Source organism: Desulfuromonas soudanensis, from assembly GCF_001278055.1.
GTDB classification, from domain to species: domain Bacteria; phylum Desulfobacterota; class Desulfuromonadia; order Desulfuromonadales; family WTL; genus Deferrimonas; species Deferrimonas soudanensis.
Genome location: NZ_CP010802.1, coordinates 2,975,001 through 3,032,671, shown reverse-complemented (window position 1 = coordinate 3,032,671; position 57,671 = coordinate 2,975,001). Strand labels below are relative to the sequence as shown.

Genomic DNA, 57,671 nt, shown 5'->3' with positions numbered 1-57,671 from the left:
TGCCCACACTTCTTGCAGATCTCGATATCGACAGCGACAACAACGCAGGGTGGAAGCCTGATGGCACCCACAACCTGCCGAAGCGGGATACTCTGGAGGACCAGATTGAAGATCAGGTTGGGCGGCCGGGCAAGGTCCTGAAGGCCAATCTGGTCGATACCGATGGCGACAAGGTGCCGGGGTATGCCGACGGTATCGATAGGAATGGTCAGGAAGGCGATGGAGCCAGTGAACCCTTTTATCCATTGGTGTTTGAGCTCGGCGGGAGCGTGTTTGATCCGGCCCGGGCAACGGTGAGCTTTCAATACGCCGGCAGTAATCCGGCCGGGGTCGAGAAGGTTGTCTCGGCGGATGAAACGGTCAGTTACACCCTTGCACCCGGGGCATTGAGGCTCTGGATCAAGGACGGACAGTTCAGCCGCAAGGTGGCCGATATCGCCCAAGGTGGGGATTATGTTGTTCCCGACAAAGCCTATCCCCTGAGCTGGTTTGAACCGGTTGCCGGGCCAAAGGGCTGGACATTGTTTGTTGAAGGGGTCAGGGGGGTCACCGGCGCAGAGGAGAAGAAGATCACCCTCACCGTTGACCCTGACGGCGAAGGGCCGTTGGCCGCAGTTGAAGGGGATCTGGTATTGGTGACTTCGATCTTTGCCGGATTGGTGCCGGATTACAACCATGACCGAATTATCGATGAGGAAGATCGGGCGCGCGCTGCACAGGGGGATATTTATTACTTCTGGATCAATGATGATGACGATGAGGGGGAGACTGGGGGGGATGATATTCCGTTGCCGGCGATGAGCAGCCAGGAAAGTCGGCGCGACTGCGATAACTTCAGGATCGACGGCGTGCGCGACCTGATTGACTTCTTCCCGGTGGCACTCGACATCAAGACATTGCTCGGAATCTTTCAGCCCAATGTATATGAGTATCGCCTCAAGGCAGCTACAGAGAACCTTAAGGTGGTCTTTCCCGAACTGACGACGGAGACGGTCGAAAACTACCTGATCGACGTCGAAACTGCGCGAACTGTGGCGCTCAAGCAGACCTTCCCCGTGCCGCAGGACAAATGGCCAACCAACGGGGCGTACAACATTGCGGCCCGACAGGGTCTGAGCACCATGCTCACGACAGCCTCAACGCAAGACGCCTCTTCGGTGGTTCTGCTCGAAGGGGTCAAATCTGGGCAGGCATCGCTGGTGCTGGAAGTTTTCGACCCGTCCGGAAATAAGGTCTTTTCGAATAGTCTTAATCTCAGTCTGGATGGGGTTGAACAGATGTTTCGACATAAAAACCTCATTCAATTTGCTTTGCCAGATCTTAGTCCGCAACCACCTGAACCTGGAACAGAATGGGGCGAGTTGGATCGCTTGGATGTGCCCTTAAATTGCCCTGACAAGGAATGTTTAGATGTATTGGATGAAGATTTTATTTTTGTCCATGGTTACAATGTTGATGGCCAACAGGCTCGGGGTTGGCAAAGTGAAATGTTCAAAAGGCTTTTTAGGTCAGGCCTCCGATCAAGATTCTGGGGTGTCACGTGGTATGGTTCCAAAACACAACAATTGAACATGTTTACGATAAACTTTCGTATTAATGCACGTAACGCATTACACACAGCACCAAATTTCAGGAATTTTCTAAATGACAACATGCAGGGGAAAAGCTCAATTGCATCACATAGCTTAGGAAATATGCTCACCGCATCTGCGCTTCTTGATCCTGGGGAGCCATTAACGGCATCTATAGGCAACGTTTTCATGATTGATACTGCCGTAGCACTTGAGGCTTTTACTGGTGAAATTGAGGGTGGCGGAGATCCCGATTGTCCTGGGGGACCGCGGTGTCCGGGAACTGATGTTATTTATGCGGGGGAGGACGCATCATCCGTGTCCTCTGCAGCTAATCCTATGATCAATCCTAAGTGGTACGATTACGAGAAAAAATTAGGTTCGAGCGAGTGGTACAAGCATTTCGACGCTGAACTTTCCATTGGCGGTAAACCGGACGCTAGAAGGTCTTTGACTCTTCGAGGCCGCTATGCCGATCTGAATAAGATTGGGGCAACTTTTTACAATTTTTATTCTTCAGGGGAAGAAGTCCTTGGAACTCATTACGGGGACCTTGCTGCCTTTGAAAATGGATCAGAATTCGTTGTCGACGGAGGGCGTAACGCTTGGACTCTGCAGGAAAAGCTTAAAGGAAGAATGTGGTTTGGCCTGGGCAGCAGCAACTATGGGGGATGGTCATTTGCTAGTCCGTATGTTGTCGTGACATCGACAGGAACAATATCTTATTTAAATAATGCGATGCCGTTAGCAATTGCCAATCAGCTAACACCAACGCAATTGAGAACCCAGCCTTTCTTCGGTTTGGGCCAAGCATCGCCGCTGACTGAACCGGGCGGTAGCGATTGGGCGGAAATTCACCGCGATCAATTGTTGGCAGAGGCAATCCCAGCAATAACCTTACCAAGCGGGGGACCAGGCGGAAAAGATATGGATATTAAGCTTTTTGATAAAAATGTCTTTAATATGCAAGATACTTTCACCAGCGGATGGCCACAGGTGAGGATTGATAAAGGTGATACGAGGTGGAAACACAGCGACTTGAGAAATGTTGCATATCTGTATGTCTACAAGATTTTTAAGAAAATGGCCAATTCTATGGGAGTGACACAATGAATAAATATCTCATGTTTGCTGTGTTGATTAATTTTGTTCTGAGTAGTTATGCTGAGGTAAGTTGAAAAAATCGGACACCAATGTTAAGAAATCTATCTTACGGAGGTGTCAACATGACAAGAGGTTCTAATGGCCGCTATTCGAAGGAATTTCGCATTGAGGCCGTAAAAATGGTGGTTGAAGGAGGTGTCGCTGTCTATGAGGCATCGCGCCAGTTATCCCTGCCGAAATCCACCCTTGAGAATTGGGTAAGGGCGTTCAAGGCCGGAAAGCTCAGTAATATCGGTGGCAAAGGCCAACAGCGCCCGCTGACCGAAGTCGAGCTGGAACTTGACAGGGTTAAACGAGAACTGGCCCAGGTCAAGCAGGAGCGCGACATCCTAAAAAAAGCCGCCGCGTACTTTGCCAAGGAGTCGCTGCCCGGTACGCGGTAATAAATCAACTTCGACCTGAGTACTCTGTCCCTCTGCTCTGCCAGAGCCTGGAGGTTTCACCCAGTGGCTATTACACCTGGCTGAAGCGCCCGGACTCACCTCGGCAGAAGGAGGAGGCACGGCTCGCAATCGAAATCAAGGCGGCTCACAAAAGAAACCGGGAAACCTACGGTCCCGAACGATTACAAACCGATCTCGCCGAGCATGGCGTTCAGGTCGGGGTCCATCGGATCAAGCGAATCCGCAAGAAACACGGGATTCGTTGCAAGCAGGTGAAGAAGTTCAAGGCGACAACAAACTCCAACCATTCACTGCCTGTCGCCGAGAACCTTCTGGACCAAAACTTTGCTGTCGAAGCTCCCAACCAGGTCTGGGTAACTGACATTACTTACATCCCCACCGCCGAAGGCTGGCTGTATCTGGCCGGGCATAAAGACCTCTTCACCGGAGAGATCGTGGGATATGCGATGGGCGAAAGAATGACGAAGAATCTGGTGAGTCAATCCCTATTCCGTGCCGTGTCAGTCAAGCGCCCGGCGACCGGGTTGATCCATCATTCGGATCGGGGCAGCCAGTATTGCGCCTTGGAGTTTCAGAAACTACTGAAGCAGTTCAATATGCAGACTTCGATGAGCCGCCGAGGTAACTGCTACGACAACGCCCCCATTGAGAGTTTCTGGGGGACACTGAAAAACGAATTGGTCCACCATCGTCGTTACGCCACCCGGTGGGAAGCGATGCGAGAAATCACGGAGTACATCGAAATCTTCTACAATCGTCAAAGGCGCCAGAAGCGGCTGGGCTACCTGTCGCCTGCTGCCTACGAACAGGAATATTACAAAGAGCTAAGCGCAGCATAAGAACTTTGGTGTCCGCTATTGACGACCGACCTCATGCTGTTGATTCATTTGCTGCCTTTAAATCGACCAAGTTTACTGTAGTTGTGGTGAGTGAAGAAGAGAAACCGATTGCTGGCGTCAAGGTCGGTGTCGGCTTTGAGAGGAATACTGGCTCGGGTACCGAAAGTTCCGGTCAGCAAGGTATAACTGACTTAGATGGCAAACTAACATTTTCAGGTGAGAGCAACGGGCATATAACTTATAGTGGGAGTAAATACGGCTATTATCCTAGCTATTATGACTATGACTTTGAAACTCTTAGCACATTTGGTTGGAAACCATGGAACCCTGAATTTAAGCTTGTCATGCGTAAGATTGAAAAGCCGGTGCCGATGTATGCGCGCCAAGCGGCATTGAAAATTCCAGTAATTGGTAAGGATGTTGGTTTTGATCTTATCGAGTTCGATTGGGTCCCGCCTTACGGAAAAGGGATTAACTCAGATTTCATTTTTAACTTGGAAAATAAAATCTTGGATAGAGAGAATTTTGTGGCAAGGCTTTCTATTAAATTTTCAAACAATTTTGACGGCTTACTTAAAGTTGAAGATAATTTTAGGAATGGGAGTGTATTCAAACTTCCAAGAACAGCACCGTTGGAAGGATATAGAGATATGTTTTCGTTTGAAAGATCCCAATCTTCCGATGGAAAACGTGTTAGAGATTATAAAAGTACTGACAGTTATTTGTTTAGAATAAGATCTATAAAAGAAGATGGTGAATTTGTTAAGGCTATTTATGGAAAAATTCATGGACCAATTTCATTTGATCCAAGGCTAAAATCACCTGAAATATATTTCACGTATTATCTTAATCCAGATCTGACACCCAATCTCGAGTTTGATCCAAAACGTAATTTGTTCGAAAATCTAGGTGATTTTCAGAGTGTTTCTGAACCATAGCTGGGGGTCGCAAAGGGGTCAACCCTTGACGGTTTGTTGCTCAAACCGATCTAGGTTTTGCCACGAGAACCTCTGAGGGGGACAGGCTGAAAGCCCCGGTAAAAGCCGGCATGGATCGGGAAGTGTAAGTCCTCCACATGGTAAAGGCTAGCTGAACGATTCCAGCTCCGCGGAGTCCTGAGAACCAGGGCATGTACGCAAGCTCCATGCACGGAAACCTGGAGATCCGGGGATCGACCGACCACCATCCAACGGACGGTCCGGTCGGGGAGGCGACGATGACCGTCCCCGAGGTCTATTTCGACAGCCGAACTCTCGATTCCATCCGCACCGGCTACAGGTCGGACACCCTGCCGACGCGGACCGTCACCGTCAAGACGGGACAAAAAGCACTCTTTGACAAGAAGACCGGGGAAATCCTCGGCAATATTCCCCAGAAGATTTTCTACAACGTCTATGGCGTGGACGTGCCGACGGAGATATCGCCACCTGTGGTCTCTCTCGGCGAGGGGGGGATGGCCCGCCAAAATGTCGTCGTCACCTATACCATTTTGCCGGAGGGGGCCAGTCCCGCCGGGTACGTTGCCGCCAGTGCGCATATCGATCTTTTTTCCGTTGATTCCACGGGAGAGGACAGTTGGGAAGACTTCCTGGTCGGAAATGCCACCACGGGACGCGGCACCGCCCAATGGACAAAAGGGAAAGTATTTGATCCGAAAAAGAAGTATTTCGTGCAGACGGTGCTCAATCGTGGTTCCGATGCAGAGATTCGGGGGGAGCGCGTCCCCTTGCCCACACTTCTTGCAGATCTCGATATCGACAGCGACAACAACGCAGGGTGGAAGCCTGATGGCACCCACAACCTGCCGAAGCGGGATACTCTGGAGGACCAGATTGAAGATCAGGTTGGGCGGCCGGGCAAGGTCCTGAAAGCCAATCTGGTCGATACCGATGGCGACAAAGTGCCGGGGTATGCCGACGGCATCGACATCAATGGCCAGGAAGGCGATGGTGCCAGTGAACCCTTTTATCCGTTGATGTTTGAGCTCGGCGGGAGCGTGTTTGATCCGGCCCAGGCAACGGTGCGTTTCCAATACGCCGGCAGTAATCCGGCCGGGGTAGAAAAGGTTGTCTCGGCGGATGAAACGGTCAGTTACACCCTTGCACCCGGGGCATTGAGGCTCTGGATCAAGGACGGACAGTTCAGTCGCAAGGTGGCCGATATCGCCCAAGGTGGGGATTACGTTGTTCCCGAGAAGGCCTATCCCCTGAGCTGGTTCGAACCGGTTGCCGGGCCAAAGGGCTGGACATTGTTTGTTGAAGGGGTCAGGGGGGTCACCGGCGCCGAGGAGAAGAGGATCACCCTCACCGTTGACCCTGACGGCGAAGGGCCGTTGGCCGCAGTTGAAGGGGATCTGGTCTTGGTGACTTCGATCTTTGCCGGATTGGTGCCGGATTACAACCATGACCGAGTTATCGATGAGGAGGATCGGGCGCGCGCTGCACAGGGGGACACCTTCTACTTCTGGATCAATGATGATGACGATGAGGGGGAGACCGGTGGGGATGATATTCCGTTGTCGGTCGTGAGCAGCCAGGAAAGTCGGCGCGACTGCGATAACTTCAGGATCGACGGCGTGCGCGACCTGATTGACTTCTTCCCGGTGGCACTCGACATCAAGACATTGCTCGGAATCTTTCAGCCCAATGTATATGAGTATCGCCTCAAGGCAGCTACAGAGAACCTTAAGGTGGTCTTTCCCGAACTGACGACGGAGACGGTCGAAAACTACCTGATCGACGTCGAAACTGCGCGAACTGTGGCGCTCAAGCAGACCTTCCCCGTGCCGCAGGACAAATGGCCAACCAACGGGGCGTACAACATCGCAGCCCGACAGGGTCTGAGCACCATGCTGGCTACAGCCTCAACGCAAGACGCCCCTTCGGTGGTTCTGCTCGAAGGGGTCAAATCGGGGCTGGCATCGCTGGTGCTGGAAGTTTTCGACCCGGACGGAAATAAGGTCTTCACCACTAGCCTCAACTTGAGCCTCGGCAATGTCGAGCGAATGTTTCGGCATGTGAATCTGATCAATGTCGCAACCAACGAAGATACCCCGCCCCAACATTTGTCTGAATGGGGTGAACCGGACAGGTTAGGTGAGCCCTTAAACTGTCCAGATGACAAATGCCTCAATACTGATGGGAAGGAATTTGTCTTTGTTCACGGCTACAACGTAGATGGTCAACAGGCCCGAGGCTGGCAAGCCGAAATGTTCAAGAGGTTATTCTTGTCAGGCCTTAAATCGAGGTTCTGGGGTGTGACTTGGTATGGCTCGGAAACCCAGCGTGAAACCCCGCTAGGTTCATTGACGTTCAATTTTCACATCAATGTTCGTAACGCGTTGCATTCAGCCCCAGCCCTCAGGGCGTTTCTTAACGAGAACATGGAAGGGCCGACGAGCATAGCCGCCCACAGCCTTGGGAATTTGCTGGTCTCTTCGGCGCTCATCGACCCGGAGAAGGATTCTCTTACAGCGCCAATCAGCAACGTATTCATGATCGATGCCGCTGTGCCACTGGAAGCGTTTACTGGAGAGTTGGAAGGCGGCGGCGACCCGAATTACAGTGGTGGTGATGCACTCTACACTGGAGGAGATGATCCGGCGGTCTATACCGCAGCCAACCCCATGGCCCATCCCGACTGGTACGGTTATGCCAAAAAGCTTGGAGCCAACGAATGGTACAAGCACTTCATAGAAGATGTTGCCGTTGGTGGAGATAAAGACCAGCGACAGTTTCTGACCTTCAAAAACCGTTTTGCCAACCTTATCGGAGCGAATTTTTACAATTTCTTCTCCTCCGGTGAGGAAGTGCTCGATACGCATATCGGAAATCCGGGTCTTTTTGACATTGCAACAAACGGCCCCGGTCGATATGCGTGGGCATTGCAGGAAAAGCTCAAAGGAAGAATGGTAAATGGCATGGTACTTGGCAGCCCATACGGAGGCTGGGAATTCGTCGATGACTACACTATAACAACTTCAAGCGGGACAATAACATACTTAAACAAGAGTATGCCTAAGGACAAAGCCAATCAATTGATGCCGTATGACTTGAAGATCCGACCCTTCTTCAATCTCGGTTGGGCATCTCCTCTTCCCGAACCAGGGGGCAGTGACTGGGCAGAAGCGAAACACGATCAACTGCTTGCTGAGGCAATTCCAGCTATGACCCTGCCGGTGGGAGGACCAGGTGGCAAGAGGATGAATGACGCTATTTTTGACACTAATGTCATTGACATGCAAGCTAGGTTTACCAATACAAATGGGTGGCCTGAGGAGCGAGGTGGCATTTCGAAAATTAAATGGCTACATTCGGATTTGCGAGAAGTGTCATATTTGTATATTTTCGATTTGTTCAATCAATTATCAAAATAAAAGGATTAAATTATGCCTCCCCTTAGAATGATGCTAGTTGTTTTTATAGGTCTATTTGCCTCATTTAGTATTTTCCAGAACGCCTATGGTTTTACGATAATAGCTAAGGCATCTATACTTGTTGTAGACGAGGACGGGTCACCAATTGAAGGCGCAAAGGCCGGATTTGCATTTGAAGAAAATAAGATAGTAGGCGTTGGCGTTAATATTTCACCAATTGATGGATTTACTGATATCAACGGTAAATACACAGCCTCTCACAGAAATGACAATAATATATTGACTTACGGAGTCGAGAAAGAAGGTTACTATTTTAGTAAAGGTAAGTTTGTTTTTACAGGTAAGAATTTCCGAGGTTGGGAACCATGGAACCCTGAAATCATAATTGTGATGCGTAAGATCATAAATCCAGTACCTATGTATGCTCGCGATTCGAAGATGGCCAATATTAAAATCAAAATTCCAGTCATTGGTAAGGATATTGGTTTTGATCTCATGGCTTACGACTGGGTTTATCCATATGGTAAAGGAAGACAATCCGATTTTATTTTTTATTTAGAAAAATCTTACAGTGGGTTTAATAATTATGAAGCAACATTGACTATTAAATTTTATGACAAAAAAAATGGTATTGTTAAGATAAAAGAAAACAAAACGAATGAAAGTCAATTTAAATTGCCTAGATTTGCACCAGAAGAAGGGTATGCAACTAATTTGAAGATAATAAGGAGTAAAAGTTTAAGTGGTAAAAAATATATGAATTATAACTCAAATGATAACTACGTGTTCAGGGTGAGATCAGAGTTAGATGATGACAAACTTATTAGGGCCATGTATGGAAAAATCATCGGACCAATTGAAATAGATCCGAGGAGAGAACCAACAGAAGTTTATTTCAAATACTATCTTAACCCCGACTATACCCGTAATCTCGAATTCGATCCGAAACGCAACCTCTTCGGCAATCTGCCTTCGTTAGAGCAGGTGAAAGAGCCGTAACACAGACCGAAAACCATGACCGTACTCGCCGGTCATATCGGTGCGATTGTTTACACCATTCTTGGCAACACGGTGAATACTCAATACAAGGTTCAAGTTTCGGCTCCGAACCTTTCGATGGAGGAATTCACCCTTTCCACTTATGGATTCATGGCGCCGGATGCCTACATCCCCCCCCAGGTGTTTTCTTCCCGGCTTGCTACGGTCACTCAAAAGGGTGAAAGCATCAGTGCCGCCAAGGCCGGCGAAGCCCTCAAAGCCCCCCTTGGCGCCGCCTTGTTCATGCTGTACGCCGACTACACCATGGAGGGGCCATCTCAGTGCACAGAAGAGGGTGCCACCTTCGACTGCTGGACCATCAAGGGGACCGGCCTCAGCCATACCCGCAGGGTTGACGATGGCACCATGACTTTTACAACGATCAAAGGCGGAGGAGCCGCAGGGGATACGGAAAACCTCGGCGAAGGGAAATACCAGGCCAGCTTCACGACCGGGGCGCAGGCCGCGCTGAATGTGATCGAAGCGGTCGGGGAGGCGACGATGACCGTCCCCGAGGTCTTTTTCGACAGCCGAACTCTCGATTCCATCCGCACCGGCTACAGGTCGGACACCCTGCCGACGCGGACCGTCACCGTCAAGACGGGACAAAAAGCCCTCTTTGACAAGAAGACCGGGGAAATCCTCGGCAATATTCCCCAGAAGATTTTCTACGACGTCTATGGCGTGGAAGTTCCGACTAAGATATCGCCTACTCTGGTCTCCCTCGGTGAGGGGGGGATGGCCCGCGAAAATGTCGTCGTCACCTATACCCTTTTGCCGGAGGGAGCCAGTCCCGCCGGGTACGTTGCCGCCAGTGCGCATATCGATCTTTTTTCCGTTGATTCCACGGGAGAGGACAGTTGGGAAGACTTCCTGGTCGGTCAGGCAACCACCGGACGCGGCACCGCCCAATGGGCAAAAGGGAAAGTATTTGATCCGAACAGGAAGTATTTCGTGCAGACGGTGCTCAATCGCGGTTCTGATGCAGAGATCCGGGGGGAGCGCGTCCCCTTGCCCACACTTCTTGCAGATCTCGATATCGACAGTGACAACAATGCCGGTTGGAAAGCGGACGGGACTCACAACCTGCCGAAGCGGGATGCTCTGGAGGACCAGGTTGAAGATCAGGTTGGGCGGCCGGGCAAGGTCCTGAAGGCCAATCTGGTCGATACCGATGGCGACAAGGTGCCGGGGTATGCCGACGGTATCGATAGGAATGGTCAGGAAGGCGACGGTGCCAGTGAACCCTTTTGTCCATTGGTATTTGAGCTCGGCGGGAGCGTCTTTGATCCGGCCCGGGCAACGGTCAGCTTTCAATACGCCGGCAGTGATCCGGCCGGGGTCGAGAAGGTTGTCTCGGCGGATGAAACGGTCAGTTACACCCTTGCACCCGGGGCGTTGAGGCTCTGGATCAAGGACGGACAGTTCAGTCGCAAGGTGGCCGATATTGCACAAGGTGGGGATTATGTTGTTCCCGACAAGGCCTATCCCCTGAACTGGTTCGAACCGGTTGCCGGGCCAAAGGGCTGGACATTGTTTGTTGAAGGGGTCAGGGGGGTCACAAGCGCTGAGGAGAAGAAGATCACCCTCACCGTTGACCCTGACGGCGAAGGGCCGTTGGCCGCAGTTGAAGGGGATCTGGTACTGGTGACTTCGATCTTTGCCGGATTGGTGCCGGATTACAACCATGACCGAGTTATCGATGAGGAGGATCGGGCGCGCGCTGCACAGGGGGATATCTTCTACTTCTGGATCAATGATGATGACGACAGCGGCGAGACCGGCGGGGATGACATCCCCGGTGAGCACAGCCTTGGGGGTGAGTTGGATTGTGCAAACTACAAGGTTGACGGCGTGCGCGATTTGATCGATTTTTTCCCGGTAGCGCTCGATGTCAAGCCGCTGGTTGGCATCTTCCCACCCAATACCTACACCTATCGCCTCAAGTCGGCCGCAGAGAACCTGAAAATCGTCTTCCCCGAACTGACTACGGCGACGGTTGCGAACTATCTAGTCGATGTCGATACGGCCAGGGCGATTGCGTTCAGGCCGTCTTTCCCCGTCCCCATGAACAAATGGCCAACTGACGGCGCCTACAACATCGAAGCTCGCAGAAATCTGGCTGCCCTGCTGGCGAGTGTCGGCGTACAAGACGCTCCGCCGGTGGTCCTGCTCGAAGGGGTCAAGCCGGGGACGGCTCCGCTGGTGCTGGAGATTAAAGACCAAACCGGAAATCAGGTCTTCACCACCAGCCTTAACCTTAGTCTCGACGGGGTGGAGCAGATGTTCAGGCAAAAAAACTTGATCAAGGTCTTATCTAGTTTGGAAGAGATGGGTGAGCAAGAATTTGAGCAATATTATATTCCTTCCGTTCCCCCGGTAGGGCCAGAAGATCGTCTGATTTCAAACGATTTTATAAATTCTGAGCATTTTGAAGGATTTGATGCGGACAACGATGATAATGATTTCATTCATGTGCATGGATACAATGTCAACGACCAGGATGCGCGTGGTGAGCAATCCGAGACCTTCAAGCGACTCTATTGGTCTGGCTCGCAGGCCCGATTCTGGGGAATCACTTGGTATGGTTGGGATACGCAACTGACGGTCCCGGTTGCTGGTGTCGGTACGCGTACCCCGAACTACCACCTCAACGTCCGCCGTGCCTTCGAGACTGGGCGGCTGTTGAAGGATTTTGTCGTTATTTCTGAACTTTCCAATGCGACTATTTTTGCCCACAGCCTCGGCAACATGGTCGTTTCCAGTGCCATAGCGGAAGGGATGGATATCGGGCGATATCTGATGGTTAATGCGGCCGTGGCGGAGGAAGCCTTTACGCCGCAAAGCGCGTATGCCGAGGGTGGCACCGCTGACGGTACAGGGGCCTATGCCTACGGAACTCCTTGGCGCACAGCGACAAGTGCGTGGATGTATCATCCTGCCTGGCGTTATCCCGATGGCGTCGAAGTCGATTTCGAAGAGGGGTATTTGCCAAAACTTTGGGCGTCCGAATGGTACAAACTCTTCGGTACAGACGATGGTCGGTCGACCCTGACTTGGCGTGACCGTTTTGCCCGGGTGCGTAACAGTGACAGTGACAGTGACAGTGAAACCTATGTCTATTACGCGCCGACCGACGAAGCTTTCCGTCCCTTCAACTATTCGGTCGAGATGGCGGCTACCGATCCGGACGGCAACCATTATCAGCCGAATGTTGCCGATTTGCCGGGCACGGAAGATGTAGTTTTTAACTGGAGGCCATGGGATCGTTCACATCTCGGATATTATGCCTTTGCGTTGCAGGAACTCTTCAAGGGGCAAACATCGGCCATTATTGGTGATGATAGCGATACGGGGGGATGGGAGTTCAACCTGAACCCACAGGATGGCTATGTCTTCATGGGGGTGAAGATACCGGTTTCTTTGGCAAATTCATACGGTAAGGAGCAATTTCGGACGAAACCGTTCTTCTCGAAAAATCCAGACCGCGACGGGCTCTATTCACCGCAGGCTGTATCGATCCCCAGTCTCTTGAAAGAAGAGATGCTCGCCAACGAGATTCCGGCGCTAACCAATGCGGCGGGGCACCGGGGGGTGGGAGAAATTAGAGTTGACCACCCGGATCGAGATATCGATATTCGTCTGGCGTATGCTGTCAACAAACCGTGGCCACAGGATCGATTGAACGGGTTTGAATGGAAACACAGCGATATTTATGTCGTCGCCTACCCCTATCTATCCGGCCTCTATGATGAATGGGCGAAGAGGATCAAAGGAGAGTAACCGTGAATACATTTGTCATTACATCGATAATGATTTTGCTCTTGGCAATAAACTCCACAGTCTTTGCCTTTGGCATGGTGAAAATTAACGTCAAAGTCGTCGATGAGACCGGCATCCCTCTCGCTGATACTAAATTGAGTGTGAGATTTTCTGGTGGCGAAATGCCAGTGATGAAAAATGCTGACGATCAAGGCATTTGCAGCATTACGTCAAGTTCAGGTGATGGTGTAGTTGTCGGAACAGCCATGAAGGAAGGTTTCTACAACAGTACCTTTCACCACGACTTCTATGTCACCCGCTTCGGCATGTGGCAGCCGTGGGGGAAGGAGCTTGCCGTCGTTATGCGCCCCATTGTCAACCCTGTGCCGATGTATGTGCGTAACCACTCCTTTAAGGTTCCCGTAAAAGGCGAGGAGGTTGGCTTCGATCTGGAGAAGGCCGACTGGGTGATCCCGTATGGGCTGGGGACGAAGGCGGATTTCATCTTCAAGCTGGATCAACGTTACGACAATGGCGACAATTATGATGCGACGATGACTCTGACCTTTGTCAACCCTTTTGATGGCATCCAGGTCGTCAAGGATGACGGTGGCGGGGATTTCAATGTCGGGAGTTGGTTCCGGTTGCCGCGCACGGCACCCGATACAGGATATTTGCCAAAAATGCAAAAGCGTATTTCAAGGGGTTCTTATGGAAGGCATTCCGACATTGAAGATGACAATAACTACCTCTTTCGTGTCCGCTCTGAAGTTGACGAATATGGCAAGTTGGAACGAGCCATGTACGGAAAGATTCGCGGCGAGCTGAGGCACTTTGTAGGTGATGGTGGTGGAATCAAAATGCACTACTACCTCAACCCGGACTACACGCCAAACCTCGAATTTGACCCAAAACGGAATCTTTTTATCATCCTGTCGGGCAGTGAAAACGTGACGCATCCGTAAGCACAGTAGTTCAACCTTCACTTGCTGGTCAAACCGCAGCGAAGTGGGGCAGGCAACTTTTTGGACTGCAAACGTAGCCTGTCCCTGGTCAGCCGTGGGATGTTAGGGACAGGCACCTGCGGAGCCAGTCCCACTCCCTGAGATGTCCCACTTGAGAAAGCCTCCGATAACAGCTTGAGCCGTGTGGATTCGATTCAATCCGCGGCCCTAAAATTGATGTTTCAACAAAGGAACCCATCATGCCGATGAAAAAATCCCAGCTCCTTTTGATCGCCTTGTTTTTCGTGCTGCTGGCCAGCCAGGGCCTGGCCGCTGGGCTGGAAAAGGTGCAGTTCCTCAAAATCTCCCCCCAGGACCAGAAGGGGGTCATAAAAACCCCTGCAGGGGCCCTGCAGCTGGTGGGGGTCGGGGATGTCATTGCCGGTGACGCCAGAATCATCGAAATCGCCGAAGGGCGTGTGGTCCTCGAACAACTCGGCGAAGGCGGCCCGGAGACGGTGATCATCCGTCTCGACGGCAAGCATCAGCGCATCGAGCGGATACGCAAGCAAGGGGACGAGCAGCCCCTGCTTCTCGCGCCGGGACCAATGGAAGCCGTAGGGCAGGGTGGCATGCCGGGTTACAGGTAGTCTGCCGATCTGAGAATAGCCAAACTTTCACGACGGATGGCGGGTCGACCGGCGCGCCGTTTCGGAGTTTTTGTACTGTTGTTTTTTGCGGTTTCTGGGAGGAAATGTATGTGTGCGTATGCCTTGCCTAAAAGGGTATTGCGGTCCGGCGTTCTGATTGCAGCCATAAGGCCCCTTTTCTCGACGGCGCTGTTGACCCTTTTATTGTTCTGCACCCCCTCCCTGGCCGCAGCATTTACCGCTCAACAACTCGGCGATTACGGGAATGTTTCGGTCATGGAGGTGACCGGCAACTTCGACGCTCACTTGCCTGACGGTACCACGAATGCCGAGCCTCGACGGGTAATTGCCAAAGAGTTTTACAAGACCCACAAGGACGAATACGACTTTCTCGTCATTTTCACCGATTTCGACTTCCTGATGCCGGATGCCGAGACCGTGGCCTTTTATGTCGGCATCAAAAATGATGTGCAGGGGATCGGCTCGGCACTTTTTGATTACTCTTCCTCCTATGGTAGCGCCGGCCGGCTTCAGGGGACGGTCGACATGGGGACTTTGGCCGACAATGCTTCTGATCCCGCGGCCCCCCAATTTGAGAACACGCTTGACACCCTTAACCATGAGCTCCTGCATCGCTGGGGGGCTCGGGTAAAATATCAGGACACGACGGGTGAAATGAGCACCGCCCTGATTGGAAAGGACGGCTCCCATTGGAGCTTCCTCCTCGATACCAAGGGATCGCTGGAGTACGGCAATCGCTGGCAGGATAATGGGGACGGCACATTCACCTCCATCGAAGCCCGCAAGTATTTCAGCCCTCTCGATCTGTACCTGATGGGGATGGTCGATGCCGGTGCCGTACCGCCCATGCTCCTCATCGAAAATCCGCAGATCGATCCGACCAAGATTTCGGAAGTCGGCGCAATCATCAGCGGGGTTGCGCGCACGGTCACCATCGAGGACATCATCGCCGCCGAAGGACCACGCATCCCCTCGGCGGCCGATGCTCAGAAGAGCTTCAAGGCTGCATTCATCTATGCAACCTCCCCCGGGACATTTAATGGCAAGGACCTTCGTGCCATTGAGAACATCCGCAATGGCTTTCTGACGCGCTACTCCATCCTCACGGACGGCGAGAGCCTGGTCCAGGTAGCGGTCGCTCCCAGGGATGACCTGCCAACCAACCCCGGCATTACCCCCCCCTTTTACATGCCCCGTTCGCAGTCACCCTCAGTGGATGATGGGATCGCCTGGCTTTTGGCCAACCAGAAGCAAGACGGCAGCTGGGTTGACGCACCGGAGACGATGCCGCGCGACACCGCCGAAGCGGTCACCGCCCTTAATGCTCTCGGCTCTGTTGGCCCTCAACTCGATCTGGGAATGACCTGGCTCGGTGGCAGCTCTACCTTCAACAGTGACTTTTTGGCCAGGAAGATCGAGGCATTGCTGCGGGCGGGAAGGGACGCTGCTCCTGAGATCGCCGAACTGGCATCGCGACAAAATCCCGATGGGGGCTGGGGACTTTCGGGCAGCTATGTCAGCGATCCGACCGATACCGCCCTGGTTCTGAGAGTCTTAGGACAGGCCGGCTATTCCAACACGACGGTGGTCGCTCAGGGGATCGATTATCTGACGACTCATCAAAATGCCGATGGCGGATGGAGCAGCGATAGATTTTCCAGTCTGATTCAACCTACCGCCAATGCCCTTGTCGCTTTGAACAATCACCAAACGCTTTACCCCTTAGGGGACTCTATCGCGCAAGGTGTGGCATTTCTGAAGTCGAAACAAAATCCCGATGGAGGGTTCGGCAACAGCCCGAGTACCGTTTACGATAGCGCCGTGGCCCTCCTGGCCATGAACGAAGTCGGCTTGGGTGCGGGAGCGACCGGTGGGGGAGTGAGCTTTTTGCTGGGGCAGCAGGCTGAAAACGGCAGCTGGTACGACAGCCCCTACCAGACGGCCGTTGCCGTGCAGGCGATTTCCCTGGCGGGCGACGAGCCGGATCTGTCCATCGAGGCGGCGGATATCACCTTCACGCCCGAGAGAATCGTGAAGGTGCCGAGCAACGCCGTGGTCAATGTCAGGGTCTGGAACCAGGGCCGGTCGGAGGTCCCCCAGGCAAAGGTCATCCTCTACAAGGGGGACGTTGCCGAGGCCAACAAGATTGGCGAGCAGACCCTGGCTTTTCCCGGGCTTTCTTCGGTGGTCGTAACCTTTGCGGCTTCGGTGGCCGATTGGCGTGAACAGACCTTTTCCGTCGTGGTGGACCCGGACGATTTCGCTGCGGAATCGAACGAAGATAACAACCGCGCCGAACAGGTCCTGTTGCTGGATGACTCGGCCGATTTCGAAATTCGTCCCGGAGACATTTCCTTCTCTCCGGAGACCGCCATTTCTTCCGAGGCGGTCGCGGTCTCCATCGCCAACCTTGGTCTAACCGACGGCTCGCAGGTGAAGGTCGTCATTTATGATGGAACGACCAAGGTCGGTGAGCAATGGGTTGATCTCCCGGCGCTGTCCTCTGCGTCGGTCAACTTCCCTATCCACCTCGGCGACGGAAAGGGACATCCTTTTACCGTTATCGTGGATCCGGATAACCGGATCAAAGAATCGAATGAATCCAACAACAAGGCGGAGACTGTGCTCAGCTCCGTCGTGGTTTACGATTTTGAAATATCGCCTGCTGATATTTCCGTGGAGCCGAATCCTGCCGATTTCAGAGACGATTTGAGGATTTCTGCCCGGATTTTCAATCGGGGGAGTCGCGATGCCTTCAACGTCCAGGTCCGATTTTCCGTCGAACAGGAGGGCGGGGTCTTCGACCTGAGTACCTTGACGCTCGATATCCCCGCCGGCACTGCGGCTACCGGTGAGTTTGTCTGGTCCGCCGACAGGGTGGGGGTCGATCTCCCGCTGTCGGTGCAGGTCGATCCGTTCAATGCCTTTCAGGAACTCTCCGAGACGAACAACCGCGCTTCGGTTCCCCTGACGGTCAATCCCCCTACCCAGCCCAATCTGACCGTTTCCCACAACGACCTTGTCATTACTCCCGACCCCGCAAATGAGAGGGGTTCGGCCACGATCTCAGCACTTGTGAAAAACATCGGTTTTTCAACGGCTCAGGATGTCAGGGTGGCTTTCTACCTGGGCGTTGTCGGCAACGGTGCCGTAATGCTGGGAAGTCAAACAATCCCGACCCTGGGGGCGGGAGAAAACGCCCCGGTAAGCCTTGATTGGCCGGAGATCAGCGAGCCCGGCGGCGGAAAAGTAATTTCTGTTGTCGTCGACCCGGAAAACCTGATTGGCGAGATTGCCGAGGACGACAACGAAGCCTTCAGAACCCTTCAGATTCTCAGTTTGCCGGACCTGGTGGTGGAACCCGGTTCGATTGACCTCGCTCCGGCCATTCCGAAGGAGGGGGATGCGGTTGAGGTCATGGTTACGGTGCTGAATCGTGGTGACCAGATCGCAGAGAACGTGATCGTGAATCTCCTTGAAGGGGAAATCGTTATCGGATCGCGGCTAATTGCCCAGATCGGGGGGAATTCCCAGTCTGAAGCCACCTTTGTCTACGATGCGACCGGTCAATCGGGGAGCCATGTTTTGAAGGTCGTGGTCGACCCGGACAGCCTGATTCTTGAGCAGAGTGAGGACAACAACCTGGCTGTTAAGACGTTCATCATTCAAAATTCCGACAACTGGGTTTCCGAGCCCTACATTTCACCCAACGGCGATGAGGTTCAGGACACGACAACCTTCGGTTTTCGCCTGGAAATCCCCGTCACGGTCGTCGTGGCCGTATTAAATGATGAAAATCAAATTGTGCGACTCTTCCGGGGCGAGGAGTTTGAAAACACGACCGGCGGCAGCGTCCTCTGGGATGGCCTTAACGACCGGGGAACGGTCGTCGATGACGGTGTGTACCAACTGCAGTTACTGGATGAAAAGGGGAGTGTCCTCGGTCAGGCGGCGGTGGTGGTCGACAACAACCGGTCCCTCTTCGCCGAGGCGATTGGGACGCCTTATCTGTTGCATAACAACCTGACCTGCGCTTTGCCGCAAACCCAATTTGGTGAAAACTTCAAATGGCTGCCTGATGAGAGCGGACTGCTGTTCGAGATAAGTAAGTACTCCTCCTCTGCGGAATTTGTGTTCGGGGTCGGACCTAGCTAAGAGTCTGAAATTAAGACGAAAAGTGTCAATTTTGCCCCCAAAAAGAGGCTTATGGGTCGATTTTCAGGGGCAAAAATAGGTCTATAACCCAAACACAGGTCGTTATTCATTCTGGAGGGGGGATTCCGTGCCAAGAGCCAATCGCTATTTTATGCCGGGCTACGTTTGGCATATCACGCATCGGTGTCACAAACAGGAGTTTTTGCTGAAGTTCGCCCAAACCCGACAGCGTTATATCCATTGGCTGTACCAGGCACGCAAAAGGTTTGGCGTAGAGATTTTAAATTACGCGATCACTTCGAACCATATCCACCTCGTTGTCAGGGATGGCAGAGGAGGGAACAATATCCCCGCCATGATCCAGTTGGTCGCCGGGCGAACAGGCCAGGAATACAACGCAAGAAAGAACCGAAAAGGCGCGTTTTGGGAAGATCGCTACCACGCGACTGCCATAGAGACAGGAAAGCATCTGCAGCGCTGTCTCCTCTACGTCGACCTGAATATGGTTCGAGCCGGGGTGGTAAATCATCCCGAAGATTGGGCTCATGGCGGTTACCACGAGATCCAGGGAAACAGGCGGCGAAATACGATTGTTGATCAGAATGCTCTCGCGGACGCACTGGAGCTAAGTAGTGTGGAGGCGCTGAGAACGGCTCACGGGGGGTGGATTGAAGAGGCCCTTCAAGGCCCTCATAAGCGGGAAGAGGCCTGGTCGCAGAGTGTGGCTGTCGGGAGCGCCGAGTTTATTCTGAGAACTCAGGCAGCTCTTGGGCTCCGAGGACGCAATCGGGATACTGCTGAAAGCGATGATGCCTACATGTTGCGGGAGACAGAAGAAAATTATGGCCTTGTTTTTGGGGTCGAAAATGGGGCCATAGGGCCAAAAAACGCACATTTTTGGGATGTTTTCTGTTGAAAAACGGTGACTTGGCTTGGTCCGACCCCGGGACCCCCTGATTTTCAGTCTCATCCCTCGACAGTTTAGTTCCTTGAACTGGATTCTACCCGGCGAGATTCCGCAGAACGTAGTGCAGGATGCCGCCGTTCCGGTAGTAATCCATCTCGTCCTCGGTATCGATCCGGACCGCCACCGGCACCTCCTTGGTGCCGCCATCCTCGTAATGGACGGTCAGGGTCAGGTCGTCCCGCGGGGAGATATCATTCATCCCCTGGATGTCGAAAGTCTCTTTGCCCGTCAGGTCGAGGCTGGTGCGGGTGGTGCCGTCCCGGAACTGCAGCGGCAAAACCCCCATGCCGATCAGGTTGGAGCGGTGGATGCGCTCGTAGCTTTCGGCCACCACCGCCTTGACGCCCAAAAGTATCGTCCCCTTGGCCGCCCAGTCGCGGGAGGAGCCGGTGCCGTATTCCTTGCCGGCAATCACCACCAGGTCCTGCCCGTCCTTCTGATATTTCATCGCCGCGTCGAAAATCGCCATCTGCTCGCCGCTGGGCACGTGGAGGGTGTAACCGCCCTCGACATTGTCGAGCATCTCGTTCCTGATGCGGATATTGCCGAAGGTGCCGCGCATCATCACTTCGTGATTGCCGCGGCGCGAACCGAAGGAATTGAAATGGGGAATGTCCACTCCATTTTCCTGCAGATAGCGGCCGGCGGGCGAATCCGCCTTGATCGCCCCGGCCGGGGAGATATGGTCGGTGGTGGTCGAATCACCCAGCAGGGCGAGGCAATACGCCCCCTTCAAATCCTTCACCGGTTCGGGCTCGATCTTCATGTCGTCGAAGAACGGCGGGTTCTTCACATAGGTTGAATCCGGGTTCCAGTCATAGGTCGTGCCGCCGCCCCCGTCGATGGCCTGCCATTCCTCGGTGCCGTCAAAGACATTGGCATAACGTTCGCGGAACATCTCCGGCGTCACCGCCTTGCCGATGAATTCGGCGATCTCCCGGTTGGAGGGCCAGATGTCTTGCAGATAGACATCCTTGCCATCCTGGTCCTGGCCGAGCGGGTCTTTCAGCAGATCCACTTTCAGGCTTCCGGCCAGGGCATAGGCCACCACCAGGGGGGGGCTGGCCAGATAGTTGGCGCGGACATGGGGGTTGATGCGCCCTTCGAAATTGCGGTTGCCGGAAAGCACGCCGCAGACGGTCATGTCGTGTTTTTCGATGGCCTTGCGGATGGGGTCGGGGAGCGGCCCGGAGTTGCCGATGCAGGTCGTGCAGCCATAGCCCACCAGGTTGAAGCCGAGGGCGTTCAGGTCCTCCTGCAGGCCGGCTTTTTCAAGATAGTCGGTCACCACCTGGGATCCCGGCGCCAGCGAGGTCTTGACCCACGGCTTGACGCGCAACCCCTTTTCCAGGGCGTTGCGGGCCAGCAGCCCCGCCCCCAGCATCACCGAGGGATTGGAGGTGTTGGTGCAGCTGGTAATGGCGGCAATCACCACATCGCCCTCGCCCAGGTCGTAATCGACGCCCTCAAGGGCATAGCGTCGGGCATTGGCCTTTTTGCTCTCTTCACCGGAGAGCATGCCGCCCTCTTCCAGCATTTCGCTTTCCGGCCCCTTGGGCGTCAGGCCCCTGTTTTTGGCCAGATGGGCCTTGAACGCCACGGCCGCATCCTTCAGCAGGATTTTATCCTGGGGCCGTTTCGGGCCGGCGATGGCCGGCTCGACCTCGGCCAGGTCGAGCGAAAGGGTCTCGGTAAAGACCGGCTCATGGCCTTTTTCCCGCCACATCCCCTGCTCTTTGGCATAGGCTTCGACAAGCCTGATGCGCTCGGGCGACCGGCCGGTAAATTCGAGATAGGCCAGGGTCTCCTGGTCGATGGGGAAAAACCCGCAGGTCGCGCCATATTCAGGGGACATGTTCGAGATGGTCGCCCGGTCGGCCAGGCTGAGGTTTTCCAGCCCGTCCCCGTAGAATTCGACAAATTTGCCGACCACCCCTTTTTCACGGAGCATCTGGGTGACGGTCAGAACGAGATCCGTCGCGGTCGCGCCTTCCTTGAGCCTGCCGTTCATCTTGAAGCCGACGACTTCCGGGATCATCATCGAGATCGGCTGACCGAGCATGGCGGCCTCGGCCTCGATGCCGCCGACCCCCCAGCCCAGGACGGCGAGTCCGTTGATCATGGTGGTGTGCGAATCGGTGCCGACCAGGGTATCGGGATAGGCCACGGTGCTGCCGGATTCCTCGTCTTCTTCGCTCCAGATCGTCTGCCCCAGATATTCGAGATTGACCTGGTGACAGATGCCCGTGCCCGGCGGCACCACGCGGAAATTGTGGAAGGCCTGCTGCCCCCATTTCAGAAATTCATAGCGTTCGCCGTTCCTTTCAAACTCCCGCTTCACATTGGCCTTGAACGCCTCGGGCGTCCCGAACTCGTCGACCATCACCGAATGGTCGATAATCAAATCGACAGCCGCCATCGGGTTGATCTTGTCCGGGTCTCCGGAGAGGTTTTTCATCGCTTCGCGCATGGCGGCCAGGTCGACCACCGCCGGCACCCCGGTAAAGTCCTGCAACAGGATCCGCGCCGGGCGAAAAGCGATTTCCTCATCGGAGGTCTTGTTATCCAGCCATTTCTTTACCGCCCTGATGTCCTCAACGGTGACCGAGCGGCCGTCTTCGTGGCGCAGCAGATTCTCCAACAGCACTTTCAGGGAAAAGGGCAGTCGGGAAATATCGCCGATTTCATTGGCGGCAGCCTTCAGGCTGAAATAATCATAGTCTTTTCCGTCAACCGTCAGGGTTTTGCGCGTGCCGAGTGAGTCTTTGCCGGTCCGTGTCATGGATTTACCTTTCCTTTTTATATGGTTACGTCTTGAAAGAGGTGTTTGCTCCACTTTGGCGGGTGAAAACCGCTTGTCATGATTGAGACGGATATTCACGGAGCCAGAACTAAAAAATAACAGGACTTTGGCCAATGTGTACCCCTCCCTGCTTTCTTTCTCGGAACACCCCATTCCGCGCCTTACCCGACCGCTCGTGACCTGGCGGCCGGCGGGGTTAATGATCTTGGTCGAACCGCCCTCCTTTGCGCCTGGATCTGCAAAGGGGCCTGGACCGGGAACAACATTGATTAAATCCTGGCTCATCCCCCTGCCATGATTTAATCTGGCCGAAAATAATTCCCACTCTCTTGACGGACACCGAAACCACCATGCAGCAGATCATCGACTTCATCCGCGAACTGGACAAACTCAAGGGGATCACCCGCAAGAACCGACCGCTGGGCATGGACCGCTTCGAAAACGCTGCCGAGCACAGCTGGCAGGTTGCTGTGCTGGCCCTTTCCCTGGCCGAATTCGCCGACCCGGGGGTCGATATCAACCGGGTGGTGCGCATGCTGCTGATCCACGATGTCGGGGAAATCGACACCGGTGACCGGATCGTCTACGCCGAAGGCGGTTGGGAAGAGCACAAGGAAGCCGAAATGGTTGCGGCAAGACGCATTTTCAGATTCTTGCCGGAGCCCAAGCGCTCGGAGATGATGGAGCTCTGGGAGGAATTCGAGGCCGGCGAGACTCCGGAAGCCCGCTTCGCCCATGCCGCCGACCGCGCCATTCCCGCTATCCTCAACCTGGCCTTCAACGGGCAGAGCTGGGTTGAGAACGGCATCACCTTCGAGCGGGTTGTCGCCCGCATCGGCGCTCCCATCAAAGCCGGCTGTCCGGTGCTCTGGTCCTACCTGGAAGTCAGACTCGAAGGGGAGGGAGCCTTTCTTCCGTAGCAATTATTGACCGGAACCTGAAAAAAGGCCCGAATCCGCAAGGATTCGGGCCTTTTTTGTTGTGCGCCCGGCAGGGCGCGCGGCGCGCAAGCGCCATCGATTCAGCTATGCGGCATCAGATCCGCTCGATCGTCAACCCTTCGCTTCCCAACTCCCCGTTGGCCTGAGTGAGCATCTCTTCCCCGGCGATGACCGAGACGGCGCTCTCGGAACGGCCGGCGCCGAGGTAGGTTTTGGCGGTCTCCATCAGCCGGGCGCGGTCGGTGGCCAGCACCCCCCGGCGGAGGTGGCGGCGCATCTCGAGGGTGAGGCCCTGGCGGGTGTTGGCGAACTCGCGGTTGCCGCGCCCTCCGGGGGAGAGGGGGCGATCGAGGTCGGCGAAGACCGCCAGGATCGCTTCGTCGATCTCGTCGTCGGTGAAGGTGCCGGCCGCCGCCCAGTCCACCGCCTGGTCAAAGACGCGCAGGGTGCGGGCGAGCTGGGGGTCGCGGTAGGAGAGGAGGGAGAAGAGCCCCCCTTCGGTATCGTAACCGGCGAGGCCGCCGTAGGCCCCCCCCTTTTCGCGGATCTCCCGGTGGAGGAAGCCGGCCCGCAGGAGTTTGGCCAGCACCATCAGGGGGGCGCTGTCGTCGTGGGTGTAGGGGACGGTGCGGAAGACCCGGGTGACGTAGGCCACCGGCACCGAGGTCGCGTAGCCGAGGCGGGCGGGAGCCGGGGAGAAGGGGGGAGCTTCACTCGGCCTCGACTCGCCGCTCCCCGGCGGCAGGGCGCCGAAAAAGGCGCTCAGGCCGCCGCGCACCGCGGCAAAGGACGCTTCTTCGCCGCTGATGCCGCAGGAGAAGTTCGGCCCCTGGAACAAGGTGGCGGCGATGGCCTGCAGCCGCTCGGCCACCGGGGCGAGCTCCTCCGTGGAGCGCGTCGAGAGTTCCTTGATCAGGCGGAACTGGCTGAGGCCCGACCAGGTCTCCCGCAGGGCGGCGGCGGCGGTGAGGCGGCTGGCCGCGGCCCGTGCCGCGTAGCTGTGGCCGGAAGCGGGGATGGAATTCTCCATGGACGTCTTGATCTGGCCGATCACCGTCTGCAGACGTTTGACGTCGGAGAAATCCGGCGCCCGGCAGAGATCGGCGAGGATGGCAAAGAGCTGCTTCTGGTTGCGCTGCAGCGCCTTCCCCTTGAGTTCGACCACCCCTTCAAAGGCACTCAGCGTCCCGGGGTCGTCGAGGATTCCCGCCCCGGCCTGGATCCCCCCGGTGTGAGCCTCCATGCGCTCGGCCATCTCCAGGTAGCTGCAATCCGCGGCGCCGATCTGGGTGAGCATGGTGCAGAAGAGGGGGACGTAGGGGAGGAGCTCCTCCGGGAGTCCGGCGGTGGGAAGGTGGGCGATGAAGTAGTCGATGCCGTTGGTCGGCTGGGGGAACCACTGGACCTCATGGAAGCCTTCCCGGTTGAGGCTGGACGAGACCGGAAGCTCTTCGGCGGGGATGTCCTCCCGGGTCAGGGTCGGCAGACAGGAGATGTCCTCCTCGGCTTCCTGGGCGGCGGCCAACTCCCGGGCCTGATCGATGAGCTGCTGGCGCTGTTCGGCGTCGAGCCGGCCGGCCACTTTCGCCAGGCGCTCTGCGGCGGCCGCGTCCTCCCGCTCTTTCTGCGTCGGATCGGGGCGCAGGGTGAGGGTGACCCGATGGCGATTGTCGAGGAAATGGCGGCGGATCAGATCCTGGAAGAAGGGGCCGGCCGCCATCTCCTGGCGCAGGCGCCTGAGGTTGTCGCCGAGTTGCAGGGGCGAGACGGGATCGTCGTTGTGCAGCCAGGGTCCCATGAGGCGCATCAGCAGGGCCAGCGGGTAAGGGTAGTGGTCGCCGGAGACCTCCCGGTGGGCGAATTCCAGGCGGTGGATGACCCCCTCGATGCGTTCGGGGGAGAAGCCGCTGCGGGCCGCCTCCTCGAGGGTGGAGAGGATCAGCGCCTCGACGGCTGCGGCCTGGTCCGGGTCGGTTCCCTGCAGGCCGGCGGCGAAATAGGTGGTGCGGTTGTCGTCGTTGTAGCCGGTGCCGGGGGCCAGGTTATCCCCGAGCCCCGAGTCGAGGAGGGCCTTGTACAGGGGCGCCGCCGGGTTGCCGACGAGAAGGGAGGAGAGGATGGTCAGGGCCAGGCGTTCGAAGCTGTCGGAGATGTCGCAGGTCAGCCAGCCGACCTGGACCAGGGACCGCCGCGCAGTCTCCTCGCCGGGGGCCAGCGGGAAGGTTTCCGTTTCTTGCCGGGGGGCATCGAAGCGGATCTCCGGCGGGACTTCGCTCTGCACCTCGCGGCGCTCGAACTGGCTTAAAACCCTCTCCTCGATGACGGCCAGGTGCTTTTCGAGGGGGAGATTGCCGCAGGTGTAGAACCAGGCGTTGGAGGGGTGATAGTAGCTGGCGTGAAAGGCGCGCAGCGCCTCCCAGGTGAGGTCGGGAATCTCTGCCGGTTCTCCCCCGGAGTTGTGGCCGTAGGTCGTCGTCGGATAGAGGGCCTTGGCCAGGCGCCGGCCGAGGAGGGAGGGGGGGGAGGCCATGGCCCCCTTCATTTCGTTATAGACAACCCCCTTGAATTCCAGCGGCGACTGCGGGTCGTCCGGCCGGGCGAATTCGATGCGGTGCCCCTCCTGGCGAAAATCCCTCTCCCGCAGCAGGGGGAAGAAGGCGGCATCGAGATAGATGTCGAGGAGATTGTAGAAGTCCTTGGTGTTCTGGCTGGAGAAGGGGTAGAGGGTCCAGTCGCTGGCCGTCATGGCGTTCATGAAGGTGTTGAGGCTGCGCTTGAGCATGGTGAAGAAGGGGTCCCGCACCGGGTAGCGCCGTGAGCCGCAGAGGACCGTATGCTCGAGAATGTGGGCGACCCCCGTCGAGTCGGCGGGGGGGGTGCGGAAGCCGACGGCAAAGAGGTTGTTGGGATCCTCCGTGGCCAGGTGCACCATGCGTGCCCCGGTCTTTTCGTGGCGCAGCCGGAACAGGGTGGCGTTGAGTTCGGCGATGGGGATGATGTCGGTGATTTTGAAGCCGTGGAGCGTCTGGCCGGTGTGCAGGGCGGTGGCGGGCATGAATGATTTCCTCCGGGCAATGGACCTGTCTGCGATGAGCCTGTCAGTTTAGATGACTCCCCGGTAAACATATAGCAAAAACGTTGCGCGCGTCCCGGGAGATCCGCGGATAAAAGGGCACCGCGGACAAAAAAAAGCCCCACGGCGCGCCGTGGAGCTTTTTGGGGAGGGCTGAGAGTCTGTAATCTAGATTTTCTGGACGTTGGAGGCCTGGGGGCCTTTTTGACCCTGGGTGACGTCGAACTGAACGCGATCCCCTTCGGCCAGGGATTTGAATCCCTCGGACTGGATGGAGGAGAAGTGGACGAAGACATCGGTACCGTTGTCCTGCTCGATGAAACCAAAACCCTTCGCATCGTTAAACCATTTCACACTGCCTTCTGCCATTTTCTGCTCCTTTTGCTCTTTGGTGGTCACGCGGGGCGATGTGCAGTCATTTCGGCGCCGGATAAAAAAAAACCGTGAAGCCCTCAGGGGCTGCACGGTTTGCTTTCCCCGGATAACCTGCTGATAACGCTGCACAACCTAGGTAATGGAGAATTTTCTAGCATGACCTCGCAGGGAATGCAAGCATTTTTAATGTCTCCCGAAAAAAAAGGTCCGCCCCTGGCGCTGTCCCGCTCCCCCTCATCTTGTTATGGCCGGAGGGGGTGATAGACTGATTCCCAGTCACGGAGGTCCCCCATGTTTTGCCGCACCTGTCCCGATGATTTCGGCGATCGACTGTTGCAGGCCCTCGCCGTCGACCACCAGGTCCTCGGAGCCCAGCAGGGGAGCGACGGGGTCTGTCGCATTGCCCCCCTGCACCGCTGGGGGGATTTGAGCCGGGAGAACCTGCCGCTCCTTCCCGCCAAAAAGGTGGTCCTCCCCCCGCAGGAAACCCTGTGGACCCTGGAGGGGGAAGACTATCATCCCCCCGAAACGCCCGGACCCCTTGCCCTTCTGGGCGTCTTTTCCTGCGACCTCTTCGCCCTGGATTACCTCGATCGGGCCTTTGCCGAAGATTCCCTCTATCGCTCTCGGCGACAGCCCCTCTTTCTCGTCGGAACGCCCTGCCTCCCCGGCGAAGGCTGTTTCTGCCCGACGTCCTCCGCCCCCCCTCCCTTCGACCTCTTCGTCGACCACAATCGGGTATGGGCCGGCAGCACCCGGGGCAGGGAGCTTCTCGAGGTCTTTGGCGGCGTCCTCGGCACGGCCGAAGAGGCCGAACCGCCCAAGCCTTCCCAGGAGGAACGCCCCTTTCCTCCCGCCGCTTCCCTGGCGCGGCTGCACCGGGAAAGCGCCGCCGATCCCCTGTGGTTCGAGACGGCCAGGCGCTGTCTTTCCTGCGGCGCCTGCAGCGCCGTCTGCCCGACCTGCGCCTGCTTCGACGTCGTCGATACCGTTGCCGGGGGGAAGGTGCACCGCCGTCGTCAGTGGGACAACTGTTTTTTCACCAGCCACGCCCTGGTCGCCGGCGGGCACAACTTCCGGCCGACGCGAAAGGAGCGGCTGCGCTTTCGCTTCGAGCACAAATTCCTCGGCTTCGGCCCTCTCCGGGGTGTCGTCTCCTGCGTCGGCTGCGGACGCTGCGGAAGGAACTGCCCGGTCGACATCGACATCTCGAAGGTCCTCCAGGCCCTGGTGGAGAGGGAGGGATTATGAGGAGCGGATTTCTCCCCCAAACGGCGCGTCTCGAAACGGTGGACGAGCGGATGCGGGACAATCATCTCTTCACCTTCAGGGTCGAAAAGGAGCTCGGCGTCGCGCCGGGTCAGTTCGTCGAACTCTCCCTGCCGGGAATCGGCGCTTTCCCCGTGTCCTCCTGCGCCTATCGAACCGGCACGGCGCTGGTCTGCTGCATCCGCCGCGCCGGCCGGGTCACCGATGCCCTCTACCGGCTGGCGCCGGGAGCGCGTCTCGGGGTGCGCGGACCCTTCGGCGCCGGCTTTCCCCTCGATGCCTTCTACGGCAGGGACGCCCTGCTGGTCGCCGGGGGGCTGGGGATGGCTCCATTGCGCGCCCTCCTCCAGGCCCTGCTCTCCGAGCGAGAGCGGTTCGGGGAGATCATCCTCCTCTACGGCTCCCGCGACCCGGAGTCCCTTCTTTTTCGCGATGAGCTCGAAACGCTCGGTCGCAGCGGCGCCGTGCAGGTGCGCTTTTCCGTCGACTTTGCCACCGAGCTCCCCTGGGCGGCAAAGAGCTTTTTCTGCCGCGTCGGACTGGTCACCAGCCTGCTCGAGAAGCTCGCCCTCACTCCCGGCCGGACGACCGCCGCGGTCTGCGGTCCTCCCGCCCTGTACGGCTGCGTTCTCGAGGAGCTCGCCCGCCTGGGGATCCCCGCCGAGGCCATTTTCGCCACCCTCGAACGGCGCATGCGGTGCGGCGTCGGGGAGTGCTGTCACTGCGTCACCTCCGGGGTCTTCGTCTGTTGCGAAGGACCGGTCTTTTCCCTGGCGCGTCTCCGGCAGCTGCCGGAAGCCATTTAGGAGGAGAAGGTTGAAGCGTCTTCGGGTTGCCTATGAGCGTTTTACCTCCTGCAGCGGCTGCCAGCTGACCCTTCTCAATTGCGAAGGGGAACTGGCCCGGCTCTCTGCCACCTGCGAATTTGTCTCATTTTCCATGGCTTCCTCCCGCGCCGATGACGGCGGACCCCTCGACCTCGCTCTCGTCGAGGGATCGATTTCCCGGCCCGAGGAACTCGGCCGGCTGCTGGAGTTGCGGCGACGGGCCGGCCTCCTGGCCGCCGTCGGGGCCTGCGCCCTGAGCGGCGGGGTCAATGTGCTCGACGACCGGGACCGGTCGCTGGCCTGCACCCGGGTGTACGGCGACGGCGCCAGACAGATGAATACCTTTCCGCCGCAGCCGCTCAAACATTTCGTCAAGGTCGATCTGGAGATAGCCGGCTGCCCGCCGGAAGAGGAGGAATACCTGACGGCCCTCGGGGCCCTGGCCCGCGGGGGGGTCGCCGATCTCCCCCCCTATGCCGTGTGCATGGAATGCCGCTGGCGGGAAAATCTCTGTCTCCTCATCGAAAAAAAACTCCCCTGTCTCGGGCCGGTCACCCGGGCCGGCTGCCGGGCCAAGTGTCCGTCCTTCGGGGTCGTTTGCGAGGGGTGCCGGGGATTGACGGCGGAGGCCAATCTTGAGGAGGGTTTCCGGTTGCTTTTGGAGTCGGGGCTTTCGGAACGGGAGGTGCGGGCGCTGATCGGCCGCTTTGCCGGGAGGATTCTTGAAAACCATTGGTCTTGAACCGCTGACCCGGGTGGAAGGGCATGGGCGGGTCGAACTCGATCTCGACCGCGGCAGGCTCTCTGCGGTCCGGGTCGCCCTGATCGAATCACCCCGGCTCTTCGAGTCGCTGGTGATCGGACGCTCCTGGCAGGAGATTCCGGCCCTGGTCTGCCGCATCTGCGCCATCTGTTCTTCGGTTCACCGGGTCGCCTCAGCCGCCGCCCTGGAGAGGGCGCTGGGGGTGTCCGTACCCCCCGCCGCCCGCCTGGTGCGGGAACTTCTGGTGCTCGGGGGGCACATCGAAAGTCACGCCCTGCATCTCTTTTGCCTGGTGCTGCCGGATATCCTCGGGGTGGAGAGCGTCCTGGCCCTGGTGGCCGGAGGGAGCGCCCAGGCCCGGGAGGGGCTCGAGCTCAAGAGGTTGGGGAACCGGATTCAGGAGATCTCGGGGGGACGGGTCATTCACCCGGTCAATATCGAAGTCGGTGGGATTCTGCGCCTTCCGGACCGGTCCCGTCTGCAGGGACTGGCCGAGGAGCTGGAAGCCTGGGAGGGGCGCCTCGTCGACCTGCTGGCCGTTTTCGCCTCGCCGCAGAGCTATCCCCCGTCTTCAGGGGCAATCGGTCTTCCCCTCTCGGTCTCCGGGGGGGAGGGTCTCCACCTCTTCGGCCGGGGGCTGTCGCTTTCGGGACGGACGATGGCGCCCGAGAGGTACCGGGAGCTTCTCGGCGAGGAGGCCCTCCCCGGGTCCCACGCCAAGTCGTCCCGGGGTGCGGCAGGGCCCTTCCTGACCGGCGCCCTCGCCCGCCTGCGCAATAGCGGAGGGGAGGAGAGGGGGCTTCCTTCCGGCATTTTTGCCAACAACGCCGCCCAGGCCATGGAGCTGGTGGACGCCTTGCGGCGGGCCCGGGTCCTGACCCGGGAGATCCTTGCGCTCGGGGAGGATGAAGCGCTGCGGGGGGAGGTGCGGGTGGGGGCGGGCGTCGGGACGGAAGTGATCGAGGCGCCGCGGGGACTGCTGGTCCATTCCTATGTTCTCGATGATGGCGGCCGGGTGGCCCGGGCCGATATCGTCACCCCCACCGCCATCAATCAGGAGGCGATGGCGGCGCAGATCCTCGCCGACCTGCAGGAGGTGACCGATGAGGCGCTGCTGGCCTCAGGAGCGGAGCAGATCGTGCGCGCCTTCGATCCCTGCATCTCCTGCGCCGTGCATCTGGTCCGGATCCGCTGAGTTAAAAGGGGGTGCGGGCGAAATGGCGCTTGGTGGCGTCCTGCAGCTTGCTTACGGCGTGGAACGATTCTTTGAGCAGATCCTGTTCGGTCTTGGTGAGGGCATAGGGATCGAGAAAGTGACTCGGCCTCTTTCCCTGATCGGTGAGGGCGATTTCGTTGCGCAGCCGCAGAAACGTCAGGGCTTCGAAGGCGGCGCGGATGTGTTCGGCGGTCTCCATGGCGAAGACGTTGAGGCTCACCAACTCCTTGAGCCGTGCCTGGGTGGTAATGGCCTGCAGCCCCCGCTCGAGGGCGAACATGCGGATGCAGTCGACGATGTAGATGCTCCCCCCCTGCTTCAGGGAGAGCTCCCCCCTGTGCTCGCCGTCCTTGTCGACAACGAAGCGGCCGAGAAAGCCGACGGGGACCTTGTAGCGCAGGTCCAGGGACATCATGTGGTAGAGAAAAGCCTGAAACTCACGGATTTCCCGGTGGACGATGTCGCGCAGGTCGTGGGCCAGCTGCACATCGCCGGCAAGCGGAGCAAAGTCGAAGAAGATGGATGAGTAGCGCACCTTCTGCGGCTCCGGGTCGTTGACCCAGTCCTTGATCCGCGCCTGCCAGTCCTTCAGCCGTCCCCGCCAGGAGGGGTTGTCGGCCATCACCTTCCCCTTGCACAGGGGGTAGCCGACCCGGCTCAGCGCCTGGACGATCTTATCCGCGAAGGGGATGAAGAAGGCCTCGACCTCCGGGAGTCTCTCGTCGGGGACGTTTTCGTAGATGAAGCCGTTGTCCTGGTCGGGGGCGAGGAGCATTTCCCGGCGGCCGCCGCTCCCCATGATCAGGAAGCAGTAGCGGATGGCGGGGGGCTCCTTCCCCTCGGCCTTCATCTCCTCCAGGCAGAGCTCGTAGACCCGCTTGATGATGCCGTGATGGATGTAGGAGAGGATCTCCATCACCTCCGGAGTGCTGCGCGTTTCGGAGAGGAGGGTGCGGGCGACGGTGACGATTTCCTGGTGGATCGCCTTCAGCCCTTCCAGGGTCTGCTCCTCGCGGATGTTGCCGATGAGCAGCATCGCCTTCTGGCTGCGGTATTTCATCAGGTCGCGCAGGGAAACGATTCCGACCAGTTCGCCCCGGTCGACCACCGGCAGGTGTTTGAGGTGGTGGCTGGTCATGTAGGCCATCGCCTCGTACATGTAGGTTCCGGGGGGCATGGTCTGGGGATTGCGGCTCATGACATCGAGGGCCTGCATCGTCGAAGGGTCCGTTCCGTCGGTGGCCAGAACCTTGGAGACGAGATCCCTTTCCGTAATGATCCCGAGGAGGGTGCCGTCGGTGCCGACGACCGGCATGGCGCCGATTTTTTTGTCGGTCAGCCGCCGCGCCACCCGCCGGACCGGCTCGTCGGGGGGGCAGGTCTCCACCGGCGACTCCATGATTTCGGAGAGGCGCTTCTTGAAGGGGTAGGCCTCCATCTGGGTGACGGCGTGGCGGTTGTGATCGGCGACGATTTCCGAATAGAGCTGGCGGACGCGGGAGAGGACGATGCGGGTGAAATAGTCGCGGAGCTCGGGGGACTCCTCCTCCGCCTTCATCAGAATGCTCTCGGGAATCAGGTAGCATTCCGTCGCTTTGACCGTGCGTGCGCCGCCGGTGTAGGGATCGCCGGTGAAGATGGGGGTGCCGCCGAAAAAGGATCCTTCCTTGCGGTAGTCGACCACCATGTCGATCCCCCCCGGAGTCATGACCGTGATCTCCACCAGCCCTTCCTTGATGACGTAGAGGTACCCCGTCGGCGGGTCATTCTGCTGAAAGATGAAGGTCCCTTGGGGAAACTTCTGCAGCCTGGCGCCGGTGCGGATTTCCTGATAGACGTGGTCGGGGAGGTGGTTGAACGGCTCGGTGTCCTTGAGGTGCTTGATGAGGCTCATTGATCACCCGGAATTGAGGGAGGGGCGGCGATGGTGAGGCCGTTGCAAAAGCCCCCCGTTGAAAGGGGCCCGGATCGACAACTGCATATCGGCGTTTACTCTAGCATTAATCCCTTAAATGGCAACCGATTTCACCGTCCGGGTCCGGTCTGCTCGAGCGGTCCCGGAGGGGCCGTGGTCCCTTTCGGTTTGCGGTCGAGGACCAGGGCGAGGACGAAGCAGGCAAGGCTTGCGACCATCAGTTCGCCGACATGAATGAAGACGTTGCGGGTCAAAAGGATGTCCGCCCCCATCAGGGCGATGCCGATGACGGCCAGGGGCATGGCCAGACGCCGGCGGGTGAAAAAGCGTTTCATGGCTGGGACCGTTCATTCATGAGGGTGCCAGGGAGTTTTTCCCGGAGGGAGCTTCATCCACCTGGCCGGGGAGGTTGTGGAGTTTGCGCAGGATGTTGTCGCTTCTGTCCGCCGACTCCTCGGAGATCCTGTCCGCCATGAGGTTGGAGACGAGGATATTGAGGAGAAAGGCAATCGGGCAGACGAGAAGGGCCGAGGAGGTCGCCGGAAGGAGGCCTTCGGCGCCGAACATGGGGATTCCGGCGATCCATCCGGCCATGGCGATCAGGGTCATGCCGAACCCCCAGATCATCCCGGCCAGGGCCCCGTATTTATTGGATCCCGAGTACCAGATGCCGAGGACGACCACGGGGAAAATGGTGTTGCCGGCGATGGCGAAGGCCATGGCGACGATCTGGGCGATCAGCGCCGGGGGGTTGAGGGCGGTGAAGACGACCAGGGCGCAGAGGGCCGCGGTGAAGATCCGGCCGACGAAGAGTTGCTGCCGGTCGGTGGCAGCGGGGTTGAAGACGGTGGCGTACCAGTCGTGAGCGATGGCCGAGGCCCCGGCGATGAGGAGGCCTGCGACGGTGGAAAGTCCGGCCGCCATGGCGCCGGCGGCCAGATAACCGATGTAGGCGATCCCCATTCCGGCTCTTTCCGGAGCCGAAAGGATGATGACGTCGGCGACCTGCTGGTTTCCGAGGGGATTCCAGAACTTGCCTAAAACGGCATAGACCGGGGAGGACCAGTAGAGGAGGCCGATGAAGAAGAGTCCCCAGAGGACCGACTTGCGGGCGACTTCTTCGCTCTTGACCGTGTAGAAGCGGATCATGATGTGGGGAAGGCCGGCCGTTCCCACCATGAGGGTAAAGACCAGGGCGATGAACTGGTAGAAGCTGCCGGCTCCCCAGGGGAGATAGGTCCGGCGGACCTTTTCGATTTCGGCGGCTCCGAGGGTGCCGCTGGCGACTTTCCCCTCGAGAAGGTCCGAAAGGATGGCTCCGTATTCGTACTGGGGGAGGATTCCGGCGCCTCCGGCCTTCTTGATGAGGATCCACAGGGGGATCATGAAGGCGGAAATCAGCACGACATACTGGATCTGCTGGTTGCGGGTCACCCCGGACATGCCGGAGATGAGCATATAGGCGAGGACGACGCCGGCGGCAAAGAAGACGCTGGCGTTGTAGCTCATGCCGAAGATCCAGCCGCAGATCAGGCCGATCCCCTTGAACTGGGCGGTGGAGTAGGTAATGGAAATGATGACGGTGACCGCGGCGGCGATCAGGCGCACCGTATGGCAGTCGTAGCGGTCGCCGAGAAACTCGGGAATGGTGTACTTGCCGAAACGGCGGATCTGGGTGGCGATCAGGCAGAGGAGGAGGACGTAGCCGCCGGTCCAGCCGATGATGTAGCCGAGGCCGAACCACCCCTTGAGGTAGAGGAGCCCGGCCACCCCCATGAAGGAGGCGGCGGACATCCAGTCCGAGGCGATGGCGGCGCCATTGCCGAACTTGCCGATCCCCCGTCCGGCCACCCAGTATCCCGATGTTTCGGTGACTCGGGAGAGGACGCCGACGACGAGATAGACGCCGAGCAGACTCACCATGATGATGGCCGGGACGAGTTTGAACCCCGGTTCGACCTGATAGATCTCCTCGCCGGCGGCGGCAAAGAGATAACCGCAGCTGGAGAAAAGGGCAATGAGAGCAAGCCCCGTGCACGTCATCCATCTCGTCTTGGTCATGAGTCTTCCTGGCATGTTTTCAGGGGCGCAATCGCCGGGCCGGGATGACTCTCCGGTCCCAGAGGAGGCAATAGAGCTTGCAGAGGAGAATGTATCCGATGGTGCAACCCTGGGCGACAAGCCAGTAGTGGAGGGGGAAGCCGAGGAAGCGGGCCCGGGTGATGAACGACTCGCCGAGGCCCGAAGGATCGCTGAGGCCGGCGAGGAAAATAAGGAGGGGAATCCCGAAACTGAGGAGGGACCAGAAGATGAGGACCGAGGCGGCGATCCGCGCTTCGGCTTTCATACCGGGCGTCGAGGGCCGGAAAAAATTGACGTCTATCCGTTCTCTGGCGGCCATGGAACAACCTTTCTCGAAAACGCGATGCGCTGGGGCGGAGGTGCGGGGCGGGTACCGGGGCCATTGATAGTCGAAAATAATACAGTGTTTCGAACAAAAATCAATAAGATATTCAATCGGTTGGTCGATGGAGAGATTTGGACTGGACACCGGGAGTCGAAAATCCGGCGGGACTTGTTTTGAATCGGGCTCTCGGCCTGGGTGGCCGGGGGAGGGTGGCAGTCAGCCGACGTTGAAGTGCCGCTTGGTCGAGTCCTGCAGCTTGCTGGCGGCGCGAAAGGCCTCCCGGAGGAGTTCCTGCTCCGCCCTGGTCAGGGCATAGGGGTCGAGATAGTGAGAAGGGGACCGGCCCTGTTCGATCAGGGCGATTTCGTTGCGCAGGCGCAGGTAGGTAAAGGCCTCGAAGGCGGCCTTGATATGCTCGGCCGTCTCGGAATTGAAGGCCTTCAGTTTCACCAGGTGATCGAGTCGCTCGATGGTCGTCGGGGCGTAGAATTGCTTTTCCAGCATGAACATCCGGATGCAGTCGACGATGAAGATGCTGCCGGTCTGCTTGAGGGAGAGGGTCCCCCTGTGTTCTTCCTCCCGTTCCAGGCTGAACCGCCCGAGCAGATTGAGCGGGACCTTGTGCTTGTAATCCAGGTTCATCATGAAGTGGAGGAAGAGCGGGAAGCGGCTGATTTCCCGATTGACAATCCTGCGCAATTTCTGGCCGAGGGAGGGATCTCCCACCAGGGGCATGAAATCGAAGAAGATGGTTGAATACCGGACTCGCTGCGGTTCCGGCGTATTGACCCAACGGCCGACTTTGGCCTGCCACTCCTTGAGTCGCCCACGCCAGAAGGGGTTGCTGGCCATGACCCCCCCCTTGCAGCGCGGGTAGCCGATTTCGGCATAGGTCGCGATCAGCTTTTCCAGAAAGGGGACGAAAAAGGCTTCGACGGCGGCGTCCTGGTCCTCGGGATAGTTTTCGAAAATAAGGCCGTTGTCCTGGTCCGGGTCGAGGAGCATCTCCTTGCGCCCGCCGCTCCCCATGATGATGAAGCAGTATTTGATGTCGGGAGGAGACATCCCTTGCCGGAGCATCTCCTCGAGGACCAGCTCAAAGGCGCGGCGCAGGATGCTGTGGTGGAGGGAGGAGAGAATCTCCATCGTTTCGATCTGCGAGCGTGCTTCGCTCATGAGGGTTTTGGCGATCTTGATGATTTCGCCCTTGATGGCCGTCAGTTCGGCGACGGACCCGGCCTCCTTGATGCTCGCCATCAGCAGCACCGACTTCTGGCTGCGGAATTTCATTAACTCCTGCAGCGAGACGATGCCGACCAGCCTGCCCTCGTCGACGACGGGCAAGTGTCTGATTTTGTGCTGCACCATGAAGGTGGTGGCTTCAAACATGTAGGTGTCCGGCGCCATGGTCCGGGGATCGGGTGTCATGACCTCGGCGGCGGTGGCGGCAAAACTCTCGGGGTCGTCGCTGGCCAGGACCTTGGCGACCAGATCCCGTTCGGTAATGATGCCGAGGGGACGTCTGGAGTCATCGCAAACCAGGATGGCGCCGATCCCTTTTTTGACCAGGGTCCGGGCAATTTCGGTGACGCCTGTCGACGGCGTGCAGAATTCCGCCGGCGACGACATGATCTCGGAGAGACGCTTTTTAAAGGGATAGGCGTCCATCTGTACGAGCGCGTTCTCTGCGTGCTCGGCGACCATATCCGAGTAAAGGCTGCGGACCCTGGAAAAAATCGCCCGGGTGAAATATTCGGCGATGTGGGGAAAGTCTCTGGCCGCCTTGACAAGGAGCGCCGCGGGGATGAGGTAACACTCGGTCGCCTTGACCGCCCTGGCGCCGGCGGTGTACTCCTCGTCGGTGAAGACCGGGGTGCCGCCGAAAAAGGAGCCGTCCTTGCGGTCGTCGACGACCATTTGGCCGCCGCCCGGGGTGGTGACGACGATTTCCACCTGTCCCTGTTTGATGACGTAGAGGTAACCGGTGGGGGGATCGTGCTGATTGAAGATGGGGGTGTCGGGTGGGAAGGTTTTGAGGATCGCCGCCTGACTGAACTCGGCAAAAAGGTCGTCAGGGAGTCGATTGAAGGGTTCTGTCTCCCGCAGCGTCTTGTTCAAATCCATGGATCGACCCCAGGCATCAATCGAGAAGATTCTGTCCAGACCTCGGAGGTCTTTTCTTGCAGGAATTGTTCCCGGGAAACTCTGTCCTCACCCGTCTTCGGGGAGCCGAAAATTACCCTGGGCGGAACTTATTCCTCCGGCGAAACGGGATCGGAGTCGTCGGAGATCTTTTTTTTCTTCCTGCCGAAATGAAAGGGGTGGGCCTGGCGGCTGACGATGTAGTCGAGAAGGATCTTCGTCCACAGGGTCAGACCGGCGAATTCGATCCATTTGTCGAAGGAATACCGTCCGAGGGGGATGGTGATGATCAGCCAGACGGCGATGGCTCCGGCCGCCAGGTTGACCAGTCCGGTAGCCGGCGCCCAGCGTTTGGGATTGGCGGGGGATGCGCCGCCTTTGAGGGCCACTTCAGAATAATCGTGTTTGATGAAAATGCGCCCGGCCCGGCGCAGCCAGAAGAAGGCCATGGGGAAGAGGGCCAGGTAGAGTCCCGTTTCGAGGATGAACTTGGCGTAATGATGGATCATTTAAGGCTCCCTTGGTCCCGGTTGAATCGGATAAGTCCAGAAAAATTCAATTTTTACCCGAGAATGGCGCAGCGGGCAAGACAAATGTTGAGAAAAAAACCCCGCCAGCACGACTGGCGGGGTTCATGGAATGTCGGCAGGTCAGGCTAGCCGAATGGCGGATGGATCAATGCGCTCCGTCAACGGCCTTGGCACCGCGGGGGATACGGACCTGCTCAACCATGTTGGCAATATCCTGAGGAACCGCCGGGGTCATGTTCTTGACGGCAAAGGCGACGGCGAAGTTGAAGCAGGCACCGATGGCGCCGAAGGCTTCCGGCGTGATGCCGAAGAAGGAGTTGGCACCGCCGATGACGCCGAGGAATTCAGTCCCCTTGACGAAGAAGATCCCCTTGTGGGCAAAGACGTAGAACATGGTGACGCCGATACCGGCGAGCATGCCGGCGATGGCACCCTGCTTGTTCATGGTCTTGCTGAAGATCCCCATCATCAGCGCCGGGAAGATGGAGCTGGCGGCCAGGCCGAAGGCGAGGGCGACAGTACCGGCGGCAAAGCCCGGGGGATTCAGACCGAGATAGCCGGCGACGACGATGGCGAAGGCCATGGCGATCTTGCCGGCCAGCAGTTCGGCCTTCTCCGAGAGGTCAGGCATGAACATCTCTTTCAAGAGGTCGTGGGAAATCGCCGAGGAGATGGCGAGCAGGAGACCGGCCGCCGTGGAGAGCGCTGCGGCGAGACCGCCGGCGGCGACCAGGGCGATGACCCAGTTCGGCAGCAGGGCGATTTCCGGGTTGGCGAGGACGATGATGTCTGCGTTGACCGTGAGTTCGCTCCCCTTCCAGCCGGCGGCAGCCGCTTTGGCCTGGAAAGCTTCGTTTTTGCTCTTGTCGTTGTAGTACTGGATGCGGCCGTCGCCGTTTTTGTCTTCGAACTTGAGGAGGCCGGTGACTTCCCAGCGGCTCATCCAGGCGGGGCGATCGGCATGGACGAGCTGGGCATCGGGAGCAAAGAGGTCGCTGTTTTCGGCCATGATCGTCGGATTGACGGTTTTAAGGAGGTTCATCTTCGCCATAGCGGCCACGGCCGGAGCGGTGGTGTAGAGGATGGCGATGAAGACCAGGGCCCAGCCGGCGGAGGAACGGGCGTCCTTGACCTTGGGGACGGTGAAGAAGCGAACGATGACGTGCGGCAGGCCGGCGGTGCCGATCATGAGCGAGACGGTGTAGACGAACATGTTCAGTGTGCTGCCGGGCACGGAGGTGGTGTACTTGCCAAAGCCGAGATCCTGGACGATGAGGTCGAGCTTGTGCAGCAGGGCGACATTGGAGTTAACTAGGTCGGAGCCGAGGCCGAGCTGCGGGATCGGGTTGCCGGTCAGGTGCAGCGAAATGAAGATCGCCGGCACGGTGTAGGCGAGGATCAGGACGCAGTACTGGGCGACCTGGGTGTAGGTGATCCCCTTCATGCCGCCGAAGACCGCGTACATGAAGACGATGGCCATCCCGATGTAGATCCCGGTGGAGCTGGAGACGCCGAGGAAGCGGGAGAAGGCGACGCCGACGCCCGTCATCTGGCCGATGATGTAGGTGGTCGAGGCCATCAGCAGGCAGGCCACGGCGGTGCCGGAAGCCGCCTTGGAGTAGTAGCGGGTGCCGAAGAACTGGGGGACGGTGAACTTGCCGAACTTGCGCAGGTAGGGGGCCAGGAGCATGGCGAGCAGGACGTAGCCGCCGGTCCACCCCATGAGGAAGAGGGATCCGCCGTAGCCCATGTTGGAGATCAGGCCGGCCATGGAGATGAAGGACGCCGCCGACATCCAGTCGGCGCCGGTCGCCATGCCGTTGAGGACGGGGTGAACCGAACCGCCGGCAACATAGAATTCCTTGGTGCTTCCGGCGCGTGCCCAGATAGCGATGCCGATGTACAGGGCAAAGGAGAGACCGACGATGAGATAGGTCGTTGCTTGAAGAGTCATAATGTTAATTCTCCCTATTCTTCGTGAACATTAAATTTTTGGTCAATGTTGCCCATCAGCTTCGCATAGACGAAGATGAGTATCACGAAGATGTACATGGATCCCTGATTGGCGAACCAGAAACCGAGCGGATAACCGCCGAGTTGAATGTTGTTGAGCATCGGTGCCAGCAGGATGCCGAATCCGTACGAAACAACGAACCATACGATCAAAACGTTCCTGATCAGGGCCAGCGTTGCTTTCCAATAAGCTGCCTCGTCGTGTTGAACCATGAATGCCTCCTTTTGAAGTGATTCTTTGCAAAACCTGAACGCGAATGGTTGGCCCGCTTTTTATTTCGGGCCAGGGGGTACTACATTCGAGTGACCTATTCCGGCCTCCTTTCTTTCAATGCTTCATTTCCTGTCAATATAAGTCTCTGCCGGGGTGATGGCCCATGTATCCGAGTTTTGAGGAGACGGTTCTCCCCGCATCCTTGAGGCGGGGGAGGAGCTCCCGCTCTATGACATCCGGGCTCATGCGAAAGTCGGGGCCGACTATGCACAGGACCCCGGCGAGCTTTCCGGAGACTTCAAGGATGGGGACGGCGATGCTCGATATGCCGTCACCGAGGGTTCCTGTATCCTCGGCCGATCCGCGGGTCTGGATCTCTTCCAGGTCCTTGGAGGAGCATCCGGCCGGAAGATCGCCCTGGGGGTTTTTCGATTCATACGGAACCCCGGGGGGGACCGCCAAAAAGATCTTTCCCGCCGCCGTTCCCTCCAGGGGGTAGCGTCTTCCGACAAGGGAGACGATGCGGACCTGTTGCGGAGTATCGACGACGTCGAGAAACAAAACTTCCCTGTCTTTGCGGATCGCCAGGTAGACCGCCTCGTTGCATTCGCGGACCAACCGGTCCATGCTCGGGCGGGCCTTTCTGAGGACACCCATTTTCAAAAGAAATTTCTGCCCCATCTCGTAGGCCGAAAGACCGAGGCGATATTTTCCTGAAGCGTCTCCCCGTTCGACATATCCGCGGTTTTCGAAGGTCGCCAGCAGGCGAAAGACGCTTGTCTTGTTCATGCCGAGTTTTTCGCTCAGGCGAGAGACCCTGACTTCCCCCTCTTCTTCGCAGAGCGCCTCGAGGACATTCAGGGCATTTTCCACCGATTGAATGGAATAGGAATCTTTTCCTCGAATGGGCAATTGACTACTCCTCGTCGGGCCGAGTATCTGTGCCCTGTTTTCCCTTGTGATTTGAGTGACCCCGGAGGCCGAAGGGTGGATGCCGCCTGCGAAGCGGTTTTCCCCGATCTCTGTGCTAAGAAAATAATACGATGTTTTATTTATGTCAATCATATTTTTTTACCAAGACGAAAAAAAATAAAACACAAGTAAATATTCGAAAATATAAGCATATTTGCTTTTTTCTGGCCGATGCTCACGTTTACTTTCGGTTAAATAATCACAAATCCATAACGTTGTTTGTTGAAAACAGGGGCGATTCTACGACGGAAGTTGCAAATATCGTTTTATCTAAAGCCCCAATTTTCCGGTGAATTTGGGAGGGAGACTCCCTTTGGACTTTTCGGGTACGGTGTTTCGCCTGGAGAATCAGGTCCAATTCTACCATAACGGATGAGTCGTGCATGAATCGGGAGAACAATTTTAACGGGGTTTTAAAAAATAATAGGCAGGGAAGGGGAGACGGGGAGAAGGGCGAAGGGAGACGGGAGGCAAAAGCCTTTTTTTGCTGACAATTTAGGCGCCGATATGTTAGAAAATCCGGCGCCACCCTTATTATGTTGCACGTCTTTCGGGAGCTGCCGGTATGTTCAAATTGTCCGAGAAAGGGCGGGGGATTCGCGAGATGTTCGATGCCATCGCTCCCCGCTACGATTTATTGAACCGTCTCCTCTCCCTGGGGATCGACCGTCGCTGGCGGACCTTTGCCGTCGGGCAACTGCAGATTCCTCCGGGAGGGAGAGTCCTGGACGTCGCCACCGGAACGGGGGACGTCGCTCTCGAGATCGCCTCCCGGACCCCCGAATCGGTCCTCATCGTCGGTGAGGATTTTACCCAGGGGATGCTGGTCCACGGCCAGAAAAAAATAGCCCAATCCCCCTATCGCGACCGCATCGTCCTGGTGAACGCCCCCTGCGAATCGATGCCGCACCCTTCGGCGGTTTTCGATGGCGTGACCATCGCCTTCGGCATCCGCAACGTGGTCGATCGCCTCGCCGGTCTCCAGGAGATGTTTCGGGTCCTCAAGCCGGGGGGGAGGGCCGTCATTCTCGAGTTTTCCAACCCTTCCAGCCGCTTTTTTCGGGGGCTCTACTACTTTTATTTCCGCAAAGTCCTCCCCTTCATCGGCGGCCTCCTCTCACGGCGCAGCGCCTACCAGTATCTTCCCGATTCGGTCCTTGAATTCCCCGACCAGAAGACCTTTGTCGGCTTGATGGCGCAGGCGGGCTTCGGCGATCTGAAGTATTTCGACCGAACCTTCGGCATCGCCACGATTTATGTCGGGGAGCGACCGAAATAGACGGGACATCGCAGATTGAAGGGAATATAAGGAAAAGGCCGGCAAGTGAATTGCCGGCCTTTTTTTAGTTGGTGGCGTCTGCTTCGAACGCGTCCCCGAAATCGGAGATGATTTTCCCCGGCAGTCCGAAGACCCGCTTGAAGACGCCGATGACCTTTTCCGAGAGCGAGGTGATCGGAATCGGCACGACCTCGGGGTCGGCGCTCTTCCCCCTGATCTGGAAGTGGGCGGTAATCAGGGCCTTTTCCTTGCCGGTCAGGAGCCAGCCGGCGATGGGGATTTTGGTGATGATCTTGTCGACGGTGCGCAGCGGTTTGACGCCGAGGATGAGGTCGATGCTGTCCCGCTGCAGGTCGAGGGTGCCGATGGCGGAGAGGTTCATGGCATTGCTGTCGACGAAGAGATCCTCGGTGGAGAGGACCCCCTTCTGCAGCAGGACATTGGCGCTCAGGGTGGTGAAGGGCATCCCCTTGGAGGACATGTCGGGGAGTTGAAAAGCGAAGATCTGGGAGACGTTGAGGATGGAAAACATCTTGGCCAGGGCGTTGAACTTACGCAGGACTCCGTCGTGGATTTCGAGATTGAAGGCGCCCAGGGAGGTGGCGAGGAACTCCTTGCCCGCCTTCCCCTCGAGGTAGAAGTCCCCCCTCAGGGTGCCCATGAGGAGCCCGCGCTGCCGCAGGAGGTCGCTGTAGACGGCGGCGGCATCGAAATCCTCGAGATGGGCGGAGATTTTCAGGAGAGGGGGCGATCCCGGGCGGTTGTCGGAAACGACGGACCCGACGCCGTACCCTGCTCCGGAACGAAAGTGGAGGGGGTGGATGGCCAGCAGTCCCCGGTGAAAGGTGATGGTTCCCTGGGCATCCTGGAAACGGAGGCCACTCAAGATTCCTTCCCGGGCCCTTACGGTGATCACCGTGGTCGCCCCGGCGCCCTCTTCGGCCGCAGGCGGGGGAGGAGTTGGCCCGCTATGCTGCCAGAGAGCGATGACCTCGTCGATATTGCCATGGTCGGCGCTGATGTCGAGAAGGACCCGGGGGTTTCTGAAGCCCTCGACGGAGCCGGTCACCTTGGCTTTTGTTCCGCCGTCGAGGCGCACCGTCACCGGCTCGAAACGGATGCCGTCGGCGGAAAAGGAGAGATGGCCGTCGACGTCCCGCAAAAAAGCCTGGTCCGAGTGGAAGATCACCTCGTCGGCGCGGATCGATTTGGCGCGAACGTGCAGCTTGAGGTGCGGTGCGGAAAAATCGTCCAGGCGACCGCTCACGCGAATCGGGGAGGAGCCGAGTCGGGCCCGGAGGCGGTCGAAGACGGCTTCGTCGTTGTGGATGGAAATCGTTCCGCTGATGGCACTGAGATCCGCCACCACGCGGCCGAGATGCAGGCCGACCTCCTGGAGACTGACCGTCCCCTGGCGGGTCTCGATCTTCCCTCCGGAGCCGGAGAGCTTCCCTTTCAGGCCGATCCTGCCGTGGAGCTTGAGACGTTGCAGGAGAGGGAGGTGCTCCTGCAGGGGCGAGAGCTCGAAGGGGGGGATGTCCACGGCGAGGCGGAAGGCCCCCGCGGCATTGCGGTCGAGTTCGCCGCGGGCGCGCACCGCCAGGACCGGGAGGTCAACCTCCCCCACCGTCAGCCGCCATTGCCCCGGGGTCATCCGCCCCGCGAGGAGGAGCTGGCCGCTCTCCCCCGCCGCCTTGACGGGACCCTGTGCCACATCAAGGCTCAGGGGGGTCAGGTCGCCCCGGAGTTCGGCCGTCAGGTCCTTGCCGATTCCCTCCAGGGACAGGGAGAGGGGGAAGGTCCCTGTCGCTTCCAAATCCGGCGGCAGCCAGGGAGAGAGTCGGGCCAGGAGGGTCCCGCTGTCCAGTTCGGCGCTCATCGCCAGATTCAGGTGCGAAATTCCATCTTTTTCCCCCAGGGTCATTTCCCCTCTGGCCGAGATTCCGGGGGCAAGAAGGGTGATGCCGCTGAAGACCTGGCGGTCCTTCTCCTGGTGCCAGGCCGCTTCGAGGGCCAGGGTCTGCAGGGGGATGGGGGGGGCATTGCCGGGGAGCATCAGGGCCAGGTCCTTCCCTTTGAGATCGGCGGTCAGGACCAGTCCGGTCGCCGGAATCCCGTCGAGGCCGAGGCGCAGGGAGCACTCCCCCCGGCTTGCTATTCCCGGTAGGAACTCCTCCAGAATGCCTTCCGGAACGAGATTCTGGAGACTGAGACTCAGGTTGAACTCCGTGGCCTGCCAGCGCCACGGCGCCTCTCCGGGAATGATCCCCGCCTCCAGAAGAAAGGGGGCGCTGGTGCCGTTTTGAATCATCCTCCCCTTAATCCGGATCTCCGAGGGGCGATGGAGAGTCAGATCGTCACCCTGCAGTTCGAGATTTTCCAGGGACAGGGTGCGGGGTCGATCCGGGTTGCGCCGGTCAATGATGTGGACTGAGCCGTTGTGGATGGTCAGATTGCGGATCAGGGTGTTTTCCACGATCCCCTGGTCGATAAGGAGCGGCCGCGGCGCGACCTCCCCCTTCTTCCCGTTGGAGGGAGCCAAAACGTGGCTGTAGTGCGGGGCGTCGAGGACGATGCGGTCGAAAATGAGCTCCCCCCGCAGCAGGGGACGCAGGGCCGGGCGCAGGGCGAGCCTTTTTGCCCGCAGGAGGTTGCTTTCGCCGTCACCGGCACCGATGCGGAGGTCGGTGAAAGTCAGAGCGGGTCCGTACCGCAGGGACAGGCGGGCCGCCCCGAGATGAACGGGCTGGGAGAGTGCGGCAGCCAGGGAGGACTGCAGTCTCTCTCGATGGCTGTTGAGGTCGAAGGTGGCGACAAAGATCGCCAGAGCCACTCCCGCCGCCAGGGCGAGGAGGACCAGCGTGGTGAGGATGGGGCGGCGACGGAACATGGTTGACTCTTCAGGAGGGGTGGAAGGTTGCGTGGGCGTCCGGACAGTCTACCGTGATTCGTCCCGGTTGAAAACAGCCTTCTGGCCTTCGGGTGTCGATGGCCTTTCCGGGCCGGGAGAGGGCTGGTTCTGGAAGTCTCTCCGGCGGAGGGGAAGGGCGACAAAAAAAGTGCTTCCGCCTCCCGGGGGCCTCTCTAGCCAGACGCGGCCTTCGTGGGCTGCGGCAATCTCTTTGACCAGGGCCAGCCCCAGGCCGGTGCCGGCGATTTCTCGACGGTTTGAGCGATCGACCCGGTAGAACCGTTCAAAGACCCGATCCTCTTCCCCGGGCGGGATGCCGATCCCCCGGTCCTGGACCCAGAGGATGATTTTGCTCCCCTTCCGGTGGGCTCCGAGGGTGATTTCTCCCCCCTCGGGAGAATATTTGACGGCATTGGAGACGAGGTTCTCGAGGAGCCGCTCGAGCCCCTGCCGGTCGCCGGGAACCGGGGGGAGTCCTGTGGGACAGGCGATGACGAAGCGGTGGGTCGATGCGGTGTAGGTGAAGTGGCGTAGGGTCTTTTCGTACAGCTCCGCCACCGGCAGGGGGACGAACTGGTAATCGCTTTTTTTGGCCTGCAGCCGCTGCAGTTCAAGGAAGTTGTCGATCAGGGTGTTGAGTCGCTCCGCCTCCTGGTGCAGGGTCGCCAAAAAGGAGAGTCTCTCCTCCGGGGTGCTCGGATTTTCCAGCAGGTACTCGGCAAAACCGAGAATGGCCGTCAGCGGGGTGCGCATCTCATGGCCGACCGCGGCGAGGAACTCCTCCTTCATCCGCTCCATTTCCTTGCGTTCTGTGATGTCGATGGCGATTTCGAGGCGGACCTTTCGTCCATCCGTCCAGCGGATGACCTTGTCGGTGCACTGATACCAGCGCTGATTGGCGGTGTTCAGGAACTCCCACTCGTAGGGGGGGTCGGTTAATTCATGGCCCGAAAGGATGGGGTTCGTGCAGAAGTTGCACGGCGGATCCTTGATGCCGGCCTGCAGCACCTCGTAGCAGGTCCTGTTCTGCCAATTCTCCCCGAAAAGGGCGGCCCCCCTGCGATTGAGGAAGAGGAGACGGTAATCTTCGAGGTCGGCAACGTAGACCACCGCATGAAGGGTGTCGAAGATGGTGCGGATCTCGTCGAACCGGGATTGCAGCAAATCCGTGTTGACCTTGCGCTCCAGTTCGCCGGCGGCGCGCACGGCAAAAATCTGCAGCAGCGACTGGCACAGGTCCGGGTCCCTGAGGGGACGGTCGCCAATGACCGCGATCATCCCCGTAACCCGCCGCTCGGCATCGAGAAGGGGGGCCCCAAGGCAACTCTGGACCCCCAGTTTTGCCAGAAAGGGGGGGAGGGGAAATTGACGGCAAACATTTCGGGGGAAGAAAAGGGGCTTGCCTTCGAGGATCGAGGCCCAGGGGGTTCCGTCGAGAGGGAATTCGCAATTGTCCTGGAGAACGCCGTCGATGCAGATGGCCAGGGTGCGGATGGTCCCGCGGTCCGGGAGATATTCTCCGATCAGGGTGCTTCGGACGTGGGTGGTGAGGGCGAGTTGACGGGTCAGGGAGGCAAAGAATTTTTCTCCCACATGGGCGGAAATCCCTTCGACGATCCCCCGCAGGGCGAGATCGTGGCGGCGCAACCTTCCGATCTGGCGTTCGGCAAGGAGATAGAGGAGTCCTCCTGTGAGGAGGACAAAGAACCACCCCTTGACGGTCTGCAGGCTGGTCAGGGTCGCCGGATCGAAGATGAAGAGGCTGAGGGCCCTGTCGGAAAGAAGGATCCATGCCCCGCCGAATACCATGTAAGTGACGGCTATCTTCAGAGCGGTGATTTCCGCGCCGGCCCGGTGGAGGCGATGGACATGGCGTTCTCGCTTTTGTCTCGACATCGTATTTTCTATCCTTGGTCGATTCGCCTCCAGGGCGAAACGGTATGATCCGGAGCTTCAGGGGAAAGTATACACCCATCGCCAGCCCTCTGTCTCCGGCCGGCCAGGGCGGAGGGCGCCGGATAAGCGCTTTACATGGTATGGCCTCCTTGCTAACATAACCGGCTGTTTGGAAAACGATTGCGAGTCCCAGCGGGACGGGGTGTTCAAATCAGATGAAAATCAAACGGGTAGAAATTCTCGGCTTCAAATCTTTTGTCGATAAGGTGACCCTCGACTTTCAGCAGGGAATCACGTCCATCGTCGGCCCCAACGGTTGCGGCAAGAGCAATACCGTCGATGCCATCCGCTGGGCGATGGGAGAGCAAAACGCCAAGAATCTCCGTGGCCGGGCCATGGAGGACATCATCTTCGGGGGGAGCGAGTCCCGCAAGCCGTTGGGAATGGCCGAGGTCACCATGATCTTTGCCAACGACGACGGCCTGGCTCCTCCGGCCTTTCGCGACTATGCCGAGATCATGGTCACCCGCCGCCTTTACCGCAACGGTGAAAGCGAATATCTGCTCAACAAGACCCCCTGCCGGCTTCTGGACATCACCGAACTGTTCATGGATACCGGGGTGGGTGCCCGGGCCTATTCGATCATCGAGCAGGGAAAGATCGGCATGATTCTCAGCGCCAAGCCCGAGGATCGCCGATTTCTCATCGAAGAGGCCGCCGGCGTCACCAAATACAAGTCACGGAAAAAATCGGCCCTGCGCAAGATTGACGGCACCAAGCAGAACTTGCTGCGTCTCGGCGATATCGTCTCCGAGGTGCGCCGGCAGCTCGGCAGTCTCAAACGTCAGGCGCAGAAGGCCCAGCGCTATCGGGAATACCGCGAAGAACTGCGCCAGATCGAAACCCGTATCGCCCTGCAGCGCCTCGAGGAACTCCAGATCGAGGCCGAAGGGGTCGTCAGTCAGGAGGAAGAATACGGCAGCGTTCTCGAGCTCCTCCAGGGGCAGCTGGCGCAGGGGGAGTTGCAGCTGGAGGAGCTGCGTTTGCTGCAGGCCGCGGCGGAAAAGGATGTTTCCCAGGGTCAGGAGCAGGTTTTTCATCTGACCTCCGAAATGCAGCGCATCGAGGGACGCATCGGCTTCGGCGAGAAGGAGCACGAGGGTCTGGAGCTGCAGAAGGAGCGCCTGGCCGTCGAAAACGAGGAAACCGCTCGGCGCCTGGCCGATGTCGACCGGGAGGAGGAATCCCTTGCCGCCAGCGAAACCGCCCTGGCCTCCAGTCTGGAGCAGGAGGTGTCGCGCCTGGTCGAGGGGGAATCGGCTCTCGGGGAATTGACCGACGGGGAGCGGGATCTGTCCGTCACCCTCGAAACGACTCGCGGCGCCCTCTTCGCCCTGCTCACCGAACTCTCCCGGCTCGGCAGCCAGCAGGCGGATGCCGGGCGGAGGCTCGAATCGCTGGCCGAGCGCACGGCCCGCAACCGCCAGGAAGCCGTGGCCCTGCGGGAACAATTGGAGGAGGGGGAGCTGCGGGCCGGCGAACTCGAGGTCGCCCTGCGGAGCTTTAGAGATCGACAGGACCTGCTGCGCCAGGAACAGGAGGAGGGCGGGCGGCTCCTTGCCGCGCTGCGCCGGCAGATCGAGGAGAATGAAAATGCCCTTCTGGTGCGCCGCGAGGACCTGAGCCGAGCCAGCTCCCGCCTCGAGTCGCTGCAGGAGTTGGAGCGCAACCTCGAAGGGTACGGCGGCGGGGTCAGAACCGTGATGCGCGAAGCCCCGCGGCGCGAACGGTTTCTCGGCATGATCGCCGATCTCATGGAGGTGCCGGCCGAGTGGGAAGTGGCCGTGGAGGCCGTCCTCGGCGAGAACCTGCAGGCCCTGCTGGTGGCCGACTCCGCCGATGCCTGGGAAACCCTGACCTTTCTGCAGCAAAAGGGGGGGCGCAGCACCTTCCTTCTCCCCGTCCCCCCTCCCGCGCCTTTTTTCGCCCTTGCCGGGAGCCTTCCCCTGACGGAAAGGGTCGTTCCCCGTGCCGGCGCCGAAGCAGCCGTGGCCTCCCTCCTTCAGGGCGTCTTTGTCGTCCCTTCCCTGGAGCCCTTTCTGAACCAGGCTCTCCCCCTCGGCGTGACTCTGGTGACGGCCGGGGGGGAGAGTCTCACCTATCGCGGGGAGTTGCACGGCGGCGGTCAGGAGGAGCTGGATGGCGGACTCCTCCACAAAAAACGGGAGATGAAGGAGTTGGCCTCTCTCATCGGGGAGGCGGAGGGAGACGTGTCGGCCCTTCAGGAACAGCGGCGGGAATTGCGGGAGCAATTGCAGCAGGGAGAAGAAGCCCAGCAGGAAATCGCTGCGGCTCTGCACCGCAAGGAAATCAAGGTTGCCGACTGCGAAAAAGACCTGGGGCGTCTGCGTCAGGAGGCACAACGGGTGCTGGAGCGACTGGAGGTCTTGAGTCTCGAGGAGGATCAGCTTCACGAGGAACGGGAGACACTCGAGGGGCAGAAAACCGCCGCCGAGAGCGGACGTCAGGAAAAAGAAGGGGAAAAGCTCGCCCAGGAAAATGCCGTCGCCCGCCTTCAGGAGGAGTTGCGGGTTCAGCGGCAGACTCTGGATAAAATCCGCGAGGAGGTGACGACCCGCAAGGTGGCCGTGGCCAGTCTTCGGGAGCGGGAGGAAGGGGGGAGGCGCAGCCTGGAGCGACTGGAGGCCCTCCGCCAGGAATTGCGCGGACGTCTGGTGCTGATCAGGAGTCGTCAGGAAGAAGCCGAGCTCTCCCAGGCCCGCCTCGGTCAGGAGCGGGAACGGCTGCGTGTTGAGTTGGATGTCCTTTACCGGCGGCGCGAAGAGGAAAACGCCCGCTACCTCGCCCTTCGCGAACGGTTCGATGCGGGGGGGCAACAGGTCGAGGAACAGGAATTGGCGCTCAAGGGTGTCCGCGCCCGACTGACCGAGGCGCGGGATGCCCTGGCAACGGTCCAGCTCAAGGTGCGTGAGTTGGGGCTGGAAACCGAGCATCTGGTCCAGAGTTTCCAGGATCGCTACCGTATAGACCTCCTCGAGGTCCAGGCTCCGCGGGAGGACAAGGCTCTTGACCCCGATGTGGCCGGCCGTCGTCTCGGCGAGCTGCGGCGCCTCGTGGATGAAATGGGGGAAGTCAACCTGACGGCCATCGAGGAGTATCAGGAACTGGAGACCCGGTACGAATTTCTTGCCGGCCAGCAGGAGGATCTGCGCCAGTCCCTCGAAGGATTGCAGTCCGCCATCACCAAAATCAACCGCACCACCCGCAAACGTTTTCGCGAGACCTTCGACCTTGTCAATGCCAAGTTTCAGGAAGTCTTCCCCCGGCTCTTCCGCGGCGGCACGGCGGAACTTCGCCTGACCGACGAGCAGGATCTCCTGGAGACGGGGATCGAGATCGTTGTTCAGCCTCCGGGAAAGAGACTGCAAAACGTCAACCTTCTCTCCGGAGGCGAAAAGGCCCTGACCGCCGTCGCCTTGATCTTTTCCATTTTTCTCATCAAACCGACCCCCTTCTGCATGCTCGACGAGGTCGACGCCCCCCTGGATGATGCCAACATCGGTCGGTTCAACGAAATGGTTCGGGAGATGTCGGCGGTTTCCCAGTTCATCATCATCACCCACAACAAGCGAACCATGGAGATTGCCGATTCCCTCTACGGCGTCACCATGGAAGAGCCCGGCGTTTCCAAACTTGTTTCGGTGCGAATCAATGAATTCTAGGATGTCCTATGCCGTTTAAGAAGATTCTGGGGCAACTCGTGGACAATGTCCCCGGGGCCCAGGGAGCGATCATCGCCGACTGGGAAGGGGAGGCGGTCGATCATGTCTCGCGCATCGACGATTACGAGCTCAAAGTCATCGGCGCCCACAAGGGGGTGATCCTGACCAATCTCCGCGCGGCCATTGTCCGCCTCGAGGGGGAAGACCTCGAGGAGATGGTCATCACCACGGAGAAGGTTCAGACGCTGGTGATGCCGGTGACGCGGGAGTATTTTCTCCTCCTCTCCCTGGATCGGGGAGACGCCCTGGGGCGGGCCCGGTTCGAGGCGCGCCGCTGCGTGAAACGTCTGCAGAAGGAATTCGCCTGAGACGCTTTCTTCCCGATGCTAAAAACAACAGAGAAAGGGGATGTTGCACCCGTGGAATGGTTATCCCGCTTTATCCAGAGACTGGCCGACCTGCTCGGTGACCTCGGCGTTCCCGAAGCCTCGCGCACCCTCGGTGCCCTCGGCCTGGTCTATGTTCTTGTCACCCTCCTGATTTTTTTGGCGATTTTCGCCCTGTTTCGCCGCCTGCGGAGACGGCGTTCCGAACCGCCGCCCCTCGAACCTTCGGAGGAGGTGACTCCTGAGGCGCCCGTAACTCCCCCGCCTCCGCCCGCTGCCGCCAGAGAAGGGGAGGAATCTGCGCCGGCCAGGACTCCGGCAGAGGCCGTCCCTCCCGCCGTCATTGCGCCGCCGCTCAATCTCCTTGAACGGATGCGGGCCGGTCTGGCCAAGACCCAGACCTCTCTGGTCGGGCGGATCGATGCCCTTCTCGGCGCCGGAAAGAAGGTCGATGCCGATCTGTTGGAGGAAATCGAAGAAATCCTCATCACCGCCGACCTCGGGATGAAAACGACCCGGGAGCTGATGGGTTCTCTGGAAAAACGATTTGACGGCACCGACGGAGCGACTCCCGAAGCCCTGCGCCGAGCCCTTCAGGAAGAGATCGGGGCCCGCCTCCGCCTGGAGGCTGCCCCCATCGATTACTCGGCGGCTTCTCCCTTCGTCATTATGGTGGTGGGAGTCAACGGCGTCGGCAAGACCACGACCATCGGCAAGCTCGCCCATTATCTCAGCAGCCAGGGGAAGAAGGTGGTCCTCGGGGCGGGAGATACATTCCGGGCGGCGGCAGCCGAGCAGCTTGTTATCTGGGGGGAGCGCTCCGGAGTCGATGTCATCCGCCATGACGAAGGGTCCGACCCCGCCGCCGTCGCCTTCGACGCCGCCAGGGCGGCCGTGGCCAGGAAGGCGGACGTGCTGATTCTCGACACCGCAGGGCGCCTGCACACCAAGGTGAACCTCATGGAAGAGCTAAAAAAGGTGCGGCGGGTGCTGGATCGCGAAATTCCCGGGGCTCCCCACGAAACGCTGCTGGTTCTCGATGCCACCACCGGGCAGAATGCCTTGGTGCAGGCTCGCCTCTTCAAGGAGACGGTGGCCATCTCCGGGATTGCGCTGACCAAGCTCGACGGCACCGCCCGGGGGGGGATCGTCGTCGCCATCGGATGCGAACTCAATCTGCCGGTGCGCTTTGTCGGGATCGGCGAAGGGATTGACGACCTGCGTCCCTTCGAACCGGACCTCTTCGTCGAAGCCCTCTTCCAAAGGGATTGAAAATCCTTGACTTCAGGCTCCTGTTTTCCTAGAATTTGTCCTACGCTGGATAAGGAAAATCATGGATCCCAACATTGTTCTGCGCCTCGAAGGGAAAATTGATCAGTTGATCGCCCGCCATAGCGCTCTCGAGCACGCGTGCCGGAGCCTGACATCTGAACGGGACGCACTGCTGAATGAAAAAAATCGCATTCTTGGCGAACTCGACCGGATTCTCGAAAAACTGGAGCGTCTGGGGCCGGTGATCCCTTGAAGCATGCCGTTCAGGTTACGGTTCTTGGCCAGCAGTACACCGTAAAAACGGCAGCCGATCCCTGCGAGGTGCGCAAAGTGGCGGCCTTTGTCAACGAAAGGGTCGCCGAGGTAACCCTCGGGAATAAGGTCGTCGATACCCTGAACATCGCTGTTCTTGCCTTGATGAATCTGGCGGGCGCCCATCTTCGGATGCAGGAGGAGATGGCGGAAGATCAGGGGATGCAGGGGCGGCTCGAAGGGTTGATTCGCCGTCTCGACGACGTCTGCCCCGAGTCCTGTTCGGCCGGGTCAGGCAGTCCCCCCGGATCCGAGGAATCCTGACGAGGGAGTAGGAACTGATCTCCAAAGCGGAGATTTTAGATAGATTGGCAGATGGTTCTACGCGCCCTTTCCAAAGGGTGCTTTGCTTGACCGGTTAACGATTTTCATCCTTTAGATTGCTTTCCAAGTCCTTGAGTCTTGTGTTGTCATCCTCCTGGTCAAAGCTTGCTGGTTTCTGGCTTCCCCCTTTGTCGGGGGCGGCGCGTCGGGGCGTAGGCGGTTTTCCCGGTAATTCTGGCAGTGCCTGTTTCAGGAAGCAATTGTCGAAGGTGATCTTTTTGTAAAACCGGCACGGCATGACCCACCCCCACCCTGTCTAAATCCCTCCCGTAGAGATCGTGGCCCGTTATTCGGGGATCTCTGTCCATGCCCAAAAAATCCATCAGAGAAACGCTGTTGGCCCGGCGCAAGCATCTGGCCGCCGAGACCTGTCTGGGCCGTAGCCTCCTGATTCAGAGGCGCCTTCTGGAAACCGCCGAGTTTCGGGGGGCGGCCGCCGTGGCCCTCTACAGTCCCATTCTCAATGAAGTCTTTACTGAAGAGCTGTTTCGCGCCGCCCGGCAAATGGGGAAGCAGGTTGCCTATCCGCGGGTGAGCGGCGGAAATCTGGAGTTTGTGGTCACAACCGGGGCCGAGGAGATGCGTCCCGGGGCTTTCAATGTCCTTGAGCCGACCGGGGAGGAAACGATTCCCTTTGCGGCCCTGGACATGGTGGTCGTTCCCGGGGTGGCCTTTGATCCATGCGGGCATCGCCTCGGCTATGGCAAGGGCTTTTACGATCGGGTCCTGTGCCGCAAGGAGGAAGGTCGGATCCTCGTCGGCCTCTGTTTCGAGCTGCAGCTGGTATGTGCTTTGCCGGCCGAGGTTCACGATGTCGCCATGGATCTGCTGATTACGGAGGAACGTGTCCTGCGCATGGATCTAGCTGCGCAGGGTGTGCAGTCATAGGATAACGAAATTCACTTAAGGAGGACCATGCTTTGAAAATAGAAATCATCATGATTCTGGTGGCCGGTGCAGCCCTCGTCGCAGGCGTTCTGCTGGGATTGCTGTTGCGGCGTAAACTCGCCGAGACGAAAATGGCCAGTGCCCAGAAGTCGGCGGTGCAGATCGTCGATGAGGCCAAAAAAGAGGCGGATATTCTGCGCAAGGATGCCATCATTCAGGCCAAGGATGCCGTTATTCAAGCCAAATCCGAATGGGAGCAGGAATCCCGCGAATTGCGCCGTGAGATCCAGTCTCAGGAAAAACGTCTCGTTCAGAAGGAAGAAGCCCTCGATCGCAAGGTGGCCCAGGTTGAAAGCAGGGATGAGGAGTTGGGTCAGTGGGAAAAGGACCTGGATCAACGGGACAGGGGTCTTAAGGAACGGGAGAAGGAGATTGTCAAGCTGATAGACGAGCAGAAGGCCCGGCTCGAGGCCCTCTCGGGGATGAGTTCCGAAGATGCCAAGAATCGTTTGATGGAGGCCATGGAGAGCGAAGCTCGCCATGACGCCGCCAAGGGTATCAAGCAGATTGAGGATGAGGCCAAGGAAAATGCCGACAAGAAGGCCAAGGAGATCCTTGCCCTGGCCATTCAGCGCTATGCCGGCGATTACGTCGCCGAGAAGACGGTCAGCGTGGTGCCCCTCCCCTCCGATGACATGAAGGGACGCATCATCGGCCGCGAGGGTCGCAACATTCGCGCCATCGAGGCGGCAACAGGGATCGATCTGATCATTGACGACACCCCCGAGGCTGTGATCATCTCCGGCTTCAATCCGGTGCGCCGGGAAGTGGCCCGCATTTCTCTCGAACGCCTCCTTGCCGATGGCCGTATCCATCCTGCCCGCATCGAGGAGGTTGTCAACAAGGCCGCTCAGGAGGTTGATGAGTCGATTCGCGAGGCCGGGGAACAGGCGACCTTCGATGTCGGCGTCCATGGCATCCACCCCGAAATCATCAAACTCATCGGCCGCCTGCGCTACCGGACTTCCTACGGTCAGAACGTCCTCCAGCATTCGCTGGAGGTTTCCTTTCTTTGCGGGATCATGGCCGCTGAACTGGGGATCAACGTCAAGCAGGCCAAACGGGCCGGCCTGCTGCACGATATCGGCAAGGCCGTGGACCACGAAGTCGAGGGGTCCCACGCCGTCATCGGTGCCGACCTTGCCCGCAAGTATGGCGAGGCCGCCCATATCGTCCATGCCCTGGCGGCCCACCATGAGGATGAGAAGCCCGAAACCATTCTGGCCATCCTCGTGCAGGCGGCCGACGCCCTCTCCGGAGCCCGTCCCGGTGCCCGCCGCGAAATGCTGGAAACCTACGTCAAACGGCTCGCCGATCTCGAGCGCATCGGGACCTCCTTTGCCGGCGTCACCAGCTGTTTCGCCATTCAGGCCGGGCGGGAGATTCGGGTCATGGTCTCCAGCGAAGAGGTTTCCGATGCCCATTCCCACGCCCTGGCCAGGGATATCGCCCGCAAGATCGAAAACGAAATGACCTACCCCGGGCAGATCAAGGTCAACGTGATCCGGGAAACGCGGGCCATCGAGTACGCGAAGTAAGAGCTCGGGCCGCCCTTCGGGGCCTTGCCCCTCGTGCTTATTGGGCGGTTGGTAAAGCTTCACTGAGAGGAAAACTTGAAGATTCTGTTTGTTGGGGATGTGGTTGGGCGGACCGGGCGCAATGCCCTTTCGATCCGTCTGGGGCGGCTTGTAGATCGGCACGAGGTTGACCTCGTGGTGGTCAACGGGGAAAATGCCGCTGCCGGTTTCGGGCTGACGCTGGACATCGTCCGGGAGTTTTTCGACCTCGGCGTCGATGTGATTACCTCGGGGAATCATATCTGGGACAAAAAAGAGATTTTTGAACATCTCGATCGCGAACCCCGTCTCCTCCGGCCGGCCAACTACCCGCCGGGGCTCCCCGGACGGGGGAGCGGAGTTTACTCCACCGCCGCCGGCATTCCCGTCGGGATCGTCAACCTCGAGGGGCGGGTCTTCATGAACAACCTCGAGTGCCCCTTTCGCTGCGCAGATGCTCTGATTGAGGACCTGCGGCACCAGACCCCGATCATTCTCGTTGATTTCCACGCCGAGGCCACCAGTGAGAAGGTCGCCATGGGACATTATCTCAATGGCCGGGTTTCGGCGGTGGTGGGAACCCATACCCACGTTCAGACCGCAGACGAACAGATCCTGTCGGGGGGGACCGCCTATCTCACCGACGCCGGCATGACGGGGAGTCTCGACGCCGTCATCGGCATCCGCAAGGAACTTGCCATCGAGCGCTTTCTGACCCAGTTGCCGGTCCGCTTCGAAGTCGCCAAAAAGGATCCCGTGTTGTGCGGAGTCCTCTTCACTATCGACGAGGATACGGGACGAGCCCAAGCCGTCCAGCGCATATTTGAAAAGATCGAACAGTAGCCCGGGATTCAATGGTCCCGGAACGTTCTCTGCAGAGGTTGGAGTCTATGAAATCGGTACAGGAACAGATGGATGTCATTCGGCGCGGCGCTGTCGAAATTCTCGTCGAGTCCGAACTGGAAGAAAAACTGCGGGATTCCGTGAAAAACGGGGTGCCCCTGAAGATCAAAGCGGGGTTCGATCCGACGGCTCCGGATCTTCATCTCGGCCACACCGTCCTGATTCAGAAACTCAAGCAGTTCCAGGACCTCGGGCACCAGGTCCATTTTCTGATCGGGGATTTTACCGGGATGATCGGGGACCCAACCGGAAAAAACGAAACGCGCAAGCCCCTGACCCGGGAGCAGGTTCTGGCCAATGCCCAGACCTACAAGGAGCAGGTTTTTAAAATACTCGATCCAGAGCGAACCACGGTGGTCTTCAACAGCACCTGGATGGGCCCGATGTCCGCTGCCGATCTCATCGGCCTGGCCGCACGGCATACGGTGGCGCGAATGCTCGAACGGGACGATTTTCACAAGCGCTTCACTTCCCATCAGCCCATCGCCATTCACGAATTTCTCTATCCCCTGGTCCAGGGGTATGATTCTGTGGCGTTGCATGCGGATGTCGAGCTCGGCGGCACGGACCAGAAATTCAATCTCCTGGTCGGGCGCGAACTGCAGAAACAGTTCGGTCAACGCCCCCAGAGTGTGTTGACCATGCCTCTCCTCGAGGGGCTGGATGGGGTCAACAAGATGAGCAAATCGCTCGGCAACTACATCGGGATTACCGAGCCTCCGGGAGAGATTTATGGCAAGGTCATGAGTATCTCCGATGAACTGATGGTGCGCTACTTTGAACTTGTCTCC

General features: G+C 58.6%; 39 protein-coding genes (2 of these 39 cut by a window edge). 25 read left to right on the top strand and 14 right to left on the bottom strand.

Annotated features, from left to right (window positions below; all coding sequences use genetic code 11):
* The 10 genes from DSOUD_RS13545 to DSOUD_RS13500 all read left to right on the top strand — a co-directional run.
* Positions 1–2,684, top strand: partial view of a hypothetical protein gene (locus tag DSOUD_RS13545; RefSeq protein ID WP_198300319.1) — the 3' portion only. It extends 514 nt beyond the left edge of the window; only the last 2,684 of its 3,198 coding nucleotides appear in the window; its start codon lies beyond the left edge, outside the window; it ends in the stop codon at positions 2,682–2,684.
* A 113-nt stretch (positions 2,685–2,797) separates the two neighbouring features.
* Positions 2,798–3,978, top strand: a protein-coding gene (locus DSOUD_RS18005; protein ID WP_423739487.1) for an IS3 family transposase whose coding sequence is annotated in 2 segments (ribosomal slippage) — positions 2,798–3,074 and positions 3,074–3,978 — 1,182 coding nt in all. Because the reading frame shifts where the segments join, the coding sequence is not laid out codon by codon here.
* A gap of 8 nt (positions 3,979–3,986) precedes the next feature.
* Entirely contained in the window at positions 3,987–4,916 is a 930-nt protein-coding gene (locus DSOUD_RS18550; RefSeq protein WP_157671877.1) for a hypothetical protein, read from the top strand.
* 278 nt (positions 4,917–5,194) lie between these two features.
* On the top strand, positions 5,195–8,353 hold the full coding sequence (locus DSOUD_RS13530; RefSeq protein WP_157671876.1) for an alpha/beta hydrolase family protein: 3,159 nt from the start codon (positions 5,195–5,197) through the stop codon (positions 8,351–8,353).
* A 12-nt stretch (positions 8,354–8,365) separates the two neighbouring features.
* Entirely contained in the window at positions 8,366–9,352 is a 987-nt protein-coding gene (locus DSOUD_RS13525) for a hypothetical protein (protein ID WP_053551506.1), read from the top strand.
* Positions 9,353–9,367: 15 nt separating this feature from the next.
* A complete protein-coding gene (locus tag DSOUD_RS13520; RefSeq protein WP_053551505.1) occupies positions 9,368–13,174 on the top strand; it encodes a hypothetical protein in 3,807 nt (1,268 codons plus the stop codon).
* Positions 13,175–13,176: 2 nt separating this feature from the next.
* Positions 13,177–14,118 carry a hypothetical protein gene (locus DSOUD_RS13515; protein ID WP_053551504.1) on the top strand — a complete coding sequence of 314 codons (942 nt, stop codon included), beginning with the start codon at positions 13,177–13,179 and terminating at the stop codon, positions 14,116–14,118.
* Between the two features lie 239 nt (positions 14,119–14,357).
* Positions 14,358–14,747: a hypothetical protein gene (locus DSOUD_RS13510; protein WP_053551503.1), complete on the top strand. Its 390-nt coding sequence runs from the start codon at positions 14,358–14,360 to the stop codon at positions 14,745–14,747.
* A 108-nt stretch (positions 14,748–14,855) separates the two neighbouring features.
* Complete coding sequence (locus DSOUD_RS13505; RefSeq protein ID WP_198300318.1) at positions 14,856–18,923, top strand: CARDB domain-containing protein; 4,068 nt, start codon at positions 14,856–14,858, stop codon at positions 18,921–18,923.
* Positions 18,924–19,050: 127 nt separating this feature from the next.
* Entirely contained in the window at positions 19,051–19,839 is a 789-nt protein-coding gene (locus tag DSOUD_RS13500) for a transposase (RefSeq protein ID WP_053551501.1), read from the top strand.
* Between the two features lie 85 nt (positions 19,840–19,924).
* Here the strand turns inward: DSOUD_RS13500 and acnA are convergent, their stop codons facing one another.
* Positions 19,925–22,672 (bottom strand): aconitate hydratase AcnA, encoded by a 2,748-nt coding sequence (acnA, locus tag DSOUD_RS13495; RefSeq protein ID WP_053551500.1) that lies wholly within the window; start codon positions 22,670–22,672, stop codon positions 19,925–19,927.
* 371 nt (positions 22,673–23,043) lie between these two features.
* Between acnA and DSOUD_RS13490 the strand changes: the two genes are divergently transcribed.
* The gene (locus tag DSOUD_RS13490) at positions 23,044–23,613 is read left to right on the top strand and encodes an HD domain-containing protein (protein WP_053551499.1); all 570 of its coding nucleotides are present in this window, start codon (positions 23,044–23,046) and stop codon (positions 23,611–23,613) included.
* A gap of 115 nt (positions 23,614–23,728) precedes the next feature.
* Here the strand turns inward: DSOUD_RS13490 and DSOUD_RS13485 are convergent, their stop codons facing one another.
* Together DSOUD_RS13485 and DSOUD_RS13480 are read right to left on the bottom strand one after the other, a co-directional pair.
* Positions 23,729–26,689, bottom strand: coding sequence for an insulinase family protein (locus DSOUD_RS13485; protein ID WP_053551498.1), 2,961 nt, complete (start codon positions 26,687–26,689; stop codon positions 23,729–23,731).
* A gap of 186 nt (positions 26,690–26,875) precedes the next feature.
* Positions 26,876–27,076: a cold-shock protein gene (locus DSOUD_RS13480; protein ID WP_053551497.1), complete on the bottom strand. Its 201-nt coding sequence runs from the start codon at positions 27,074–27,076 to the stop codon at positions 26,876–26,878.
* 297 nt (positions 27,077–27,373) lie between these two features.
* Here DSOUD_RS13480 and DSOUD_RS13475 point away from each other — a divergent pair, with 297 nt between their 5' ends.
* The 4 genes from DSOUD_RS13475 to DSOUD_RS13460 are packed head-to-tail and all read left to right on the top strand — an operon-like array spanning position 27,374 to position 31,136.
* Positions 27,374–28,333 carry a 4Fe-4S dicluster domain-containing protein gene (locus DSOUD_RS13475; RefSeq protein ID WP_053551496.1) on the top strand — a complete coding sequence of 320 codons (960 nt, stop codon included), beginning with the start codon at positions 27,374–27,376 and terminating at the stop codon, positions 28,331–28,333.
* Positions 28,330–29,157: an FAD/NAD(P)-binding protein gene (locus DSOUD_RS13470; protein ID WP_053551495.1), complete on the top strand. Its 828-nt coding sequence runs from the start codon at positions 28,330–28,332 to the stop codon at positions 29,155–29,157. The genes DSOUD_RS13475 and DSOUD_RS13470 overlap by 4 nt, the downstream gene beginning before the upstream one ends.
* A 10-nt stretch (positions 29,158–29,167) precedes the next feature.
* Positions 29,168–29,920: an NADH-quinone oxidoreductase subunit B family protein gene (locus DSOUD_RS13465; protein ID WP_053551494.1), complete on the top strand. Its 753-nt coding sequence runs from the start codon at positions 29,168–29,170 to the stop codon at positions 29,918–29,920.
* The gene (locus DSOUD_RS13460; RefSeq protein WP_053551493.1) at positions 29,901–31,136 is read left to right on the top strand and encodes a Ni/Fe hydrogenase subunit alpha; all 1,236 of its coding nucleotides are present in this window, start codon (positions 29,901–29,903) and stop codon (positions 31,134–31,136) included. Before DSOUD_RS13465 ends, DSOUD_RS13460 begins: the two co-directional genes overlap by 20 nt.
* 1 nt (position 31,137) lies before the next feature.
* Here DSOUD_RS13460 and DSOUD_RS13455 read toward each other — a convergent pair whose 3' ends face one another.
* From DSOUD_RS13455 to DSOUD_RS13415, 9 genes are all read right to left on the bottom strand, one after another.
* Complete coding sequence (locus DSOUD_RS13455) at positions 31,138–33,051, bottom strand: putative nucleotidyltransferase substrate binding domain-containing protein (RefSeq protein ID WP_053551492.1); 1,914 nt, start codon at positions 33,049–33,051, stop codon at positions 31,138–31,140.
* 131 nt (positions 33,052–33,182) lie between these two features.
* Complete coding sequence (locus tag DSOUD_RS13450; protein WP_053551491.1) at positions 33,183–33,407, bottom strand: hypothetical protein; 225 nt, start codon at positions 33,405–33,407, stop codon at positions 33,183–33,185.
* Between the two features lie 16 nt (positions 33,408–33,423).
* On the bottom strand, positions 33,424–35,133 hold the full coding sequence (locus DSOUD_RS13445; protein ID WP_053551490.1) for a VC_2705 family sodium/solute symporter: 1,710 nt from the start codon (positions 35,131–35,133) through the stop codon (positions 33,424–33,426).
* A 19-nt stretch (positions 35,134–35,152) separates the two neighbouring features.
* Positions 35,153–35,473, bottom strand: a complete 321-nt coding sequence (locus tag DSOUD_RS13440; protein ID WP_082351279.1) for a DUF4212 domain-containing protein — start codon at positions 35,471–35,473, stop codon at positions 35,153–35,155.
* A 222-nt stretch (positions 35,474–35,695) separates the two neighbouring features.
* Positions 35,696–37,603 carry a DUF294 nucleotidyltransferase-like domain-containing protein gene (locus tag DSOUD_RS13435; protein ID WP_053551488.1) on the bottom strand — a complete coding sequence of 636 codons (1,908 nt, stop codon included), beginning with the start codon at positions 37,601–37,603 and terminating at the stop codon, positions 35,696–35,698.
* A gap of 128 nt (positions 37,604–37,731) precedes the next feature.
* A complete protein-coding gene (locus DSOUD_RS13430) occupies positions 37,732–38,130 on the bottom strand; it encodes a hypothetical protein (RefSeq protein ID WP_053551487.1) in 399 nt (132 codons plus the stop codon).
* Between the two features lie 166 nt (positions 38,131–38,296).
* Positions 38,297–40,105: a sodium:solute symporter family protein gene (locus DSOUD_RS13425; RefSeq protein ID WP_053551486.1), complete on the bottom strand. Its 1,809-nt coding sequence runs from the start codon at positions 40,103–40,105 to the stop codon at positions 38,297–38,299.
* Positions 40,106–40,119: 14 nt separating this feature from the next.
* Positions 40,120–40,377, bottom strand: coding sequence for a DUF4212 domain-containing protein (locus DSOUD_RS13420; protein WP_053551485.1), 258 nt, complete (start codon positions 40,375–40,377; stop codon positions 40,120–40,122).
* A gap of 133 nt (positions 40,378–40,510) precedes the next feature.
* On the bottom strand, positions 40,511–41,290 hold the full coding sequence (locus DSOUD_RS13415) for an IclR family transcriptional regulator (RefSeq protein ID WP_053551484.1): 780 nt from the start codon (positions 41,288–41,290) through the stop codon (positions 40,511–40,513).
* Positions 41,291–41,915: 625 nt separating this feature from the next.
* On the opposite strand from DSOUD_RS13415, the gene ubiE reads away from it, so the two are divergent.
* A complete protein-coding gene (gene ubiE, locus DSOUD_RS13410) occupies positions 41,916–42,629 on the top strand; it encodes a bifunctional demethylmenaquinone methyltransferase/2-methoxy-6-polyprenyl-1,4-benzoquinol methylase UbiE (protein ID WP_053551483.1) in 714 nt (237 codons plus the stop codon).
* Positions 42,630–42,693: 64 nt separating this feature from the next.
* Here ubiE and DSOUD_RS13405 read toward each other — a convergent pair whose 3' ends face one another.
* Both DSOUD_RS13405 and DSOUD_RS13400 read right to left on the bottom strand, forming a co-directional pair.
* Positions 42,694–45,519 carry a YhdP family protein gene (locus DSOUD_RS13405; protein WP_053551482.1) on the bottom strand — a complete coding sequence of 942 codons (2,826 nt, stop codon included), beginning with the start codon at positions 45,517–45,519 and terminating at the stop codon, positions 42,694–42,696.
* 48 nt (positions 45,520–45,567) lie between these two features.
* Positions 45,568–47,436 carry a GAF domain-containing sensor histidine kinase gene (locus DSOUD_RS13400; protein ID WP_053551481.1) on the bottom strand — a complete coding sequence of 623 codons (1,869 nt, stop codon included), beginning with the start codon at positions 47,434–47,436 and terminating at the stop codon, positions 45,568–45,570.
* Positions 47,437–47,651: 215 nt separating this feature from the next.
* Here DSOUD_RS13400 and smc point away from each other — a divergent pair, with 215 nt between their 5' ends.
* From smc to tyrS, 9 genes are all read left to right on the top strand, one after another.
* Entirely contained in the window at positions 47,652–51,179 is a 3,528-nt protein-coding gene (gene smc / locus DSOUD_RS13395; protein WP_053551480.1) for a chromosome segregation protein SMC, read from the top strand.
* Between the two features lie 8 nt (positions 51,180–51,187).
* Entirely contained in the window at positions 51,188–51,547 is a 360-nt protein-coding gene (locus tag DSOUD_RS13390; RefSeq protein ID WP_053551479.1) for a roadblock/LC7 domain-containing protein, read from the top strand.
* Between the two features lie 252 nt (positions 51,548–51,799).
* Positions 51,800–52,837, top strand: a complete 1,038-nt coding sequence (ftsY, locus tag DSOUD_RS13385) for a signal recognition particle-docking protein FtsY (RefSeq protein WP_423739501.1) — start codon at positions 51,800–51,802, stop codon at positions 52,835–52,837.
* A 61-nt stretch (positions 52,838–52,898) separates the two neighbouring features.
* Positions 52,899–53,090 carry a hypothetical protein gene (locus DSOUD_RS13380; protein WP_053551477.1) on the top strand — a complete coding sequence of 64 codons (192 nt, stop codon included), beginning with the start codon at positions 52,899–52,901 and terminating at the stop codon, positions 53,088–53,090.
* Positions 53,087–53,413 carry a cell division protein ZapA gene (locus DSOUD_RS13375; protein ID WP_053551476.1) on the top strand — a complete coding sequence of 109 codons (327 nt, stop codon included), beginning with the start codon at positions 53,087–53,089 and terminating at the stop codon, positions 53,411–53,413. The genes DSOUD_RS13380 and DSOUD_RS13375 overlap by 4 nt, the downstream gene beginning before the upstream one ends.
* Positions 53,414–53,779: 366 nt before the next feature.
* Positions 53,780–54,361, top strand: a complete 582-nt coding sequence (locus DSOUD_RS13370; RefSeq protein ID WP_053551475.1) for a 5-formyltetrahydrofolate cyclo-ligase — start codon at positions 53,780–53,782, stop codon at positions 54,359–54,361.
* Positions 54,362–54,393: 32 nt separating this feature from the next.
* Positions 54,394–55,959, top strand: a complete 1,566-nt coding sequence (gene rny / locus DSOUD_RS13365) for a ribonuclease Y (protein WP_053551474.1) — start codon at positions 54,394–54,396, stop codon at positions 55,957–55,959.
* Between the two features lie 75 nt (positions 55,960–56,034).
* Entirely contained in the window at positions 56,035–56,820 is a 786-nt protein-coding gene (locus tag DSOUD_RS13360) for a TIGR00282 family metallophosphoesterase (RefSeq protein WP_053551473.1), read from the top strand.
* Positions 56,821–56,867: 47 nt separating this feature from the next.
* Positions 56,868–57,671, top strand: partial view of a tyrosine--tRNA ligase gene (gene tyrS, locus DSOUD_RS13355; protein ID WP_053551472.1) — the 5' portion only. Its footprint extends 414 nt past the window's final position; the window shows 804 of its 1,218 coding nt (coding positions 1–804); it begins with the start codon at positions 56,868–56,870; its stop codon lies beyond the right edge, outside the window.

Coding starts and splice junctions, on each gene's coding strand:
- DSOUD_RS13530 (WP_157671876.1), top strand. CDS start 5,195: ATGACCGTCCCCGAGGTCTATTTCGACAGCCGAACTCTCGATTCCATC.
- DSOUD_RS13525 (WP_053551506.1), top strand. CDS start 8,366: ATGCCTCCCCTTAGAATGATGCTAGTTGTTTTTATAGGTCTATTTGCC.
- DSOUD_RS13520 (WP_053551505.1), top strand. CDS start 9,368: ATGACCGTACTCGCCGGTCATATCGGTGCGATTGTTTACACCATTCTT.
- DSOUD_RS13510 (WP_053551503.1), top strand. CDS start 14,358: ATGCCGATGAAAAAATCCCAGCTCCTTTTGATCGCCTTGTTTTTCGTG.
- DSOUD_RS13505 (WP_198300318.1), top strand. CDS start 14,856: ATGTGTGCGTATGCCTTGCCTAAAAGGGTATTGCGGTCCGGCGTTCTG.
- acnA (WP_053551500.1), bottom strand. CDS start 22,672: ATGACACGGACCGGCAAAGACTCACTCGGCACGCGCAAAACCCTGACG.
- DSOUD_RS13490 (WP_053551499.1), top strand. CDS start 23,044: ATGCAGCAGATCATCGACTTCATCCGCGAACTGGACAAACTCAAGGGG.
- DSOUD_RS13485 (WP_053551498.1), bottom strand. CDS start 26,689: ATGCCCGCCACCGCCCTGCACACCGGCCAGACGCTCCACGGCTTCAAA.
- DSOUD_RS13480 (WP_053551497.1), bottom strand. CDS start 27,076: ATGGCAGAAGGCAGTGTGAAATGGTTTAACGATGCGAAGGGTTTTGGT.
- DSOUD_RS13475 (WP_053551496.1), top strand. CDS start 27,374: ATGTTTTGCCGCACCTGTCCCGATGATTTCGGCGATCGACTGTTGCAG.
- DSOUD_RS13470 (WP_053551495.1), top strand. CDS start 28,330: ATGAGGAGCGGATTTCTCCCCCAAACGGCGCGTCTCGAAACGGTGGAC.
- DSOUD_RS13455 (WP_053551492.1), bottom strand. CDS start 33,051: ATGAGCCTCATCAAGCACCTCAAGGACACCGAGCCGTTCAACCACCTC.
- DSOUD_RS13450 (WP_053551491.1), bottom strand. CDS start 33,407: ATGAAACGCTTTTTCACCCGCCGGCGTCTGGCCATGCCCCTGGCCGTC.
- DSOUD_RS13445 (WP_053551490.1), bottom strand. CDS start 35,133: ATGACCAAGACGAGATGGATGACGTGCACGGGGCTTGCTCTCATTGCC.
- DSOUD_RS13440 (WP_082351279.1), bottom strand. CDS start 35,473: ATGGCCGCCAGAGAACGGATAGACGTCAATTTTTTCCGGCCCTCGACG.
- DSOUD_RS13435 (WP_053551488.1), bottom strand. CDS start 37,603: ATGGATTTGAACAAGACGCTGCGGGAGACAGAACCCTTCAATCGACTC.
- DSOUD_RS13430 (WP_053551487.1), bottom strand. CDS start 38,130: ATGATCCATCATTACGCCAAGTTCATCCTCGAAACGGGACTCTACCTG.
- DSOUD_RS13425 (WP_053551486.1), bottom strand. CDS start 40,105: ATGACTCTTCAAGCAACGACCTATCTCATCGTCGGTCTCTCCTTTGCC.
- DSOUD_RS13420 (WP_053551485.1), bottom strand. CDS start 40,377: ATGGTTCAACACGACGAGGCAGCTTATTGGAAAGCAACGCTGGCCCTG.
- ubiE (WP_053551483.1), top strand. CDS start 41,916: ATGTTCAAATTGTCCGAGAAAGGGCGGGGGATTCGCGAGATGTTCGAT.
- DSOUD_RS13405 (WP_053551482.1), bottom strand. CDS start 45,519: ATGTTCCGTCGCCGCCCCATCCTCACCACGCTGGTCCTCCTCGCCCTG.
- DSOUD_RS13400 (WP_053551481.1), bottom strand. CDS start 47,436: ATGTCGAGACAAAAGCGAGAACGCCATGTCCATCGCCTCCACCGGGCC.
- smc (WP_053551480.1), top strand. CDS start 47,652: ATGAAAATCAAACGGGTAGAAATTCTCGGCTTCAAATCTTTTGTCGAT.
- DSOUD_RS13390 (WP_053551479.1), top strand. CDS start 51,188: ATGCCGTTTAAGAAGATTCTGGGGCAACTCGTGGACAATGTCCCCGGG.
- DSOUD_RS13380 (WP_053551477.1), top strand. CDS start 52,899: ATGGATCCCAACATTGTTCTGCGCCTCGAAGGGAAAATTGATCAGTTG.
- DSOUD_RS13370 (WP_053551475.1), top strand. CDS start 53,780: ATGCCCAAAAAATCCATCAGAGAAACGCTGTTGGCCCGGCGCAAGCAT.